Source organism: Prosthecobacter sp. (assembly GCF_044222565.1).
Classification (GTDB): Bacteria; Verrucomicrobiota; Verrucomicrobiia; order Verrucomicrobiales; family Verrucomicrobiaceae; genus Prosthecobacter.
The window spans coordinates 1-43,835 of record NZ_JBGANA010000039.1 but is presented as its reverse complement, the minus strand read 5'-3'; the positions used below and the strand labels follow the sequence as shown (position 1 = coordinate 43,835).

At 59.8% G+C, this 43,835-nt stretch carries 38 protein-coding genes and 1 tRNA gene; 14 read left to right on the top strand and 25 right to left on the bottom strand.

All coding sequences use genetic code 11. The annotated features are described in order from the left end of the window. Positions 1-555: 555 nt before the first annotated feature. Positions 556-1,641: a leucine-rich repeat domain-containing protein gene (locus ACILSR_RS31540; RefSeq protein ID WP_395753806.1), complete on the top strand. Its 1,086-nt coding sequence runs from the start codon at positions 556-558 to the stop codon at positions 1,639-1,641. A 511-nt stretch (positions 1,642-2,152) separates the two neighbouring features. Here ACILSR_RS31540 and ACILSR_RS31535 read toward each other — a convergent pair. The 7 genes from ACILSR_RS31535 to ACILSR_RS31505 form a co-directional block, all read right to left on the bottom strand. Next, positions 2,153-2,563: a hypothetical protein gene (locus ACILSR_RS31535; protein ID WP_395753805.1), complete on the bottom strand. Its 411-nt coding sequence runs from the start codon at positions 2,561-2,563 to the stop codon at positions 2,153-2,155. An 84-nt stretch (positions 2,564-2,647) separates the two neighbouring features. Then, positions 2,648-2,974 (bottom strand): hypothetical protein, encoded by a 327-nt coding sequence (locus tag ACILSR_RS31530; protein WP_395753804.1) that lies wholly within the window; start codon positions 2,972-2,974, stop codon positions 2,648-2,650. Then, positions 2,971-3,609 carry a hypothetical protein gene (locus tag ACILSR_RS31525; RefSeq protein WP_395753803.1) on the bottom strand — a complete coding sequence of 213 codons (639 nt, stop codon included), beginning with the start codon at positions 3,607-3,609 and terminating at the stop codon, positions 2,971-2,973. Before ACILSR_RS31525 ends, ACILSR_RS31530 begins: the two co-directional genes overlap by 4 nt. Before the next feature lie 274 nt (positions 3,610-3,883). After that, positions 3,884-4,576 (bottom strand): hypothetical protein, encoded by a 693-nt coding sequence (locus ACILSR_RS31520; RefSeq protein WP_395753802.1) that lies wholly within the window; start codon positions 4,574-4,576, stop codon positions 3,884-3,886. Positions 4,577-4,705: 129 nt separating this feature from the next. Beyond that, positions 4,706-6,169 carry a hypothetical protein gene (locus ACILSR_RS31515; RefSeq protein ID WP_395753801.1) on the bottom strand — a complete coding sequence of 488 codons (1,464 nt, stop codon included), beginning with the start codon at positions 6,167-6,169 and terminating at the stop codon, positions 4,706-4,708. Next, positions 6,166-7,077 (bottom strand): hypothetical protein, encoded by a 912-nt coding sequence (locus ACILSR_RS31510; protein WP_395753800.1) that lies wholly within the window; start codon positions 7,075-7,077, stop codon positions 6,166-6,168. Before ACILSR_RS31510 ends, ACILSR_RS31515 begins: the two co-directional genes overlap by 4 nt. Next, positions 7,074-7,604, bottom strand: coding sequence for a hypothetical protein (locus ACILSR_RS31505; RefSeq protein ID WP_395753799.1), 531 nt, complete (start codon positions 7,602-7,604; stop codon positions 7,074-7,076). Before ACILSR_RS31505 ends, ACILSR_RS31510 begins: the two co-directional genes overlap by 4 nt. An 886-nt stretch (positions 7,605-8,490) precedes the next feature. On the opposite strand from ACILSR_RS31505, the gene ACILSR_RS31500 reads away from it, so the two are divergent. The 3 genes from ACILSR_RS31500 (at position 8,491) to ACILSR_RS31490 (ending at position 11,075) form a co-directional block, all read left to right on the top strand. Continuing rightward, positions 8,491-9,666 carry a Fic family protein gene (locus ACILSR_RS31500; protein WP_395753798.1) on the top strand — a complete coding sequence of 392 codons (1,176 nt, stop codon included), beginning with the start codon at positions 8,491-8,493 and terminating at the stop codon, positions 9,664-9,666. 464 nt (positions 9,667-10,130) lie between these two features. Beyond that, positions 10,131-10,358 (top strand): hypothetical protein, encoded by a 228-nt coding sequence (locus ACILSR_RS31495; RefSeq protein WP_395753797.1) that lies wholly within the window; start codon positions 10,131-10,133, stop codon positions 10,356-10,358. Between the two features lie 198 nt (positions 10,359-10,556). Further along, on the top strand, positions 10,557-11,075 hold the full coding sequence (locus tag ACILSR_RS31490; RefSeq protein ID WP_395753796.1) for an ImmA/IrrE family metallo-endopeptidase: 519 nt from the start codon (positions 10,557-10,559) through the stop codon (positions 11,073-11,075). A 658-nt stretch (positions 11,076-11,733) separates the two neighbouring features. On the opposite strand, the gene ACILSR_RS31485 is transcribed toward ACILSR_RS31490, so the two are convergent. From ACILSR_RS31485 to ACILSR_RS31435, 11 genes are all read right to left on the bottom strand, one after another. After that, complete coding sequence (locus tag ACILSR_RS31485) at positions 11,734-12,507, bottom strand: hypothetical protein (RefSeq protein ID WP_395753795.1); 774 nt, start codon at positions 12,505-12,507, stop codon at positions 11,734-11,736. A gap of 171 nt (positions 12,508-12,678) precedes the next feature. Next, positions 12,679-13,068 carry a hypothetical protein gene (locus ACILSR_RS31480; protein ID WP_395753794.1) on the bottom strand — a complete coding sequence of 130 codons (390 nt, stop codon included), beginning with the start codon at positions 13,066-13,068 and terminating at the stop codon, positions 12,679-12,681. A gap of 401 nt (positions 13,069-13,469) precedes the next feature. Next, on the bottom strand, positions 13,470-16,034 hold the full coding sequence (locus ACILSR_RS31475) for a S8 family peptidase (RefSeq protein WP_395753793.1): 2,565 nt from the start codon (positions 16,032-16,034) through the stop codon (positions 13,470-13,472). Positions 16,035-16,044: 10 nt separating this feature from the next. Beyond that, the gene (locus tag ACILSR_RS31470) at positions 16,045-17,034 is read right to left on the bottom strand and encodes an AAA family ATPase (RefSeq protein WP_395753792.1); all 990 of its coding nucleotides are present in this window, start codon (positions 17,032-17,034) and stop codon (positions 16,045-16,047) included. Between the two features lie 264 nt (positions 17,035-17,298). Continuing rightward, positions 17,299-17,961 carry a hypothetical protein gene (locus tag ACILSR_RS31465; protein ID WP_395753791.1) on the bottom strand — a complete coding sequence of 221 codons (663 nt, stop codon included), beginning with the start codon at positions 17,959-17,961 and terminating at the stop codon, positions 17,299-17,301. Between the two features lie 220 nt (positions 17,962-18,181). Continuing rightward, a complete protein-coding gene (locus ACILSR_RS31460; RefSeq protein ID WP_395753790.1) occupies positions 18,182-19,069 on the bottom strand; it encodes a hypothetical protein in 888 nt (295 codons plus the stop codon). Positions 19,070-19,295: 226 nt separating this feature from the next. Continuing rightward, complete coding sequence (locus ACILSR_RS31455) at positions 19,296-19,742, bottom strand: hypothetical protein (RefSeq protein ID WP_395753789.1); 447 nt, start codon at positions 19,740-19,742, stop codon at positions 19,296-19,298. A 177-nt stretch (positions 19,743-19,919) separates the two neighbouring features. Further along, positions 19,920-20,327, bottom strand: a complete 408-nt coding sequence (locus ACILSR_RS31450) for a hypothetical protein (protein ID WP_395753788.1) — start codon at positions 20,325-20,327, stop codon at positions 19,920-19,922. Between the two features lie 333 nt (positions 20,328-20,660). Continuing rightward, the gene (locus ACILSR_RS31445; protein WP_395753787.1) at positions 20,661-20,945 is read right to left on the bottom strand and encodes a hypothetical protein; all 285 of its coding nucleotides are present in this window, start codon (positions 20,943-20,945) and stop codon (positions 20,661-20,663) included. Beyond that, the gene (locus ACILSR_RS31440) at positions 20,942-21,175 is read right to left on the bottom strand and encodes a hypothetical protein (protein WP_395753786.1); all 234 of its coding nucleotides are present in this window, start codon (positions 21,173-21,175) and stop codon (positions 20,942-20,944) included. The genes ACILSR_RS31445 and ACILSR_RS31440 overlap by 4 nt, the downstream gene beginning before the upstream one ends. A 271-nt stretch (positions 21,176-21,446) precedes the next feature. Beyond that, positions 21,447-21,854 carry a hypothetical protein gene (locus ACILSR_RS31435; protein WP_395753785.1) on the bottom strand — a complete coding sequence of 136 codons (408 nt, stop codon included), beginning with the start codon at positions 21,852-21,854 and terminating at the stop codon, positions 21,447-21,449. A gap of 133 nt (positions 21,855-21,987) precedes the next feature. On the opposite strand from ACILSR_RS31435, the gene ACILSR_RS31430 reads away from it, so the two are divergent. The 3 genes from ACILSR_RS31430 (at position 21,988) to ACILSR_RS31420 (ending at position 23,278) form a co-directional block, all read left to right on the top strand. Further along, entirely contained in the window at positions 21,988-22,197 is a 210-nt protein-coding gene (locus tag ACILSR_RS31430) for a hypothetical protein (protein WP_395753784.1), read from the top strand. Between the two features lie 596 nt (positions 22,198-22,793). Next, complete coding sequence (locus ACILSR_RS31425; RefSeq protein ID WP_395753783.1) at positions 22,794-23,075, top strand: hypothetical protein; 282 nt, start codon at positions 22,794-22,796, stop codon at positions 23,073-23,075. 115 nt (positions 23,076-23,190) lie between these two features. After that, a tRNA-Arg gene (locus ACILSR_RS31420) sits at positions 23,191-23,278 on the top strand. A 40-nt stretch (positions 23,279-23,318) separates the two neighbouring features. Here ACILSR_RS31420 and ACILSR_RS31415 read toward each other — a convergent pair. Genes ACILSR_RS31415 through ACILSR_RS31405 form a run of 3 tightly spaced genes read right to left on the bottom strand, consistent with a single transcriptional unit; the run spans position 23,319 to position 28,937 of the window. Continuing rightward, positions 23,319-25,277: an N-6 DNA methylase gene (locus ACILSR_RS31415; RefSeq protein ID WP_395753782.1), complete on the bottom strand. Its 1,959-nt coding sequence runs from the start codon at positions 25,275-25,277 to the stop codon at positions 23,319-23,321. A 55-nt stretch (positions 25,278-25,332) separates the two neighbouring features. Further along, positions 25,333-26,460, bottom strand: a complete 1,128-nt coding sequence (locus ACILSR_RS31410) for a restriction endonuclease subunit S (protein WP_395753781.1) — start codon at positions 26,458-26,460, stop codon at positions 25,333-25,335. Beyond that, a complete protein-coding gene (locus ACILSR_RS31405) occupies positions 26,457-28,937 on the bottom strand; it encodes a DEAD/DEAH box helicase family protein (protein ID WP_395753780.1) in 2,481 nt (826 codons plus the stop codon). The genes ACILSR_RS31410 and ACILSR_RS31405 overlap by 4 nt, the downstream gene beginning before the upstream one ends. Positions 28,938-29,159: 222 nt before the next feature. Between ACILSR_RS31405 and ACILSR_RS31400 the strand changes: the two genes are divergently transcribed. Together ACILSR_RS31400 and ACILSR_RS31395 are read left to right on the top strand one after the other, a co-directional pair. Next, positions 29,160-30,107 carry a restriction endonuclease gene (locus ACILSR_RS31400; RefSeq protein ID WP_395753779.1) on the top strand — a complete coding sequence of 316 codons (948 nt, stop codon included), beginning with the start codon at positions 29,160-29,162 and terminating at the stop codon, positions 30,105-30,107. A 234-nt stretch (positions 30,108-30,341) separates the two neighbouring features. After that, on the top strand, positions 30,342-30,533 hold the full coding sequence (locus ACILSR_RS31395; RefSeq protein WP_395753778.1) for a hypothetical protein: 192 nt from the start codon (positions 30,342-30,344) through the stop codon (positions 30,531-30,533). Positions 30,534-31,074: 541 nt separating this feature from the next. Here the strand turns inward: ACILSR_RS31395 and ACILSR_RS31390 are convergent. After that, entirely contained in the window at positions 31,075-32,652 is a 1,578-nt protein-coding gene (locus tag ACILSR_RS31390) for an MFS transporter (RefSeq protein ID WP_395753777.1), read from the bottom strand. Positions 32,653-33,291: 639 nt separating this feature from the next. On the opposite strand from ACILSR_RS31390, the gene ACILSR_RS31385 reads away from it, so the two are divergent. The 4 genes from ACILSR_RS31385 to ACILSR_RS31370 all read left to right on the top strand — a co-directional run bounded on the left by ACILSR_RS31385 (position 33,292) and on the right by ACILSR_RS31370 (position 38,840). Continuing rightward, entirely contained in the window at positions 33,292-33,645 is a 354-nt protein-coding gene (locus tag ACILSR_RS31385) for a hypothetical protein (protein WP_395753776.1), read from the top strand. A 140-nt stretch (positions 33,646-33,785) separates the two neighbouring features. Further along, positions 33,786-35,414, top strand: coding sequence for a hypothetical protein (locus ACILSR_RS31380; RefSeq protein WP_395753775.1), 1,629 nt, complete (start codon positions 33,786-33,788; stop codon positions 35,412-35,414). 3 nt (positions 35,415-35,417) lie between these two features. Continuing rightward, complete coding sequence (locus ACILSR_RS31375) at positions 35,418-37,205, top strand: TIM barrel protein (protein WP_395753774.1); 1,788 nt, start codon at positions 35,418-35,420, stop codon at positions 37,203-37,205. 249 nt (positions 37,206-37,454) lie between these two features. Further along, positions 37,455-38,840, top strand: coding sequence for an adenylate/guanylate cyclase domain-containing protein (locus ACILSR_RS31370; RefSeq protein ID WP_395753773.1), 1,386 nt, complete (start codon positions 37,455-37,457; stop codon positions 38,838-38,840). 78 nt (positions 38,841-38,918) lie between these two features. On the opposite strand, the gene ACILSR_RS31365 is transcribed toward ACILSR_RS31370, so the two are convergent. The 3 genes from ACILSR_RS31365 to fxsT form a co-directional block, all read right to left on the bottom strand. After that, positions 38,919-39,326, bottom strand: a complete 408-nt coding sequence (locus ACILSR_RS31365) for a hypothetical protein (RefSeq protein ID WP_395753772.1) — start codon at positions 39,324-39,326, stop codon at positions 38,919-38,921. After that, positions 39,323-39,628, bottom strand: coding sequence for a hypothetical protein (locus ACILSR_RS31360; protein ID WP_395753771.1), 306 nt, complete (start codon positions 39,626-39,628; stop codon positions 39,323-39,325). The genes ACILSR_RS31365 and ACILSR_RS31360 overlap by 4 nt, the downstream gene beginning before the upstream one ends. A 694-nt stretch (positions 39,629-40,322) precedes the next feature. Next, positions 40,323-43,151, bottom strand: coding sequence for an FxSxx-COOH system tetratricopeptide repeat protein (gene fxsT, locus ACILSR_RS31355; protein ID WP_395753770.1), 2,829 nt, complete (start codon positions 43,149-43,151; stop codon positions 40,323-40,325). A 498-nt stretch (positions 43,152-43,649) separates the two neighbouring features. Here fxsT and ACILSR_RS31350 point away from each other — a divergent pair. Next, positions 43,650-43,835, top strand: a 186-nt coding sequence (locus ACILSR_RS31350) for a hypothetical protein (RefSeq protein ID WP_395753769.1), incomplete at its 3' end; no start/stop codon positions are given.

The window sequence follows — 43,835 nt, the reverse complement described above, 5'->3', positions numbered from 1 at the left end:
AGAAAACGCCGAAGCAGCAGCACCCGCAGCAGCACCCCCCCCATCATCACTACCATCCCCGCCACCGCCACCGCCGGGAAGGGCAGATAAAGGGCACGGGGAAGGGGACGGAGAAACAGAATGCGCAGCAGAAGACTTCGATCTCGCCATAGTCATGGTATTTCATGCCAGCCTTGGCCCCCAAATCCAAATGTCAGGCACTTCCTGCACAAATCTTCCCCCGTAGCACAAGCGTCCCGCTTGTGTCCTTTTTCCCCCGTAGCCCAAGCCTCCCGCTTGTGTCGTCCCCGCCACCCCGCAAGCCAGCCCCTTGCCCAGCGCCCTCCTGGGAGCGCGGCATTCCAATGCCGCTCCGGCCTCCCCACCCAGCGCAAGGTAGTGCGGGCTGTCCCCAGCCCGCCGTCGTCGCAGCCCAGCTCTACCTTCCTCTCCACCGCCCCCCAGGAGAGGGATCATCCTGATCCCTCCACGCTCCGCCAAGACCACACCCTCCGTCCCCACCCACACCCGCAGCATTCGTCTCGACATTCCCCCCTCCCCCCGTCACCTTCCGCCATGCCGCTGCCCGAGATGACTCGCATTGAACAGAAGACCTATGATGAGGCCCTGAAGCGAATCCAAGCCTGCCTGCAGCAAGGAAAAGAATACACCCGCTTAGATTTGGGCGGCTTGGGCCTGACCACACTCCCGCCCGAGATCGGTCAGCTCACCGCTCTCACCAAGCTTGATCTCAGTGGCAACCTCCTCAGCACACTCCCGCCCGAGATCGGCCAGCTCACCGCTCTCACCGAGCTCAATCTCTTCCTCAACTGGCTCAGTGCGCTCCCGCCCGAAATCGGCCAGCTCACCGCTCTTACGGAGCTAAATCTCTGGCAAAACAGGCTTGTCGATCTGCCCCCAGAAATCGGCCAGCTCACCGCCCTCACCGTGCTTAATCTCCGCAGCAACCAGCTCAGCACACTCCCGCCCGAGATCGGTCAGCTCACCGCACTCACCTCGCTTGATCTCAGCCAGTACTCTCTCAGCATTCTTCCGCCCGAGATCGGCCAGCTCACCGCTCTTACCTCGCTCAATCTCAACCACAACCACCTCAGCACGCTGCCGCCCGAGATCGGCCGCCTCGCTGCTCTCACCAAGCTTGATCTCTCCTATAACGACCTCAGTGCGCTTCCGCCCGAGATCGGCCAGCTCACCGCTCTCACCGGGCTCAATCTCACCTACAACCACCTCACCGCGCTGCCGTCCGAGATCGGTCAGCTCATCGCTCTTATCACGCTTGATTCCTCCTTTAACCGTCTCAGCGCATTGCCGTCCGGCATCGGCCAGCTCACCGCGCTCACCGAGTTGCATCTCCAGCGCAACCGGCTCAGCGAGCTGCCGCCCGAGATCGGTCAGCTCACCGCTCTCTCCGAGCTTAATCTATCCTCCAACAAACTCCTCGAACTGCCGCCCGCGATCCGCCAGCTCACCGCATTAACAAAACTTTTCCTTCACGACAATCCTGCCCTGGACCTCCCCCCAGGGGTGCTTGGAGCCGAGTGGTTCAAAGTGAAGTCCGAAGAGCTGCCACCCGCCAAGCCCGCAGACCTCCTCGCCTGCTACTTCGCAAAAGGGGCGCAGGGTGGAATGGCTCTGACTTAAGGCCACTTTTCGGCGGATGTTCCTTGGTTTGACTGGGCTGGTAACATCCATCCACCCTGTCAAAAAAGTGACATCCGGGGCAGGGTGCAAAAGATTGTCCACCATCCAGCCATCTATTGAGGGTTGCACAATAGACTGACGTGGCACTTGATGAAGCTGGGTTATCGTCGGCTTTGCCTCCAGCTTTTAGACCAGTTCTCGAAAAGATTGTCATATTGAACCGGCGAGCGCAGCGGCCCCAGTGGCAAGGCGGGAGTGCCGTCTGCTATTGAAGAATAACAGGCAAGCGACTAACGCAGCCAATGGGGCCGCTCCGCCGCCCGGGCAATGTGACAAGATTTTTGAGAGTTGGTCTAGCACCGAAGGTGCGGCCTAGCGTAGCCCAGGGCCAGCGAGCCTTGGCGAGCGCCGCCCTGGGTTCAGCACCAGCAGCAGGGCAGCAAAGCCAGCGCCTTCTTCACACACCGCGTCCCACCAGCATCATCCTCCTCCTCCCCAAGAGTCGCCACCCTCAATAAAACGTCGGCGCTTTCTCCTCCATCGTGAACTCGATGCGATCCTTCTGCACCGCCACCAGCACATGCCGCGGCGTGTCTTTTGCCAGCACCACCTCCCCACGCATCGGCTCCCCCAGGTCCTCGTTCACACTCACCTTCAGCACATCCCCCGGCCTCGCCAGACAGCTCATTTCAAACGCCAGCCCGAGCGACTCGTCGGTCGACATCCATCCGCCCGCCAGCCCTCTCTCATTCAGCATGAGCGTCACAGAGGTCCGGTTCAAATTTCCCAGAACATAGATCTTAAACATCTCCTCATCCCGCACCACGCCCACCTGTCGCTCCGGGCTCGGTCCCGGGCGGCATACGACTACCACCAGCGCCACCATCAGCACCGCACTCACCAGCCAGCCCGCAGTTCTCATGTTCAATGCGCCACCCTTCATGAGAGCGATTCTCCCCGTTTTCCGTGATTTATACCAGATCAAAATGATCTCGTCCGGCACGCCCTACGCACCCGATCCTTCGTCCTGCGCGGCCTGCGATTCACCACCGCCAGTCTCATCCCGCCTCTCTCGCAGATACACAGCGATCTGGAGGTGACTCAGATTTTTCGGGCACTTCACCCACCCAGGAACGCCGACCTCACCCGGCCCCGCCCGGCTCAGGGCATACTCCAGCCGCGCGCCGCAGCACCAGCACACTGCGTGCATCCCCTGCGCAGCTCTTTGGCCGATCTCCCACGTGAACATCTCACCCACCTCAAACACATACTCATCCGGCCCGAGGCACGCCTCCACTTTCTCTCTCCGGCTTCGGTACAAAGGCTTCTTCATCGTCCAGCTCCCTCCTTCATCTTCTCCACAAACCCCCGCACAAACTCCTCCGTCACCGTCATGTTGCGGACCTCCCGGTACGGCACCCCGGAATCAATGCAATACCAAAAGTGCGCCAGCAGAGAGCTGCGAAAGCGCGGCTCCGTCATCGGCGCTTCCGAGTCCGAGTCCCAGTTCCCCGGCGTCAGATTCAGCCGCGCCAGACTCCGCGGAAACAGCTTCGTCGGCAGCGCCTTCCACTCCCCGCCCTCCCACACAAAGCAGCGAAAACCCCACGCATCCAGCCTCCCTTCACGATCAAACGTCGCCAGGTAAAAAGCATCGCCCATCCTGCGCAAAACCAGCGGCATCCCCGGCCCCTGCCAGCGCAGCGCGCGCCCCTCATGCACGCAGCTCAGCTCATGCTCATCCCGCTTGTCACCGATGCTCCATCCATGCCCGCCGCTGATGAAAAAGCCATGCGTCCGCCGCACCACCCTCACCGGCAGCCCCTGTCCCGAATCCTGCGCGGCCAAAAAGTCGTATTCCGCCTCCTCTGTCAAAGCCCGGTCCACCACCCACCCGCCCAGCTGCCACACCACCAGCACCAGCAGCGTCACCCCAGCCCACCTCCGTTGAAAGGAAGAAAATCTCATGGCAGCAGAAAGTGACATATCATAAAAGGAAATAATATCCGGACCACGCCCTCAGGATCCACGCAGCCTCCCATTTCGAAACGCCGTGGAGCGCTCCAGGTTGTCAGACACCCTCCTCATAAGGCAGAAGTGGCTGAAATCCGAGCTTCAGGCAATGCCCAGTTGCACCCATTTTTGCACTGCCGTTACCCAAGGAACTTGGCAGCGGCGGTTTTTCAAGACGGGGATGCCCTCGGCGTTGCCATGGGTTGCCACGATGGCTTGGCTCGTGGCCTCATTTCCGCGGTTTAACCTCACTGGTTTTTCGCGTCGTCTTCACGGCGATCTCAATGACAGCCTTCCCATTGGGCCCATTGAAGCAATCAAAGGGCGCAGCAAGAATGCATCGCCCCTCACCAGGGGCATCTACGCTCGACTCGCCATTTAGAAAAAAGGGAATGGAAAGCACATAAGCGCCCTCAGCCATGTGATGGACAGTTCCCTCGTATGGGCCTTGTTTCGTTTGGTTCAGCCATATCCATCGATATCCAAACGCATCGGGAGCTCCTTCTCGATAGCGTTGGATACGGCAAGGCACCGCGGAAAAGCCCGGGAAAAACGTCTTCAGATCAACCGGCGAATCCAAGTGCAGCTGCACCTCATTGTTGCATTCTGGCATGTTGAATTTTAATGGGGGCCCTTGATCATCGTTGATCACAACGGTGGCATCGCAACGAGGAGATTCAGTCCATCCCGAAACACTTGAACTCCAGCAAACCAGAGAATAGGTGCCTTTCGCTAAGTTGGTAAAAATAACTTCGTTCTTCTTGCCAAGCGTCCCCGGTGGCATTTTTTCTTGATGTGAATCATAAAGCACGCACTCGCTTTCAGGCTTCTGAGAAAAGCCTTCGGCAACCAGTACCGAGATGTCACGTGCAGAGGAACGGCCAATCAAAAGGACCCAGGCAATGATGATAGTTGTTCTCATGGTGAACATGGGACAGACGAGGCCAATTCGCAAAATGATGACATAGCAGAAGCCGCCACGCCTCATTTTTCTCCACAAACTCCCGCACACACTCCTGCGCCTGCACCTGCGCAAAAGCTGAAGCCCGCCTCACCGCCCACCCGCAGCAGCGCCGATCCCCTCGATCTTCCTCCGCTTGTGCTTGCTCAGCACACTCCCCGCACACGCACGGTCAAAATGATACACCGCCCGCTCCTCCAGCCGCGGCAGATTCCGGCGGTGCGCCAGCGAGTGGCGCGCGCGGCCCAGCGCGTAGTGGATCTCCCGCGAGATCTTCGGCTCAGACCGCCGCAGCACCTCCGCAGCCTCCACCAGCCGCCGCGCCGCCGCACTGCGGAAGTCCCCTGAGCGCCGGTACAAAAAGCCCGCAACATTTCGCGCAGACAGCAGCGGCGCCAGCCGCTCATAGCGCCGCCGGTCATCCCAGAAGGACAGCACCCGGCACTCCACCACATTGGACACCAGCGCCCGCCCGCCCCTCTGCGCTATCTCCATCCACACCCGGTGCACCCCGGGCCGGCGAAACACAAACCCATCCGCATCCCCAAACAGGCTGATGTCCCGGTGAAACGGCTTCTCGTGAGACACCGTCAGTTCAGAGCGCGTCCGGCAGTACCGCCGCGGAGAGCGCAGCAGCCGCCGCTGCCCGTCCGGCTCCTCGATGAAAATCCGCACCCCCGCATACCCCGGGTCCACGCTGTCCGGCACCCGCACCGCCCCCCGCACACCCCGCGCCGGCCTCGCCGTCACCTCCAGCTCCACCGGCTCAAAGGCAAAGAACTCAGCACTCGTCAGCTCAATGTGCAGCGCGATCTTCGGCCACCGCACCCGCCCCCCCTCGTCCGCATTGTCCAGGTCCGCATCCGTCGGCTGCAGCGGCCCCCGCTCCGCAAAACGGCTCCCCCCCGGCCGCACGTAGATCGACTCCGGCGCCGACTCCGGAAACAGCTTCAAAAAATCACAATGACTCGCGATGAAGCCCTCATCACTCCGCGGCGCCACCACATCCGCCGCGCTGCTCCGCATAAAGTTCCGCGTATCCTCCGCGTGCCACAGGTTAAACACATGGCCCATCTCATGCATCGTCGTGAAAAAGCTCTCCGCCTCCACCGCATCACCCAGCGGCTCTCCCGGCTGCGTCGCCTGCCCCTCCCGCGCACGGCGGATCGACTCCAGAAAAATCGCGCAGCCCTCCCGCGGGATCCCATCCACATCCGGCAGCCCGAAAAAGCCCGGCCCCGGATCAAACATGATCCCAAACGTCTTCGGGTGCCCATGAAACACATCCGTCAGGATCACCCCGATGGACGTCACCGCCCCCGCAGACGCATTGTTCGTCAGCAGCCCCAGCGCCCGCTGCAGCTCCGTCGCCGTCATGTCGCTCAGACCATTGTCCCGTGAGAGCAGCTGCGGCGGCGCAGACACATCCAGCACCAGCTCCCCGCCCGAAGCCGCGCCAAACAGCTCCGCGATCCTCCCCCGCGCATGCAGCCACTGCGGCACCGCCACCCCATCCGGCAGCACCACCCCAAACTGGCACTGCAGCGCACTCATTTCGCCACCACCGTCACATCATACCCCAGGGGACTCGAAGGATTCGCATTCCCATCCGCAGACCAGTACACATCCAGGTGATAACCACCCAGCGGATTCGTGCTCTCCGGGATCGTCACCGCCAGGCTCGTCCCCGTCAGCTTGAAAGTCCCCGCCTTCAGGTCCATCGGAGTCCCCGCCCCAAAGCGGATCGTCACCCGCTTCACCGCAAAGCCCGCCGGCACCGAGGCAAACACCGCATTCCACACCGCCCCCTGCTTCACCTCCATGTCCGCCTTCTGCTTCACCGGCGCAGTCCCGCCGCCACCGCCGCCGCCGCCGCCCCCACCAGCGCCATCCTTCCGCACCGTCTGCAGCCACTCCTGGCGCGCAAACACCCGGCGCAGAGCCACCCCATCGCGAGACTGCACCACCTTAAACAGCATCGCCCCAGGCTGCTCCAGGTAAGCCGCCGAAGACCTCTCCCCCCCCGCCGGCCCCTCATTCTTCAGCCCCTTCGGCATGCTCTCGATCTGCGTCTTCGCCAGCTCACCCACCGCCCCTATCGCATCCGTCGCCACCTTCGTATTGTCCACATCAAAAGACACCTTCTGCAGCATCCCCCCGTTCAGCTGGATCGTGCACTTGTGGCTCGCCATGTAAGACTGCACATCCAGCGCATACTCCGCCGCATAGTCCGGCAGCATCAGCTTGTCCACCTTCAGCCCATCCTTCGTCGGAGTCACCAGCAGAAACGGCTGCGGCAGGCGGTAGCGCACGCCCCGCGCCCGGCTCTCCCCCTCCTCAGTCACCAGCCTCGAGCTCACCCGCGTCATGCAAGAGGCCAGCGGCAGCACCACCAGCAGAAAAAGAAAATTCAGTCTCACCTTCGTAATCAGATTCAGGTTCGGGTTCAGATTCAGCTTCATAGCGGCAGAGTGATGGAGTTGTTCGAGTCCGCACCCACCAGCGTCACGCAGTCCCCCCTGACCACGATCTTGTACAGCCGCGGCTCCTCCAGAGACAGATGCTTAGCCCGGTCCCCCCCGCTGCCGCTCCGGCCAGCATCCCCGTCATTGAGCAGCCCCGCCTTCATCGCCGCAGACGCCGCCGTCTTGATCGCCGCGATCATCGCGCTCGGCACCCCCGTGCTGTCCACCTCCGCCTCGCTCTGCGTCATCATCCCGTCTATAAAAGTCAGCGTCTGCTTGTTCTTCGCCAGGAAAGTATGCGGCTTCGCCACCATCTTCCGCGTCGTATCCGGCAGCACGATCACCTCCGTGCGCACAGAGCCCGCGCCATCGCTGTACACCAGCAGGAAATTCGCCGCCTCGTAATAGCGGATGCCATCCGCCTTCGTATCCGCCCCCTCCGGGAGCGAGCGCACATTCAGCCCCGCGCACCCCGTCAAAACCACAGCCAGACCCGATCGTAGAATCCATTTCAGAGCATTCATAAAAAAAGAAAAAACCAGCACCCCATTAAAAATCAAAAAAGCCCCCAAAAGGCAATTTATTCTTATCAAGAAAACTAGAATAGAATCAAAAAACGTCCCCATCCCATAAAAAATCACATTAAGTCCACTGCGTGGAACACCCTCGCCCCAGACCTCTCTCCCTCATCCACACCCACGCCCCAACCTCCCCCACCTCACTCCCTGCGCTCCGCCCCAATTCCACGCCACCCCTTTCACCGCAGAAGAAACCGCCGAAGCAGCAGCCCCCGCACCACCCCCACCATCACTACCATCCCCACCACTGCCGCAGCCACAGCCGGGAAGGGGAGATAAAGCGCACGGGGAAGGGGACGGAGAAACAGAATGCGCAGCAGAAGACATCGATCCCGCCATAGTCATGGTATTTCATGCCAGCCTTGGCCCCCAAATTCAAAAGTCACCCCCCTTTCGCACAAATCTTCCGCCGTGGCACAAGCCTCCCGCAGGTTTCTCCTCCGCCCACTCCCGCCCCCCCTGAAGCTCCTCCGATTTCGATACGGCGGCTCCTTCACCGCCTCGGTCCCTGCTCCATCGGTTCCGCAAACACATCCCCATCACCCTCACACGCAAAAACCTCCGCAAACACCCGCTCACCCCCGGCCTCCCCCGAGTACGGAGCAAAGGCTTCACCTTCATCTCATCAGTTCCTCTTTCCACTGCACTCTTAGACCCGCCGCAGCACACCCGCCCCATAGCAGCAGGCCGCCGCGTTTTATGCCTGAAACTCGCAGGTCAAGACAATATACCGAACACAGAAGTGGACAAAAAATCAGACAAATATTGTCATTTTTGGCTCAAAATGCTCCTTTTTATCCATTATTGTGCGTGCATATAAAAGTGGACATTTATGCGGACATTTGAAACGACACATCCCTGGCTGAAGTTTGCCATCCGACTCGGCGACATGCAGCCGGACTTCTGGCTCCTGCTCGGGGAGGCAGGCTCCAAGTGCGACCACCTGGCGCGCGTCCCCCTTCGCCCAGAAACCGCGCAAAAGCTCCACCAGCTCTATCTCGCTAAGGGGGCGGCGGCCACCACCGCCATCGAAGGCAACACCCTGTCCGAGACTGAAGTGCTTCAGGCCGTCGAAGGCCGCCTCCAGGTCGCCCCCTCCAAAGAATACCTCAAGCAGGAGGTCGACAACATCATCGCCGCCTGCAACCTCATGAGCCAGCAGCTCGCCGCAGGCCACATGCCGCAGCTCAGCACCCCCTTGGTGAAGAGCTACAATGCCCAGGTGCTCAAAGACCTCCCACCCGAGACAGACGTCGTCCCCGGAGAATTCCGCCATCACTCCGTGCTTGTCGGAAACGTCTATCGCGGCGCCCCGCCTGAAGACTGCGCCTATCTCATGGACCGTCTGTGCGACTGGCTCAACGGCCCCGATTTCAATCCCGCATCCGGCAAGCCCGGCATGGAAATCGTCTACGCCATCATCAAGGCCGTGCTCGCCCACGTCTATCTCGCCTGGATCCACCCCTTCGGCAATGGCAACGGCCGCACCGCACGCCTCGTCGAGTTTCACCTCCTCATGTCCGCCGGCATACCCTCGCCCGCCGCGCATCTCCTCAGCAATCACTACAACGAAACCCGCAGCGAGTACTATCGCCAGCTCGACCATGCCAGCAAGTCCGGCGGCGATCTCCGCCCCTTCCTCCTCTACGCCGTGCAGGGCCTCGTGGACGGCCTCCGCAAGCAGCTCCACTTCGTCTGGGAGCAGCAGTGGGACGTCACCTGGCGCAACTACGTCCACGAGCGCTTCCAGCACAAAAACAGCCCCAGCGACACCCGCCAGCGCCACCTCGCCCTCGATCTCGGCGCCGTCCACGACTGGGTGCCAATCGCCACCATTACCGAGCTCACCCCACGCCTCGCCAAAGCCTACGCCGGCAAAACCTCCAAAACCCTCCAGCGCGATCTCAACGAGCTCACCCAGCAAAACCTCATCGAGCGCGACGGCCGCAAGGTCAGAGCAAGGCGTGAACTGATCTTCGCGTTCCTGCCGCTGAAGAAGCGGGGGTGAATCTCAGGATGAAAACGTTCCTGCGAGAGACAGGCCGTATAAGAGCTGTCCAAATTTGTCGGTGTTTCGAATCGTACAGATTGTTTGTGCACTCGGTCATTAGGTTTTACGGACGATGGTGCGTGAATAATCAGAAGCAGAAAATCTGACACGCGCCTGCGTACCCTACCGATGGCCTACAAATTCAGAGCACGATTCTGAGGCTGATCTCTAGACAACACGATCAATAATGCATGATTGCAGTGCAATTTACTCACACGATCCTTTTCTGAGAGCGGCAACTCAGATTTGAGTTGCTGCATTCGGCATTAATTTTCTTGTGAAAAATTGCGCGGGAATGTAAAATACTGCAATTTATTATAAATAGAATAGTCATGGCGTCCAAATGCAGCTGTCAAGCGTATATTTCATGTTGAATACTATTCTATTTTTTGCAACAAACCACCCGTAACCTTCCCAAAGCCATGATCAAATATATATACAACGAACTTGCTGATGAAGCTCTCGAAGAGCTCTACACGACTGCTGGAGCCACTTCGACAGGCCACAAGATAACCGTGATTGAAAGAGAATTAGGCGGTGTGCATAACTTTTACGCTTTTGGCGGAAAAGATTGTGGCGAGGCCAAACTGGGATGTCTCGAACATGAATATCTGAGCCTAAGAGAACTCATACCGCTTGAGCTAGTCTAAGGCGGGCTCCACCCACTACGGGAAACCTTTTAAGCAGATAAATCTGCTGAGGGGTTTTCTTTTTTTGTTGCCAAAAATAGTTATTCACATTTAAACAGAATCGTGAGCCCTTCTAGCCATCCCGACCCGACAAAACACGCAAACCTCATTTTTGAAGAATGCGTAAACTCTTTGATGGCCCACACAGTCAGGGGGACCATGAATTACTTTAAAAGGCATGGTATCGATCTGGATGTGAACATCTCACCAGACACTCACGGGACCATTCTTCCTAAGTTTGGGGGGGAGCGCAAACCTCCCAGCGTTTTATTGAGCTCATATTATCGCCCCGTTTCGAAAGTTGGCAGGCCGAGGGTTGTTGGCTCGATTTTCATTCATCCAGACGCGAACAAACACTTGGCTCGTATTTGTATTGCTCATGAAATTTTCCACCTGTTGTGTGAACTCCATCTCTGGATTTCTACGGGACGAGATAAATGGCAGCCAATCCCGATGAATGATTCGCTGGAAGATCTTTGTAATCAATTTGCTTGGGCGCTCTGCGAGCAACATGATAAATTTAATCGCAGTGAGGACAAGCGGGCAGAGGAGATTTACTTTCCGCCGAATCTTTTCAAGACTCCTCTGGACATTGTTCAAACTCGTAATGGTATTTGGCCGGATGGTCTTGCCATCGACCCTCGCCATCCGTTCAAGAAGAGGCCTCCTGAAGAATAAGGTGCGTCCCGGTTATGCTGATTTTTGGGAATAATAGGCCTCCCACGTAGTCGACCCGCTTCCCATGATGTAGTTCTGAGCTGAAGAGGTCTTCCTTGGGCGAAGCCTGAATCAGCCAGGCACCACAAGGTGCCTGACTGACCGGGCTCGCTTCGGGTAAGCCACCTTTCCGCTCTCCTAGATCGGCTTCTTGCTACTTGGCTGGGGATTTAGTGAGGGCGGCAAGCCACCTCCACACTACTTCTTGACCCAGATCGGGAAGACTCGGCCTTTCTTCGGATAGATGCGCTTGCCGGTTTTGGGACAAGTGATCCAAGGACGAAAGATCAAGACTCCATCTCTGGGCGGCAGTGGAAACAACGTGGGTTGAATCATAACGCTTTGATAATGAAAGCGCTGACGCCCACCTTTTTAGGGTGGCGATTGACACAAAGGCCAATTGAGATAACTTACGATCAGAGGGATCAGGGCTAGCTCGGCCTCCGGCTCCCGCGTCAGCGGAATCGGGGATGGGTTAAGTTCGAGTCTTCAACCCGGCTTCTGTTGCAAGCAGAAGACCGGGTTTTTCATTTGGCGCAGGGAACGACCGACTCTGGCTTCGCCCCCGCTGCTGCTAATGTTGTCATAAGGTCTTGGGCTGTTATCCAGGAGAAGATTATTATGGGCTACCAGTAGAAGGTTGCGCGGGAAGCACGATGCGCGGTTTCCACAATGAAAGGCTTTGAATGAGCAGTTCAAAATCTTGTTCGGTCATGCCCAGTGGGATTTGGGCATCACCAATCATCAAAGGAATGGGGAGATAACGAATTGAAGGATTCATCGGTGGCAGAGAGGGCTTGTTGGGTGCTGCCGGTAGCTGGCGGGGCAGGGCTAAAACCTCCGACTTCATCAAGTGGTCATCCAGCTCGTCCTCACAATTTACAGGAGCCTGATCCAAGCTATCCCCATTCTTCAACCCGGCAAATTCAATCGTATCCTTCCAATCCTTGATAATTGCTGGAATGGATGACGCGTTATATCCTTCCAGCACCAGCTTGTGAATCAAAGAGGCTTCAGATGGTAGGTCGGTTCCATATTTCTGCCACAAATCAGCAAAAATCTTCGGGGAAAGCGCTGTGGAACGCAGAGCTTCTGCTTTGTCATCGCCATCGAGAAGGATTGAGAGAGCCAAGTTTGAAACCTTATATTCTTCACCTACCCGATCCAAGAGGCGGTAGCGCATAAGGGCGGCTACTGCCGTCCGAGCGCCACTGCTTTTGATCGAAAAGTTCCAATGTGAAACCAAGACATTAAAGGGACAAGGGTTGCGTTTTTCATGGTCCCAAACAACACGGACTTTCTGAATCGCATCCCTCAGAGAGAAGGCTGGGTATTGCGGTCCGCGTGGTGAAGACCGCCGGTTATCATTTTGAGGAAGATTAGGGTCAGGCATGGCAATTCAGCGGTAGATGGTAAATTCGCCTCTGTCAATAGCCTTTGGCTTATTTGGCTTATTTTGGTGGCTTTTGAGAATATTTAGCCTCCACTTCTGCGTCCCCACCTCACCGATCCCAAAAATCCCCCACCCCCTGCGGCACCTCCACCATCCAGCTGCCGTCCCTCTTCAGCCTCGACGCAATCCGCCCATCAATCTGCTGCTCGATCTCCCGCCGGTACAAATTCGCATCCAGCTGCCGTCCCGCTTCAGCCTTGAGGCAATCCGTCCATCAATCTGCGTCTCGATCTCCCGCCGGTACAGATTCGCATCCAGCAGCGTCCATTGGCCGCTGCGCAGTTGCAGCAGTTCGGCGATGCGGCTGCACGTCACGGCGCCGGCGCCTTTGTCCAGGGTGGCGCCGCTGCCGATGTCTTCGATGTAGATGACGTCATACTTCGCGTAGTCGCGCGCCGCGCGGAAGTCGTGCAGATCCGACGGCAGCGCATGCTCCTCCCCTGGCAGCACCCCGCCATTCTTCTCCAGCATCCGATTCGCAAACGGCACCAGCTCATTCATCAAAGCCTCTCATTCTTGTTTCGGAGTCATGGGTGTCAGTGGAAAGCATCAAAGCTAAAAAAACATGCCGCAAGCCCTCAGCCCGCTGTTCCCAAGGACGCCCACGACGTCCTCCAAGACGTCACCCCCTTCTTGGACTGTCCACTGGCCGCCATCGCCGCCTTCCACGCCGAAGCAGGGCAGGGGGACCCCGGCGGCCCACAGTCCTCCAGCAACACTTCACCCACGAACAAGCCACCGCCCCCCACCAGCGCCGCCGTCTTCCTCCAAGCCCCCCAAAGACCAGCAGCGCCTTCGCGCAGATCTGGTGTCAGTCGCGCACTTTTTGCTGGGGACAGTGCGGGGGGACCGTGGCTTTAATTCAACACGCGCCATCAATTTAAATTATTCCCGGACCCAGTTCATTCTCCCCAGAAATCAATCTCAGCCTGAGTTTGAATCTCAGCCTCGATCGCCGTGTAGATGGGCAGTTCCACATCCAAAGCTTCAAAAGAAATGGCTAAGCAATATCGGGCAAGGCCCGCCCCCTCTTTGTGGTTCCAGCCAACATGTGCACGTACCGCAATAGCAAAGGTCTCCGGAAGCTGGTTGGATTCAATGACCGCCCAGTCTTTTTGTACGGAGCCAAAGTTCCTGCTCACATCGACTTCACCATACTGAGGTTGCTGGTGAATTTGCCATGGCAGTCCAGGGTATGAACGTGTCTTGTTGCCCTGCATACGGTTCTTGAAATGATCGAGCGGTTCATCCTGACAGATAGAACACCAGTCGAGCCAAGTTTCCAGATAGCCGGTCCGGCGTGAACGAGTGCGTCGGGGGCATGCAGTGTAAGCGAGCGTGACATCGATCCGAATTCTCGCCTCCAAGGCCGCATTGCGAATTTCGTCAGGAATGGTGATCTGATAGAGATGGTACTGCTTGCTCCGAATTTCTTTGGCCTCCGCCGTGATGAGGGTGACTCGCTGCGGATTATTGGTGGTGGCGCGTTCGAGGGATGGAATGCCATACCCAATCAACCGCAGCACTTCGTCTTTGTTTTCGACATTGCCTGCCCATTCTGGCCACTGCGCGCTCTGCACGATCAACGCTCGGTAAAGCTGGGCCGAGCCCTCGGGGAATAGATTTTGCAGATGCGCGGCAATGTGGGCCACCTTCGGTGTTGCGAAAGATGTGCCTATGGCATCGCTCGAAATGGCAGGCTCGCCATGTAAGGTGCTGGCGATTAACTCGGGTGCAGTAGCTGCATTAGTTGGCATGCTCTGAGTCAATGGAACGCCGCGCAGATAATCCCCACCATACTCAACTACCTCAGGTTTGACGACTTCCCACAAGGGCGAGTAACCCGCACGGCTGAAGGCGGAGGGAAAATCTTGGTGACGAGCGAATGAACGCCGAAATTCCTCATCAACAACGGCGTGCGCTACTGAACCCACGGTAAGCGCATGAAGGCTCTGGGCCGGACTGGAAACTCGGGCGTGATCTTCAAGCAATTGGGCCGGATGCTCTGCACCATCTTGCAGGCTGTTGAAAATAGCCGAAGGTCCAACGTTTCCTGCAGCCTGGATGAACAGCAAATCATGCCGATGTGACAGGTCATCGATTTTTGCCGCCCAGGAGCACATACGATGCCCTCCACAGGGGCTGTGAGCAGCGATGGAATGATTGAAGATTTTAGTGCCATTTCCGCCACCTGCAAAATGCGCTACCACCTCGGTCAGATAGCGTTCGGGCGGCAGACTGATCGGAAGATCATTGTTGGCGTCCAGCACACGTGCGTTTTGAATCCAGGCCACTGGCTGCACATCACCCTCTTTGGGCACTTCACGGGGATAAAGCACTGCCCCTGCCACACGTGTGCCGTGGCCTCTGGGGACTACATAGTCTGCCACATCATCTGGTTCCGCTTCAGGGAGAAAGCACCGGCTGGTGGTTTTATCTATGGCGGGTTCAATCCAGCGGTGCTCCTCCTGAATGCCACTGTCAATGACGCAAACCTTTGGAGCGCTGGCATCAGGCGGCATAATGTTCAAATCGCCATCTGCCCCCTCGGTCTCCGGCGAGCCTGGAAGGAAGCGGATGTCTGGCGGCAGGGAGACTTCAAATAAGTGATTGAAATTCTGGACGAGGTCACGGAACCCTTTTCCTGACATCCTGACGCGAACTTCAACGCTATCTGGGAACACGATGCCTCTTCGAGTTTCTTTTGGGGAGTCGTGTTTCAATCCATCCAGAACTACGCCGCCATAATGGCCGATGAAAGTATCGAGCTGGGAAGATCTCTCATCAGCGGCTTCCATCCAAACTTCGTCTGCTTTCTCGAGATCCTTGCTTCGTAGCTCGGCTTCCTGTGCGGCTCTATCTTCATCACTCTGATCCTTCTTTCTTCGTGGAAGGGTGGTCCACTCCACAGTTCTGCTGCTTGCGGCGGTCTGAATGCCAAGATCGAAAGTGTAAAGGGTATTGTCTTCAAAGGGCCAGATTTCCTTCACACGCCCAACTAGCTGCTCTGCAAGCTTCCGTTCATCATCCGGCTGATAAAATACATCCAGGACGCTAGAGGCGCCTCCTCCACCATCTGTGCCGGTTTCGAACAATGAGAGTACCTCCTCCAATCGTTTCAAATCAAGTGTCTCAGTGGCTGCAAACATCAGCCCGCTTTCAGTTTCAGCGACCAATTCGACTCCCAGGTAATGCGCCAGTGCGTCAACGTCCGTTCCTTCCGGCACTCTCAAGAGAAAGCCTTTCCCCTGTAATTCGGGAAGTCCTGTTGCGCGCCGAACTTCTGCGTTGGACGTTGCTTCACGAATCATCGATTCGAGTTGCCCGCGAATCTTTCTTGAGTGGCCTTTTCTATCGGATTTTGCCGACTCAACTTCTGGATGGGATTTGAATCCAGGTTTGAATTTTACATCAAACGAACCCTCGAATGCCAAATGCAGGTGCGGGAAATCGTTGGCAGCGGGCATGTTGAAGATTTTATGCTGCTTGGTTATGACGCTCGCTGGCTTCAGACAAAGCAAAACGAACATCTTCAGCAGTCAGAACTTTTCTGCCTTCGAGGACAGCGTGTTTGGCGGCATTGCGCCCAATTTGCGTGACCTCAGAGCATGACATGCCATCCATTTCACGCGAGAGTTGATCCCAACGAATGCCTTTTTCCGCCGTTACGGAAGAAACGGTGCTCTTCAGGATGCCTTCAATCTGCTGGTTCGTTGGCAGAGGAATACGGAGCACTTCATCGAATCGGCGGATCAGCGCTGGATCTAGCGCCGAGTCCAGATTGGTTGCTGCAATGACCAGTCCGTCTCCCCGGTAGCCTTCAAGCATTTCCAGCAAAGCATTGGTGATCCGGGTGGCTTCACCCACATCGTTGCGCTCTGTGCGCGAACGGGCCAGCGTGTCGCATTCATCGAGAAAGAGCGCGCAGGGAGTCGCCTGGGCTGCATCGAAGACCTTTCGGAGGTTGGTGTGCGTTTCGCCGAAGTAAGACGAAAGCAGCGTGTCAAAGCGGACCTTCATTAATGGCAGTCCGATGTTCCAAGCCAGACGCTCGGCTCCAAGACTTTTGCCACAGCCAGGGGGGCCATACAGCAAAATGCGCCGGCGAGGGTGAAGCCCATGAGCGGCAAGGCGGGAACTTGCGGCAAATTCCTTTTCGATCCGGCGAAATCGTTGTTCCACCAGTTCTGGAAGAACCATGTGGTGCCGCAGTTGATCACGCGGAACTTCTTGCAGCAGTGGCGCTGAATCACGTCGGTTTGTCGGCAGGCGGGAGAGTGTGCCTTGGACGGGCTCGAAGCTCCGAGTCTTGCGCGACTCACTGAGAATCCGGTCTAGCTCCTCGGCAACGCGCGAATGCCCCGCCTTCTTTTCATCTTCAACGACCTTGCGGCAGAGCACGTCCACATCCGCCCCTGATCCAGACTGGATCGCACGGAAAAGGCGTTTGAGCAGAGTTGAGTTCATTCAGCAGATGAAAATAGAAAATTTATCAGGAGATCTTAACAAACTCAAGCCATGGTGTAAACCTACGTTTCTGCAGCCACCAGCTCCTCGGGTTTTCCGCATTGTATGATAGTGGCTGAGCGTTGGGAGAAATCTGAAGCATGGCCAGAACGTGCCAAGTGCTTGGGGGCATGCAACAGCAGGAATTGAGCAGATGCTTTGGACGAAGTTGTTTTGACTGTTGTGTGGTTCATGATTCTCACTGGTGTTTTAATGTTGCCACCCTCACCGATCCCAAAAATCCCCCACCCCCTGCGGCACCTCCACCATCCAGCTGCCGTCCCGCTTCAGCCTTGAGGCGATGCGCCCATCGATCTGCGCCTCGATCTCACGCCGGTACAAATTCGCATCCAGCAGGGTCCATTTGCCGCTGCGCAGTTGCAGCAGTTCGGCGATGCGGCTGCTGGTCACGGCACCGGCGCCTTTGTCCAGGGTGGCGCCGCTGCCGATGTCTTCGATGTAGATCACATCATACTTCGCGTAATCGCGCGCCGCGCGGAAGTCGTGCAGATCCACGGCGGGGATGAGGTGCGCCATCTGCGGGCCGCGATGACCGGTCAGCGTGGGGATCTTCCACACACCGCGCGCCGCGGCGCTCTCCAGGCACTTCATCGCCTGCTTCAGCACGTGCGTCTTGCCCACACCGGACGGGCCCAGCAGGCTCAGCCACCTGCGCGGCGGCTCGCGCCGGATCACCGCGCTGCAAAACGCCATCACCGCAGGCAGCACCTCGCGCAGCCCTGGGTGATACACCTCAAACCGCCACGGCCACCCCGCCACATGCGGATGGATCTCCGGCGTGTTCGTATCAGCACCAGCAGCAGCGTCAGCAGCAGCAGCAGCAGCACGCGCCGTCACAGCGCGCAGGATTTGGGCAGTCGTTTGCATGAAGCGGAAGGAGTTACAGGTTTAAAGTTCCAAGTTTAAAGTTCGCCAGAGCTCTGCGACGCAGCGTGCGTGGAAACCCATCCGCCTTCGATCCTGTCGCGTCGAAAACACCCGCGCACACCAAGCCCCCGCACCGCGCTCCACCTCATGCTGGCCAAATCAAAAATCATAAATCGTAAATCATAAATCATAAATGTTTCCCTCCTCGCCTCGCCTCGCCTCACGCATACCTCCCCGGCGCATTCGCCGTATCACTCCGTCTCGCAGGCTCGCGCGTGCCCGCACGAGGCTGCGGCCGGCGTTGCAGGGCGTTTTGGGTGAAGGTCTTCGCATCGGCGCGCCAGTTCTCGCCCACGGGCATCAGGGCGCCGTTGCTGCTGCGAAGCCACTGGCTCGCCTCGCGGGCCAGCCACCAGGACTCCGCCTGATCCGGCGTGAGGCCGATCTCCGGCGCGATGGCGCGGGCCTGCTCCAGCGTGGGCCGCACCCGCTGCGCAGCCGCACCCGCAGGCGGATGGATGGCTTCTGGTATGAGGTGGTAGGTGGGTGGTGGGTGGTGAGTGGTGGGCATGCCTGCCGCATGAGTCCCGCATGCGCCGCCGCATTGCGACCACTCACCCTCCGCATCGTCCCCGCAGCTGCTCCCGCAATGCGGTCGCATGCCCTGCCCAGCCCTCTCCCCACCACTGCCGCCATTCGGCGCAGCCACACGCACGCCATCCGCCACCGCCACTCCGGCGCCCGGCGCAGAATGCCAGCGTTTGTTCGCCGCCGCACGTCGTTGCTCGCTCTTTCGGGCGATGCGCTCGCGCTGCTCCTCGCGGATGATCTCCAGCCGCGCATTGCGCCGGCGGCCATCCGCATGCAGCGGCACCTTGGCCAGCACAGCCTCCGTCACCCCTTTGCCCGCCAGGCGTTTCAGCGCAGGCGCATCCGCCGGCAGGCCCGCGTCTCCCAGCAGCCACTGGTGGCAGAGCAGGCGCAGGTAGGAGAGCTGCTCCGCATCGCTCATCCCCGCCACGCCCACCAGCCAGCGCTCCGGGTAAAAGTCAAAGGCAGGCGCGTCTCGCGTCGTCGGTGTGGTCGTGGGATTTGGGTGGTCGCTCATGAGAGATTCTCCAGGTGGTTTGGGGTGGTCGTGGAATTACACAAACAGGTATTAAATAATGGAAAGTGGTAGGCAGTATCAGCAGCACCGCCGCACTCCGGCATCTTCCTCCTACTCCTCCTCTTCCTCCCTCGGATCGGCATCCGGAGAAGGGAGGAGGAGTAAGAGTAAGAGTAAGAGTAGGAGGAAGATTGAAGAAGGCCGGGTGGTCGGGCAGCACCCATGCTCATGATGGATAAGGAGATCGTGGCGGCGGATTCGGAAACCGCGGCGGCGGCAGCGGAAAGCGCGGAGGCTGCACCACGCCGCGCCTGCGCAGGCTGCCCTTGCGACTGTTGCTGCGGTTTCGGGCGCTCAGCTTCTGCAGCTCCGCCTTCAGCGCCTCGCCCTCCAGCGTCAGGCACTTGGTGTGGCCCTTCAGCATGCCGCGGCGCAGCAGGGAGAAGTTCAGCTTTTGCGTCTGCTCATCATGCCCCGGCACATCCTGCCATGTAATACCATGCCACACCGGCGCAGAAGCCCGGTACTCCGGCCGCTGCGGCGGCTCCGCAGGCGCAGGCAAAGGCAAAGGTGCCGGCGCAGGAGGCTCCGCACGCCTCGGGGGATCACCCGGCACAGCCCTAGGCGGCGCAGGCTCATGCGGCGGTGGGTGATTTTCAGAAGGCGGTCGCATCGGGGAAGGGGGGAGGGGATGGGAGGCGGTCAGATAGGGAGACAATCAGACGGGGAGACAATCAGACGGGGAGAGTCGGAAAGTATGCTGTCGTCTCATGGAGGAGCTTCTCATGGTCTCATGGTCTGATTGTCTCATGGTCTGATCGTCTCATGCTCTGACTGTCTGCCCGCCCCCTCACGCCGCCCGCGCACTCCGCAGATCCGCCGCATCCATTCTCGCGATCGTCCTCCGCGTGCCCGGGCTCAGCTCCGGCTCGTAGCGCTCCTGTACGTAACCCTCCGCCTCCTCCCACAGTCCGGCGGCCAGGTGCTCTGACACGGACTGGCCGCGCACGAAGATGTCGTTCAAAAAATCGCCCGAGTGATCCAGCTCCAGCGGGAAATGCCCCGGCCACGCCACCAGCTCGCCCACCACATCGCCCTTGAACTGCGGATTGCGCACCGCGTCCAGCGCGGCATGCACCTTGTCGGTTTGCTCCTGCAGCGCGCAGGCCAGCTTGTGCAGCTCCGTCGCCAGCGGATTGCTGCCATGCCCCTCCGGCTTGATCACACGGAGGAGGACGTCGATGTCGTAGGTATTCATGGTGTTCAGTGTTGTTTGTTCGGTTCTTGGGTGGATTGCGTGGCAAAAAAGGGAAGGGGGGCAGGTTTGTTCTCGGTTCGCTGTTCTCGGTTCGCTGTTCTCGGTTCGCTGTTCTCGGTTCGCTGTTCTCGGTTCGCTGTTCTCGGTTCGCTGTTCTCGGTTCGCTGTTCTCGGTTTTGGCCTTCGTCTGGGTGTGAGGACGCTCGCTGGCCGGGGAGGTGTCGAGAGCGCTGACCGACAGGCAGGAGTGCCCGTCGCACCGCCGTTTCAGCGCGTCTATCTTAGGCACAAAATGGTAGAAAAAAGCAGGACATGGTATTGCAGAAAACGGCGCTAGTGGCCGGGGCTGTGGAGGGCCAGCCAGCTGACGACGGACGCCAGGAGGAGAATGATGAGGCACAGCTCCGCCATCGCGCGCAGGAAGTCCTCGTCCGCGCAGCCGCGCTGCCAGTTGCGGCGGAAGGCCAGCCTGCGGGAACCGTTGCGCTGCAGGCGGCGGATCTCCCGGTGGTTCCGCCAGGCGCGCAGTCCCAGCGCCAGGATCGCGGCTCCCAGCAGGGCGATCAAACTGCAGGCGCAGGTGTTCATGATCATCGTCATCGTCGTCGTCGTCATCATGCGCTGTGACGCGCCAGAAGGTTGCGAATGCTGCGGCACGCAGAGACCCGCCTCTCCGGCGCTATCTCCTTTTCCTGCACCAAAAAGTCCGCCATGCTCGATGCCGTGTGCCCGCGCTCCGCCATCTCCAGAAAGAGCGGCAGCAGCAGCCGGAAGGCCGAACGCCCCGGCCTCTGCGGCGGCAGCGAACGGGCAGATTTCGTCAAAAGTTCAGCCAGTGTGTGTTTCATAGCATTTTATGGTTGTTTGTGGTTTTAAATGAGGATGAATAAGCCGCGGCGTCTGAGGAAAAAGCCCACATCGACCGCCCCCGGCGTGCCGCAGACCGCCACTCGTGTCCCGCAGGGCCCGCGCCGCTGCCTGTTGCAGCCGCTGCACCGCCGTCGGCCCCCGCCTCATCTGTGCAGCGCCCTGGCACAACCGCAGCCCGTGCCGCGACGCGCCTTGCGCCCGGCACGCGATGCGCGCGCTTGCGCAGGGTGTCTCCCGCAGCCGCCGCCTTCACAGCACACCCTCCTTCATCACCGTTGGGGTCCGTTTTTTGGCCGCAGGGCGCAGCGTCCGGGCACGCCTGCGTGGCAGCCCGGGCTTTTGCAGCGCCGCCAGGGAAATAGGAGGCGCATCCGCCCCGCCCGCCGCTGAGTGCGCACCTGGCGGCACCCCGTTTATCGCGTCCTGATTTGCCACCAGCGCAGCCGCGCCGTTCAGCGCCTGCCCATCTGCCAGCAGCAGTCCAGATCCGGACTCCTGCGCCTCTTGCGCCCCGTGTGGCGGCACCTGCAGCTCGCCGCTCAGCGCCCTGTCAAACAGATGCCGGCACTGGCCCGCCAGCGTCCGGTTGTTTGACTCCGCGAGGGCCACCAGCCTCTCGTACTTCTCATCATGGATGTATGCTCCTGCTAGTTTCATGCTGTTGCGTGCTGCGGGTGTTAATCACCCAATGTGCCAGGGTGATAACCACCCGTCAAAATAATTTTCTTGCTTTAATTATGGTATGGGTGATTCTTGGTGTTAATCACCCCCTTTCACCCTCAGATTCCTCATGCCCAACCAACGACAAAGCGGAACCAAGCTCGCCGGCGCCTACATCAGCGAGGAGAAGGACGAAGCGCTCGCCCGGATCGCCGCGCAGAAAGGCTACCCCAACAAGGCCGAATACATCCGCGCCCTGTTCGATGCAGCCCTGGCCGAAGCCCTCACACAAAGCCCCAGGAAGGCCCGCAAAGCGGCAAAACCCGCCAAGAAAAAGTAACCCCCGCCACGCCCGCCGCCGCGCTCATTGCAGCAGCCGTCCCCAGCCCCGCCTTCCTCCCACCGCGCACCCCCACACGCACAGAGGGAGCAAGAAGATTCCCCTTCTGCCGGAAACCGTGCCGCAAGCCCCCCAGGAGAGGGACCATCCAGGTCCCACGTCTGGTAATGGATGACCTCATTCCACCGCGATAAATTTTCAGCCCGTCCCTGAAAAGCACCGGGGAACTCTGCCCCTCAGCCTCAGGCATCCGTGTCAATCCGTGCAATCCGTGGTCAAAAACTCTGTAAAAGCCCGCTTTGGCATCGCAGCACTCGGAACCCGCCCAAGTAGACCTCAAACACCGCGTCGAGTCCTCCAGCGCCCCCGCACGATCCCTCCGAGGCATCGCCCCAGCCGCAAGCCCCAAACGCCCCACCTGCACCACCCCGCGCACGCCAGATTCCCGGCCCGCCGCGCAGCCAGCCTCAGAAGAAAGCCCCGCCACGATCCTGTGGCCCGATTCAATAAAAGAGATGTTCATGCGAACAATTTGTTGCCAAATTCCACTGCATGCAACTCTGTGCCTGTATTACACGGATGTGTGAATAAATCTTATGCCCGCCACCCGCACCAAAACCTTCCGCCTCAGCCACGCCCTGGCCGATGCTCTTGAACTCAGGGCCAAGGAATTAGGCTACGGCAGCGCCACCGCCCTGGTGGAAGCCCTGGCCCGTTACGACTGCCTCTGCCGCAGCCGCCACGGCGTCACCCGCCAGTGGGCCCAGCTCCCCCCCGCCGAACAAGACGACCTCGACGCCCGCCTCCTCGCCCGCGTCCTCAAAAAACACGGCATGACCGCCGCCCAGGCCGCCAAAGTGGACTGGAAGATGTTGTAGAGGGCGGGGCGGGGGGTGAGGTTGTTGCCAGCAGGTAATGCTACGTCTCCACCACTTTCTTTGCGAAAAAGTCAATGTCGCTGAAACATTCGGCCTCGTGTGCCGTATTAGTTACAGTTCGATAGCCTAGTGGTCGAAGGCAGACGTCTACGAAACGTCCGAACCTGTGAAAAGGTTCCGAGGGTTCGAATCCCTCTCGATTTCGGGGCTCTGTGGGAATTCCACCACAGAGCCCCATTTTTTTTAATCTTCGGCCAGCATGCCGCGCAGGGCTGCCAGGGCATCTGCGACGATCTTTCCTTGCTCCTCGATGCTCTGGATCACTTCAGCAGCCGTTCGTGTATCCACCTTCACCACGGCGTTAGGGTTCACCGCTTTGAGGTCATAAACGGCAGCCTCGATGGCTTCCGCCTTCCCCTGGGCTTCGCGGGCAGCTTTCTCATGTTCGGCAATTTCCGCTCCCAGTTCCTGGGCCTTCTCAGACTTGGGGCTTGCAGCCTTCAGTGCCTTCAGTTTCTCCTTCACCTCCACCGCTGCTGCCCTGCGGCGGGCAGCTTCATCTTTATGCGGCTGCGCTTCCTCGCGGGCCACGCGGCGGCGGTCGGCAAAGTCGATGGTCCAGGAGTAGCGGCTCTCCGCTTCCGAAGTGCCGCGCAGCGGCAGCAGGCGGGCATAGCTGGGAAATTCTCCCGTGCTGTTTTCATCTTCCTTCCAGGGTTCCGTCAGCACCGCCGGCAGATCAGCTTCCTCCAGCACCTCGCCATTCTTGCCAAAGCCGAAGTGCGCCAGCGTCATCGGCGACTTCTTGCCCACCTTCACGTGCGTCAGGTCATAGTACCAGATCTTCTCCGTCTTCTTCCCCTTGGTGAAAAACAGCAGGTTCGTCTTCACCGCCGCGCCCGCGCCCACAAAGACGCCACCGGGCAGGCTTACAACCGCCCACAGCGCGCACTCATCCAGCATCTTGCGCTTCGTGTTCACGAATGCGTCCTCGTCCTTGCGGAAGAGAAAGCCGTCATCCAGCACGATGGCGCAGGTGCCGCCCTCCGCCAGCTCTCCCAGGATGTCCTGCACAAAGAGGACCTGCGTGCTGCCGGTGGGAAAGGCGTAGTTCTTCTGCGCGGAGATTCCCTCCTTCCCGCCAAAGGGTGGGTTCGTCAGGATGAAATCAAACGTCTTCGGTGCCGTGGCGTACAGTGCACTGTAGTTCGCCTGCTTGGTCAGCGTGTTGCCATGCCAGAGGTTCGGCTGGTCGATGCCGTGCAGCACCAAGTTTGCCAGCGCGATGGGAAAGGCGATGTTGTCCTTCTCCCGGCCAAAGAAGGTTTGATGCTTCAGCCGGTCGATGTCCGTGCTCGCAGGCGCACGGCCCATCTCCCGTGCGATGTGCTCGTACGCGATCGCCAGAAAGCCGCCCGTACCGCAGCAGGGGTCATACACCGTCTTCCCCAGCTCAGGCTGCGCCGTGTGCACCATGGCGCGGATGACCTCCCGCGGCGTGAAAAACTGCCCGCCATCCGAGTTCTTCTCGCCCATCTTCAGCAGCAGGTCCTCATACACCTGGGACAGCGTGAAAAAGTGCGTGTCATCCACATGGTCGACGCTGATCTGGTCCATCTTGTCCAGCACGTCGCGGAAGTTCGTTTCATTGTCCACTCGCACCCTTTCCACCGCCGTCATGATGCGGCCAATTACCCGCTGTTTTGGCTTGGCATCCGGGTTCGGTAGCTTCGTGGCCGGGTCAATGTCCAGCGCATGCAGGTGCGGCAGCAGCTCGGTGTTGATGAACTCAAAGAGTTTTCCATCCCCCTTCTCAAACAGCTCCTGCCGCTTCCAGCCGCAGGGCCTGCCATCATCCGTGCGAGGGTGCGTTTTCAGCGCCTCCGCATCCTTGGCATACGGGGTCGCCCAGTCCTGCCAGCGGTAGGGGCTCTTCAGCGCCGGGGCAAATCTCCCTCCCACCGCCTCCGCCTGCTCCTGCTCCTTCTTCTCCTGCTGATCCAGGATGCGGAGAAACAGCACCCACGTCAACTCCGGCACATACTGCATCGCACTGGCGCAGTTGGACCGCCGCAGGATGTCGCAGATCGACTTCACAAAGGAAGTTAGCGAGCGTGTGCCACCGATGGATTTCGGCACTTTCACCTTTGGCGTTTTCTTCTGCGGGGCCGGGCGGGCGCTGGCTTTTTTAGGACGGGGCATAGATGGCAAAATGGGATGGGGAAGGGAGGCACCGGAAGGCAAGTTCCGGCACTGCTTAGGCGTCAAAAACTTGGGCCAGCAGCTTCTGCGGCAGAAGTTCCAGCTCCTTGAGCTGATTTTGGATGGCTCGCCGCATGGGTTTGATCCGTGCCAGCGCCTTGGAGGCTTTCACCTGGACGTCATACTCGGGGAGTTCGAATTCTCCTTCAGCCAGCCGGTTGAAAAGCATACGCTCACGTACTGCCCCGCGCGCTAGGGACTGGATACAGCGCTCCCCCATGGGCGAACGCAACCAGTAGTAAAACCAGCGGGAATCAACCAAGCCGGGTTTGCCTTTCAAGACGACATAGTCAGGACTGGTTATTCCAGGCTCATCGTCATCATCAACGAACGCGATCGAGCCGATCAGGATACGCATGGGATTGTAAAACACCGTGCCGGCATCGACGGGCTTGTATCGTGCGGCGAGCTTGCCCGGCTGTTCGCGAGCAGGGGCGAGCCCATTGCGAGTGGCTCCAAGGACGGGAAATGTCTTCCATAATTTGCCAACGCCAGCCGTTACTTCGATCAAGACGTTGCCAATGGTTGTTGAAGTCGAGCCCTCGAATTGGTTTACCAACTTGGTTGCTAGAGCATCCAATTCAGCCAACTGGTTGCGCGTCGATTCCATGGCCTCTCGTAAACGACTAAGTCTTTGTTTGAGCTTATCAGCAACCGAGTGCTGCGTATAAATCGGAAGGTCTGGTATCTCGATGGATTTTAGTTGACCCAAACTCACATTTGGGATTGCTCCTCCAGCGGTGAAGTCGCTGATCTGCTTTTGGTATTTTGGAGATAGCAAGAGTAAGCAAACCCACATTGGATCGATTCTATCCAAGGGAAGACGGATGATTGCCACCGCTTGATTGCAATTGGCTTCGGCTGGTGATTCATAGACAGCGGCCCTCCCGAGTCTTGCGCCAGCAATTGTTACCAGCAGGTCGTTTTGAAGAATAACGGACCTTCTAAGTGACTCGTGGGTTTCTGGCTTGATATGAAGTTGGGCTGATTCTGCATTTACCGAATAGCCAGAGACCTCTTCACTCCTCAGAAATGGAATGCCGCGTGCAACAAGCCCGGAGGCATCAGGGGTCGTGCCTTTCGAGATGAAGGTTGCAATGTCCCCAAGGCATAAGGTCTTCATGCTGCAAAAAGCCTTTGTTTCGCCTCCATCATGACCTGTGCTGGCTTGCCGATCTTCATCAGCGCCTCCAAACCGCCTGCATCCTTGATCTCAGGCACTTCCCACAGCGCGGCGGTTTCCAGCGCCTGCGTGCCATCCAGCGCAAACTGGTTGCCGATGCGCTTGAGCACAGCGGCGGCCTGCTTATCCATGGCTTCAAACCAGGATTGATTGTCCTCCAGGTACACGATGTTCCGCTCCGGTCGTTTCAGGGCACGGGCGTGGTAGCCATGGTGGGCAAAGAGGTCGTAAAGGTCGTAGTCGTTCATCTTTTCGATGTCGCGCAGCACCTCGGGGTCCAGGTGCTCTCCAAGCAGGTGGTCGATGAGCTTCCTGCGCTTCTGTGATTCAATCCAGAGCTGACGGAAGTCGTCAAGCTGATGCGCCTCACTCACCACGCGCTGGATCATCTCCCGCCGGTACTCGTCGATGGGGATGCGGACGTCCTGCCCGTCACGCCTGCCCAGGATGAAGCGCCCGTCCGCAATGATCTGCGTGCGGCCTGTCATTTCTCCCACAGGCACAGGACCGCCACCACCGCCCCCGTCAGAGCCACCACCACCGCCATCATCCCCGCCACCACCGCCGGAGCGTGGCCGCGGGGGATCGGTGATGAAGTCCGTGCCGAAGAGGTCCGTCACGCCAGTGTAGTCATACAGCCAGAACTTGTACTTCTGCGTCTCCTCATGGATGCGCGTGCCGCGCCCCACCATCTGGTAGAATTTGATGGCGGACTGCAGGTAGCGGAAGAACACCACGGCATTCAGCCGCTCAATGTCCACCCCTGCCTCCAGCAGATCCACCGTGCAGGCGATGAAGGCGCGCTCTCCGGACCCGCGCATGATCTCGATCTTGTCTGCGCCGTTGTTCGGCCCGCCCATGCACTTGAAGGCGTAGTCGTCTTTGATCTCGCGCCCGTTCTTCTGGCACCAGTGCACATACAGGTTGTTCATGTGCATGGCCACCCGGTCTGCATGGATCTCGCGCGTGCAGAAGATGATGACCTTCTGCTCCGGTCCGCCGTTTTCACACAGGAGGCTGAAGAGGTCCTGGCACATGGCGGGGGTGCGCATGTCGATGAAAAGCTCATCGTCAAAGTCCTTGCCGGTGTAGCTGTCCTTGGTCAGGTCATCCGCCGTCAGCGGCACGCCGGTCTTGATGTTCACCGGATTTGCGGCGAGCACCTCCGCCTTGGTGAACACGCGGGAATCGATGGTGGCCTTGCGTTTCAGGATCTCGCATGCAGCGAGGTAGCCGTCGTGCTGCGCCTCGATGAGCGTGTATTCATACACGGGCTCGCCGAAATAGCGGTGATTGTTGGCCGTGATAGCGACATCGTCCTCCGTGATCTGGCCGGGGGAGGCTGCGGTGGCTTTTTCCGGCGGTGCCAGACCTTCCGTGGCAGGGAGTGCTTTGCGCTCCACATTCTTGCTCTCCCGGAGCTGGCGCGGCGTGGCCGTGAGGCCGATGTGGATGGCCTTCGCATTCCGCTTCAGCACCTCCGACCAGCGGCCCCAGGCAGAGCGGTGGCACTCGTCGATGATGATGACGCTGAAGGCATCCGTGCCGTAGTGCTCGGTGAGGAAGCTGGCAAAGTCGTTCTCTCCATCGTCCAGCCCCAATGTCTGATAGGTGGCCACATGCACGCGGGCGTTTTGGGCGGCGTTTTCGCCGTGCACCGTCTTCACAATGCGGGCGCTGTCGCCAAAGACGGCCTTCAGCTTAAGGTAGGCCTGCTCGCGCAGTTCATCGCGGTCACAGACAAACAGCGCTGGCTTGGGCAGCCGCCCGGCCTCATGCAGCCTCCACAGCAGATTGGCAGCGATGATCGTTTTCCCAGCCCCCGTGGCCAGGGAGAGCAGCACTCGAGGTGCCTCTCCCTTCGCTTCGCATTGCAGAATCTTTTCAAACGCAGCGCGGATGGCTGCATCCTGATAGTAGCGGCTCTCTGGATATGCGGGACTGTCCGGCTGGAAGAGCAGCGCGGAGGAGGGGGCGTCCAGCTTGATGCCGGTGTGCTCGTGGTAGCAGTCCGTCAGGCGCTTGAGGTCAGGAAAATCCGCCAGAGGGAAAGGGCCGGTTTGCAGGCCGGTGAACTTGTTGAATTTGGCGTAGAGGTGGCCGTTGGTGGAGAAGATGTATTTGGCATCAAAGCGCTCGCATTCGGCATAGCCTTTTGCCTGCTGCATGCCCTGAAGCGGGTCTTTGTCTTCGCTCTTGGCCTCCAAGATGCCCACAGGAAGGGGAGCCTTGCCATCCGGGACTTCCACACATAGCAGGTAGTCCGTGCGCCCTTGGCCGGGCCGACGCCGTCCTTTGAAGCCCACCGGCTCCACGGGAGCCTTTGTCTCAAGCTTGATGTAAGGCCGCCTGTAGCCCTTCTCCCGGAGTACGGGGTCGATCAGCTCATAGCGAGTTTCAGCTTCGTTGAGAGGCATCGTGGGTTGGGTGTAGCGGCGGTTGATTCTTAGAGAATGCGGAGGCTGCTGCTACTGAAAGTTTTTCCGGCCCTTTACTCAGTGCTCATCTGCCGAGGCTGGTGTGGAACACCGCGCTGAATGCAGAGGTGCAGAATTGACAGCTAGGAATACGCCGGTCAATGGTTCAGCATCCTTTGCAAGGCACTGAAACGCTCTAAATCCTGCCACCAGCCACTCAAAATGCCCATCCCTACCTACCAGGAAATCATGCTGCCACTGCTGCGCGTGCTCGGTGCCGCCAATGAAGAGCTGCACCAGCGCGACTGCTCCCAGCGTGTGGCCGAAGCCCTGAACCTGACCGAGGCAGAGCGCCAGGAGCGCCTGCCCAGCGGCTCGCAGACCTACATCCACAACCGCTGCGGCTGGGCAGGATGGTACATGCAGCAGGCCGGCTTGGTGGAGAAGCCCCGTCGCGCCCATCTGCGCATCACCGATGAAGGCCGCCGCGTTCTGGGTTCCAACCCTGCCACCATCGACAACGACTTCCTCGCCACCTATCCCAGCTTCCGTGAAAAAGTGATCGAGGCCCGGCCCCGCACGGCTGAGGACGACAACCTCCCCACAGCAGATCTTCACAATGCACCTGCCGTCACCGCCGCTGCCAGCACGCTTACTCCCACGGACCAGATCGAGCAGGCCCATGCCCGGCTCGATCAAACGCTCGTGACCGAGCTTCTCGACCTTATGGCGCGCATGGACGCCTACAAGTTTGAGCATCTCGTGCTCGATCTCCTCGTCGCCATGGGCTACGGCGGTTCCCGCGCCGAAGCCGCTAAAGTCACCCAGAAATCCAATGACGAAGGAATCGATGGCATCATCCACCAGGACCGCCTCGGGCTGGACGTCATCTACGTTCAGGCCAAGCGCTGGCAGTCCACCATTGGGCGGGAGCAGATCCAGAACTTCGTCGGCGCCCTCGCAGGCAAGCACGCCAGCAAAGGCGTCTTCATCACCACCAGTGACTTCAACTCCAACGCCGTCACCTACGCCCGCACCGTCCAGCACAAAATCATCCTCATCGACGGCCAGCGTCTCGCCGAGCTCATGATCGAGCACGGCATCGGCGTTTCCACCGTGCGCACCATCGCCATCAAGCGGGTGGACTCGGATTACTTTGAGGACGCGTGAGAATTGTCCCGTTGCGCCGCAAGGGCGTTGTTCGGACTCCAGTTGCGGCGCAACTGGACAACTAGGGCGGCAACTGCCCATCGTAAACGGCGGCGTATCCTCGGAATCGCAGGGGGCAGCCGCCCTCATCCAAACCCTACCACCAAATAAGCAAAGGTTTAGCGTGACTGGCCTCTGGGCTGCGTTAAAAGATCAGCCTAAGCCCACTTCGCGACCCATTTGCCCCCTCTGCCTATGAAACCCTCCTTTGAGCCACTCGTCCTTAAATCCCATCCTGATGTGGGAGATCAGCATCCGCTGGCACCGCAGTATCGCGCGGTGGAGGTGCGGCTCATGGATGCGTCAGACATCGAAGGCCAGGTCGTCTATGCCGGGCCGCAGAGCTGGCAGGTGGTGGAAGCCTTTGTGGTGCGGCCCGCGGCGTAGTGTGAAAGGGCAGGGCAGCGGAATCGAGGGAAGGGGAAAGTTTGCCGTTGTTGGCAGTGGTTTGCCGTCGTTGGCAGTGGTTTGCCGTGGTTGGCAGTGGTTTGCCGTGGTTGGCAGTGGTTTGCCATGGTTGGCGGTGGTTCCCGGAGGACGCGTAGAGGAGGGGCGGTGGATATCCGTTCCTGGTGGTTTGTGGTAGATCATTGCGGCATTTGGAATTGCCTTGATCAGCGTCTGCTCAGCGTCCTGTCGCCGGTTAAGAGCTTGGGCAGCCAAAGATAAGTGGAATGAACCAAGCGTGAATGAAGCAGCCGCAAAAAGGCGCAGAAGACGCAAAAATCAGAGGTTCTTTTTTGCGTTTGTCTTGTGTTTTTTGCGGCCCGTCGCCGGTCCTGCCATCCGTGGTTCCACCCCTCCGGAATTTCAGACCACGGATCACACGGATTAGCACGGATATCTGAATCAGACCCGCCCTCGCGCGAGCCATCCAGCATCCAGCCCCGCCTTCATCCTTCATAATTCATAATTCATCCTTCATAATTCACTCCTTCCCCTCCTCCTTCATCCGGATGAACGGCCTCAGCACCAGCAGCAGCAGCGGCGCCATCAGCACCAGGCCGCCCACGATGCTCCACATCGTCGCCGTATCTCGCGCGCCGTGCTCCGGGCAGTAGCGCTCCAGCAGCTCCGCAAACACCGCGCCCGTCGTGATCTTGCCCAAGATCAGCGGCACCGCCGAGAGCGCCGCGTAGCTCGCCTCCTGCCCCTTCGGCGCGATGGACACCGCATACTCATACACACGCGGCGAATAAAACGCCTCCCCGATCGAGAACACCACCTGCCACAGCACCACCATCAGAAACAGCGGATGCGCCGTGCCCTCCCACGCAAAATACCCCCGGATCACCGCCTGCCCCACCGGCCCGTCCGCCAGCCCCTGAAACACCGCCGGCGGCAGCGCCAGAAACACAAACGACAGCGCCGTGATAAAACCCCCGAAGATCACCATCGGATACGCCGGCATCTTCCGCGTCAGGATTCCCGCCACCGGCGCTAGGATCAAAATCAGCACACTGTTCACCGCGTTCGCACGGCCCGCCCGCGCACCGCCCTCCGCCCCCAGCTCACGCTCCAGGAAAGTCGGCAGCACCCCGTCCATGATGCTGAACACAATTTTCAGCAGCCCGATCACCGCCAAAAACATCAGCAGCCGGTGAAATCCCGGATGCTTCAGCAGCATCCCAAACAAACGCGCCGACTCCTTCACCGCCCCGCCCACCGTCATCTTCCGCGCCACCGCATTCGGCTCCTCGCCCGGCGCCTCACGTTCACGCAGCAGCAGCAGCACCGGCAGCATCACCACCTCGATCCCCGCGCTCACCGCAAACAGCACCCGCTGCACACTGTGGTCGCCCACCCACGTATGAATCGTCATCCCATTGGCAGACAGATTTTTCACCCCATCAAAGATGAAGTAAGCCGCCAGAAAGCCCAGGTTCAGCAGCGCATAGAAAACGGAGAACGCCACACTGCGCTGCTCCGCCGTGCTAAATTTCCGCGTCGCCGCCACCAGCACCGGCGTGCACAGCGCCTCCCCCACCGCCACCGGCACCAGCCCCGCCACCAGCGCCACCCACGGATTCGAAGCCGAGATCATGATCACCCGCGCCAGCACCGCCAGCGACACCCCGATCGTCAGCGTCCGCCTCAGCCCGATCGCATCCGTGATCGACCCCGCCAGCAGCGTGCAGCCAGACATCATCAGCCCAAACGCCGCATACGCATACTGCGCCGTCGCCGTGTCCATGCCGCAGTCCTTGCTCAGGTAGCTCACCATCACCACCATCAGGATCTTGTAGCACGTCACGCTCAGCAGCTTCAGGCCAAACGTCACCCACAGCCCCGCCGGCGCCCCCCGCAGGTTCGCCATCGCATACAGCCCGATCCCAAACGTCGCCCCCCCGATCACCCCGCCCGCCACCGCCCCCAGCGCCAGCTTCTTCATCGCCAGCCACCCCACCAGCACACAAAACCCCGCCAGCACCCCGCCCCGCAGGGCAGTCTGCAAAAACGAAGACGGAGCAGCAGCATCGGCATCAGCAGAAGGAGAATCAGGCATAAGAACAGCGGAACAGCTTTTATGCCACCCGGTCAAGCATCTTGGGCGGTGAAATGGCGGGGGACACCGCGAGACGGCCACAGCGCTTTCTCCTCCCGACTGCGCCAGTCTCTGGACGGAATTTCCCCATGAGGGATCACCCGATGGAAGGTTCGGGGCGCGCGATTGAGCGCAGGTTGCGAAATAAATGGCATGAAGAGGCCCTCCGCAAAACTGGCAAGTCACCGAGTTCTGCGTTCTCCGCCCCGCATTCTGACAGGTCGTGTGTGTCACTCGCGTGGCCTCTCCTCACACCTCCACGCTCGGCCCTCATGCAATAAAGCTTCTCTTAAAGGTGCTGAAGCTTCACGAAGAGGCGCTGAGGGCGGGCATATGTTATTTTTAGCGTCGTCTAAAAAAGAATGGCGGGTCACTCAAAATAAATCATTCTTATGAATATCTACCTAGACGATGCGTCCCAATCCTCGATGAAAAGAGGCGCTCCACGCCACAAGCAGGCAACTCAGAAACGCCTTGACAGCCCTTGCGGTGGCATTAATCTCGCGACCCAACAGGGCTTGATAATTTCTATAAAAAAATAACTAAGCCTTTGGATTTTGTCGTATCCTAGGCCCTTTTTGTTGTATCCTACTTCACACTATGAATCCAGAAGTTGTTATTTCCGGCGCATGGGAAGGCTTTGAAAAAGGGGTGAGCGACTGGGCCAAGGGCACCAGCCTGAGTGTCAAAAGAACCATGGGAATGGTGCTGTGCTCCAGCGACATCCCTGAAGATCTCCAGAAACTGCTGCAATGGCTCAGGGAAGTCGTCAGCAAAGGCAGGCCGGAAAACGTTGCTTCCTTTGAGTCCGCCTTGTTCCCGCCGCTGCAGGAAGGGGGCAATCCCACGCTGGTGCGGGGACGCGCCGAGGAGCGCAAGAACGAGGAAATCGCACAGTTGCCCAATATCGCGGCCACCCCGCGCAGTATTTTCCGCAGCGAATCCCGCGCCTGAACTAAAGTCTTGCGTTAGGCCTCCCACATTGCTTCGATAGCAGTGAAATGGAGCTTTATTCTCACTCAGACCCCTACAAGTGTTATTTACACCACCCCACCCCGGAAGTAGGGGAGCCTAGGTACCCTGAGGGTACTACCTTGGAAGAGTATTATGGTGCCGTTTCCCACGCAAAGGTCGTTGGGGAGATCACCCATCTGTTTGAAAGCGCCTTCCGCACCCAGGTCACCTTCGGTCAGCGCCACTTCGCCCCCAGCGCCTCCTGGCGGGATGAGTATGTCTCCACACAGTCCGGCATGGTCGAGCCCAGCCGCTTCGCTGTGCGCGTGCACGTGTTCGAAAAACATGTGCGTGACAGGACAGCCTCCAGTGAAAGCACCGGCACCGACGGCACCGCCACCAAGAGCACCCTCGAAGACCGTGCGGGCAGGTACCTCGGCTTTGTGGCCCTCCGTCCCGAAGATTCCCTCACCGCACAGGACCCAGACGATGGCTACGTCGTCGAGGCCGAGGTCGCCAGCCCCTCACAGATGCAAGGGCCGCGCTATCACCTCATCATGACCACCGCCTCCTCCGCGCGCATGGGAGTCCTCCCATTTAAAAGCGCCGTTTACATGGCGCCGCGGCGCCGCGAGCAGCGCTCCTCCACCTGCATGCACCTCGCCATCAGCCAGGCGCTCCACCTCGTGATGAGCCGCTTCGGCTGCAGGCCTATCAGTCAGCGCGAGTTTGACGCCCACGTCTGGCAGCTTCGCTGTGGCAAGCACAAAAAAGACCATCCCCTCGATCCCCATTGGCCCCTGCTCAAATACGTCGGCGAAGTGAATGGGCCTGCGGGGCAGGAAGGCGGCGCGCAGCTCCTCGAAGCCCTCAATGTCATGGAGGAATGCTCTGTGGGCGGCTTCATCGCCCATTTTACCGCTGAGGGCCGCGGAGACAAAAAAACCGCCATTGCCGATGCCTGGCGCTGCCTCACCGACGTGCTCGCCAATGGACTCCCCGTCGTTCTCATGGTCAATCACCGCCTGCTGACCGAATCCGGAGCAGACCTCCCCCACGCCCAGCTCGTCTTCGGCATGCGCCTCATGCACTGCCACACCCGGCTCAGCCCCTACCCACACTGGGAAAACCGCGAAGACCACGCCGAGCTCCCCGGAGAATTCATCGGCCATGATGTGGCCAAAGGCCCCTTCTTTCAAACCCCGGCCGATGTCCTCCTCAACGCCGCATGGGAGTCCACCAATGTCCCCACCATCGACGAAAAAGACCAGAAGCCCGGCATCAATTTCCTCGTCATCGGCCACAGCGCGCTGAAGGTGGACCTGCAAGTGGTGCGCGACTTTGCGCGGCATTACATGTTCAGCCTCGCCACCCAGCCAACCCCCGGCAGGGCCCTGCTCCTGGAGTATTACACCGAGGCTGACCTCTGCCCAGAGTGGAAGGGCAAATGGGAAAAGCACGAGACCGACTGGCGCTACGTCTCACGCTTCCTCGGGCGTGAAGAACTGCACAACCGCCCGGACATGCCCCCGCTCATCAGGGCCATCTTCCCCTCCTGTGACTGCTTCTGGGTCATCGAAGTCTGGCACCCGCAGGAAAACCACGGCATGCGCTCCAATGAAGCCCCTGCCGTCCCCCCGCCCGTGCTCATCTGGAGCAATGCCAGCTTCTGGCAGCCGCCCGGCACCACCAGCGGTGTACAGCAGAGCGGAGTCCTGCACTGGAATTTCAAAAGCGGCACCTGGGTGCCCATGCAACTCAACAGCTGACTCATGACCACCGTTTCCACCCTCCCTCAGGTCAGCCTCATCAGCTCCTGGTTCGTCCCCCCCTGGAAACAGTGGCCGGAAGACAATGACCTGCCTGCGCTCAAGCACGCCCTTGAACAGCAGATCCTCCTGCATGACCTCTACTTTCTTCACCCCGCAGACATCGCCTGGTATGCCAGAGTCGCCGGCATGCCCAGACTCCTCCGGGAATCGCCCCTTGAATTCGCCGCCGAACTCACCCGCGGACAGCTCGACAAAATCGCCGATGCCCTGACTCAGTACCTCGCAGACGGGTACAAGGGCAGGCTCATCGGCCCCCGCCCCCGCTTCACCGCTCTGGCCACCTACTGGCCCTCCATCACCACCCCGGACGCCGCTCCCAATGGCAGGGACCGCCGCACACGCTCCATCAAAGCCGTGCGCAACAGCCTCTACCTCGCCATGAAGCTCGGCTGCCATAGCGTCGAGATCGTCGGCGGCACCGCCCTCCCGGAGCCTGAAGAAAGCCCGCAAAGCCCCGAGGCCGCCATCCAGAGCCGTCGCACCACCCTCGTGCAGAGCCTCGTGGAGGTCTTTGCTGGCAATGATGCCACCGACCTGCTCGGCCCGCTCGACCAGGCCCAGAACCGGCCGAAAATCTGCATGGAGATCGAGCCTGGACTCTGCTTCCTGCTCAAAGACGTTAAAGCATTCACCGAACTCCACGCCGAGATCACCCAGCAAAATAAACAAGTCGCCGACCAGGTGTTCCTGAACATCGATGTCGCACACATGATGCTCACCGAGGGAGACTCTCGCAGCAGCGGTGCGGATGTGCAGCTCGCCCTCGTCCAGACCCAGGCCGTCAAAGACCGCATTGGGCACATGCACATCTCAGACCATACCCGCTCCCACGCCTCAGACCTCACCCCCGGCACCTACCATTTCTACACCGACTTCGCCCCCTGGCTGAAGCTCGCCATCGAGCTCACCCAACTGCGCACCGAGCACCGCCCCCAGTTCTCAAACGTCATCGCCGTAGAGATGGAAGCCTGCGCAGACATCCACGAAGCCGCCCGCGCCATCGGCAGACTGCGCCGCTGGATTCAGCATGCCTCCATGCCAGACTCTGCGTCAGGTGCCGCGCCCAGCCCTCCATCGGAGCCCACCCCAGGACCCACGCAGCCGTCGCAGCAGCATGAAGCGCAGCTTTCAAAAGGAGCCATCATTGTCTTCGACATCGCCAACTCCACCGAATGCCTCACCTCATCGCACAAAGAACTCCAAAAAGGAGCCAAACGGCTGGAGCGCCTCGTCAGCAAAATGTGCCATGTCATTCACGCCGGCAAAGGCTCCGCCTGGTCTTTCACCGGAGACGGCCTCATCGCCCACTTTGACATCGAGCACTTCTTGCACGATGCCAGCGCCACTGCCGACTCCGCCTTCAGCACCTGCCAGGCGCTCACCCAGGCGGCTAAACAATTCATTCAGGAAGAAAACCAGGGAGATCTCAATCTGAATGCCCTCTCCATGCGTGTCGGCATGCACTGGGGCGAAATCTTTGTGCCCACCGGCGGCCCCTTGCGCTTTGAAGCCTTCGGCAGAGACGTCGTCGTCGGCTGCCGCACCTGTGACTTCGTCAAAAACCTTGAGAAAGCCGTCCCCCATGCCAAGCGCACCGGCCTCTCACTCGGAGCCATGACGCAGGAGTTTTACGAAGTGCTCACCCCCGGCACAGAAGGTATTGATCTCTACGGCCCACACCCCTTGAAAGGCGTGGGCACATATACCCTCCACACCCGCAAATTTTAACGGTGCGTGCGATGATCCGTGATCCTGCAACCGCCGGGGTGAGCAAGCCCGAGTGATCCCTCTTGCGCTGCCCCATTGACGATCTTCGCTCTGTGGACTGCGAAGGCCAGGGCACCGTCCCCATTTCCGTCCCGCATGGCGCTCTGGCCTGCTTCCCCCCCGCCCCACCCCTCCCGAACCCATGCTTTCATGCATGGACGCTTCCTCATTGCACGTTCCCACCCGCGCACTCTCTTCTCCTAAAAGAAAATGTCTCCTGAAACCAAAAAACTCTTCACCGAAGAGTATGATCGTCGCTGGTGGGTTTTTCTCCTCCTCTCCTTCCTCCTCATCGCGCTCTTCGCCCTTGCCGCGTGCAGTTTCATCCGCGGCATGGTGATTGAACGCATCTCGCAGAAGGCCCTGCTGCTCGCCAGCGTCGCCGCCACCTCGGTGTCTGCGGAGGATCACGTCAAAGCCTACAAAAGCCGCAGCGCAGCCAGCGCCGAATACCTCGCCATCATGGAGGTCCTGCAGAAGATCAAAGAACGCGCCATCGAGGCCGAGATGGCGCCGGACTACATCTACACTCTCGCCGCTCATGAGGACGACGCCACCCTCGCCGTCTTCGTCGTCGATACCGAGCACTCCGCCAAAAACCGCTCCCAGATCGGCGAAGTGATGAAGTCCCTCCATCGCGGCCAGGAGCAGCTCATCGACATCCACAAGCCCGAAGTCGAGCCACCCTTCGTCGAAGACCAGTACGGCAGCTGGCTCAGCGCCCACGCCCCCATCAAAGCCGCGGATGGCAGCATCGCCGGCGCCGTCGGGCTGGACATCGATGCCCGCAAAGTGGAGGACGCCATTTTCACCTCGCAAAAAACCACCGCCCTCGGCTGCCTCGGCCTCTGGGGCCTCATCGCCCTTCTCTACCGCTTCGAGCTCAACAAACTTGCCGGCCCCTACAAGAAGCTCGAAAACAATCTCCGCCTCGGCATCGCCCTCGCCGGATACATCGGCACCAAAGGCTACCTGCAGGCCCTGAAGGACGGCAAAGTCATCGCCCGCAAGCGCCGCATCTCCGTCATGTTTGTAGACATCCGCGGCTTCACCGCCCTCTCAGACAATCTCGAGCCCGCGCAGGCCATGAACCTCGTCAATCAGTTCCTCCAGATCATGGTCCCCATCGTCCACAGCAACCACGGCTTCATCGACAAATACATCGGCGACGGCTTCATGGCCTCCTGGGGCACGCTCGAAGACGACGAGCACCACGCCGAGCACGCCGTCGGCACCGCGCTCGCCATCCTCGAAGCCCTCCCCCTCGTGCGTCAGACCGAAGCCTGGAAAAGCTTCAAGGCCGTGGAAATCGGCATCGGCATCGACACCGGCTTCGTCGCCCTCGGAAACATCGGCACAGACACCCACTTCGAGTTCACCGCCATCGGCGACATCGTCAACACCGCCTCCCGCCTCGAATCCCTCACCAAGCAGGAAAACTGTTCCGTCCTCGTCAGCGAAAACGTCAATGCCGACGCCCGCACCACCTTCGACTTCGAATGCATCGGCGAACGCGAAGTCCGCGGCCGCGCCTACAAAATCAAAATCTACCGCCCCACCGGCCGCAAGCCCTCGGCGAGAGCTTTGGAGGCTTGAAGGCGTGGTCTCCCACCCACGTCCATCCTCGCTTCCTTCGCGCCACTTCCCACCCGGGCAGCACTGCTCCAGCCGCCCTCAATAAAACTCCAGCTCGTCGGCATACTGAATGAGCACCAGCTTGTCACCCCGCAGTGCAATCCACAGGTAGGGGCCCTTTTCGCAGTCGATCTTCTGCTCCAGAATGACGGGACTTTCGCCACGGGCAGAGTAGTCGTCCGAGTCGTCCGCTCTGATCCGCAGGGTGAAATGGCGGGCGTGAATACGCAGCGGAATGGTGGCGGCGTATTGGATGGCATCATTGCTGGAGACACGGCCTGTGAAAATGAGAGCATCATCTGCCTCGATGGTCACCGTGTGGCCATGAAACCGGTCCGCGAGGTACACTGTGGCCCGCTCCGCAGCCGCCATTGGCTCCTGCCTGCAGACGCTGAAGCCCAGCCACGCGATCAGCGCGGCAGCGATGCTGAGGCCCAGCGCCCTCATGCAGCCCCCTCCGTTTGCAGTGGCAGCGTGTGCGGGAAATGCCGCAGCACCCAGGCGAAAAACTCCACCGCAGACGCAGCCCCGATCTCCACCTCCCCCTGCAACGTCGGCTCATAAACCCTCAGCCCCGCACCGCTGCGCAGACGTGCGGCCAGCACCTCCAGCTTTCCCCTGGCCCAGCCCACGCTCGATGCCGCATCGTAGCCATGCGCATTGTGAAGATCAAAGAACAGCTCCCGGTCCACCACGCCCGTTTTCAAAAGCTGCTCATCCTGCTGCCTGTTTAATTCGCGCGCGTCCATGGTGCCCGGACAGTTAATCGACCCCGCACCCAAAGGTCAAGCCCATAGCCTGCACGGCCCATCTCAGCGGCGATGCAGATGCTCTGCTCTGCTTATTGAGACTTGCGCAATAGACTGACACCTCTGCCTTGAAGGCCAAGGGCCTTCCGTATCATAGCGAAGGGTTGCCGAGCCTCGGCGAGGCTACCCTGGTACGTGGTGCATCCTTCAGGAAAGCAAACCCAGCGCTTCTTTACACACCGCGCCCTCCAGCAGCGTCTGCCTCGCCATTCCGCCACGCAGTCGCTGCCTCCCCGCATCATCCCCCTCAAGCGAATTCCGATCGTGTCAGCTTATTGCGCAAGCCTCAATAGGAAGCCCAATCGCTGCCACCTTCACCCTCACGCCTCAAACCCATGCTTCACCAGCTCCTCAAAATCCCTCGGCAGCAGCGTGTCGGCGATCAGTTCGAGGAAGTCTCCCACGCAAGATCAAAACTTCAGCATGAGCTTGTACTTTGCGAAGCCTGCGCTCACCAAGATGCCGAAGGCCCGCCACATCAGCGGCTCCGCCCCTGCTAGCCGGTTCGTGGCCTCGGGCCGTGCAAAGGCGGTTGTAGAGCCAGATGTCTGGTCCACACTTTGCGGTGCATGCGCCAAATGCCAGTCTCTCTCCCCAAACCCCACCCCGCTCCCTCATCACCACCCCTGCGGCCTCATTCCGCCTCAGCAGCCAGTACACTCCTCACCCTCTCCCCCATCTCCTCCTCCGCCACCCCCATCTTCCGCAACAGGTCGATATAGTTGCCACCGACCCTTTGCGAGTTCGGATGCTCCACCCCCAGGCTGCGCACGAAGATGCCAAAAGCCCGCCGCATCAGCGGCTCCGCCTCCGCCAGCCGGTTCGTGGCCTTGAGCAACTGCGCGAGGTTGTTGAGGCGGATGGCAACATTGGGATGTTCCGGGCCAAAGCTGGCCTCATCGATCTGCAAGGCCCGCCGCATCAGCGGCTCCGCCTCCGCCAGCCGGTTCGTGTCCTGGAGCAACTGCGCGAGGTTGTTGAGGTCAATGGCAACTTTGGGATGTTCCGGGCCAAGGCTGGCCTCATCGATCTGCAAGGCGCGGCGCATCAACGGCTCCGCCTCCTTCAGCCGGTTCGTGGCATAGAGTAAAGAGGCGAGGTTGTTGAGCGCCGCCGAATAATTAGCCAACGGTTCCCCCCCCTTGTGTTCCAGAATTTTGACGACGCGAATAAGCAGTATTTCCGCCTCAACCAGCCGATTCGTGGCCTGGAGCAACTGTGCGAGGTTGTTGAGCTGAATGGCAACGTGGGGGTGGTTCAGGCCTTTGCTGGTCTCCTCAATCTTCAGGCCCCGCCGCATCAGCGGCTCCGCCTCCACCAGCCTGTTCGTGGCCTGGAGCAACTGCGCGAGGTTGTTGAGGTCAATGGCAACATTGGGATGCTCCGAGCCAAAGCTGGCCTCATCGATCTGCAAGGCCCGGCGCATCAGCGGCTCCGCCTCCGCCAGCCGGTTAGTGGCCTTGAGCAACGACGCGAGGTTGTTGAGGTCGCGGGCGACATCGGGATGCTCCTTGCCAATGCTGGCCTCATCGATCTGCAAGGCCCGGCGCATCAGCGGCTCCGCCTCCGCCAGCCGGTTCGTGGCCTGGAGCAACGCCGCGAGGTTGTTGAGGCGGGCGGCGACCGTGGGATGCTCCTTGCCAAAGCTGGATTCTTCGATTTTCAGAGCACGGCGGGAGTGTTTTTCGGCTTCGGCATGAAGCCCCTTGGCGTCAAACAGACAGTCCAATTGTCCCAGCAGCCACGTCAGCCTCTGCGGCGGAGGCTCATCCCGTGCATGCTGGCACAGCGCCAGCGCATGCGGCTGCAGCGGAGTCCATTGGTTCCAACTGCGCACGTCCAATGGATTACCGGGATCGCACGCATGAATCAGCCCAATCCCCGCCTCAATCGCCTTCCCCCGCTCCTCCTCACTCGCGCTCAGCCGCGTGACCTCCTGCACCAGCCGATGCAGCTTGAAGCGCGGCGGCTCATCGTAGCGCGTCAGCAGGCTGATTTTCTCGGCTTCGGCGAGGGCTTTGAAGGCATTGCGGTGAATCTTTTTCTCCACGTCATCCGCCTCCGGCCCATCCTCCAACAAAAACTCCGGAATGGATTCCGGCGCGAAGTGGGAGAAGACCAGCAGCCAGAATTTCGCCTCCTCATCCAGCCGCTCAAAACTCGCCTTCCACGTGATCAGCACCGGCTTGGGCGCGAGCTTGTCAGAGCGCTCGTAGGGGATGCGCAAGCCATCAAACCACTCCAGCAGCGTCGCCGCCTCCGCCTGGTAGGTAGCGTGATATTGTGCCAGAGTCAGGCGCTGTTCATTGATGTAGCCGGCGGCCTGTTGCAGCGCCAGCGGCAGCCCCTCCAGCAGGCCCGCGAGCGTGCCCGCCTGCGCCGCATCATCACCCGCTTTGCGGCGGCGCTTCTCAGTGAGCCGCAGCAGCAGCTCCGCCGCATCCGCCTCACGCAGTTCCGCGAGATCCAGCGGGTCCACCTGACCCGAAAAACTCTTCAAGCGCGAGGTGATCAGCACATGCCCGCGGGTCATCTGGTCAAAATACCCCGTCAGCGCCTGGGCCGACGCCTCATCATCCACATTGTCCACAATGAGCAGCCAGTCGCGATGCGTGCCCAGCCAGTGCAGCGCCGTGCTCACGCGCAGCGCCTCATCCGGCGGCAGATCGCCCTTCGCATTCAGCCCCAGCACCTCGCAGAGATTCGCCAGGCCCGCATTCAGCCGCTGCGGCGAATCCCCGCCCACAAACAGCAGCGCCGAGTAGTCCGCGCGATGCCGGTGCGCATACTCCACCGCCGCATGCGTCTTCCCCAGCCCCCCCAGCCCCTCGATTCCCGTCGCCGCCCGCTGCTGCGTGATCGCCGTCGCATGCGTCTGCTTCATCAGCGACTCCCGCAACTCCTTCAAAAACTCCTCCCGCCCCAGAAACAACTGCCCAATATACCCCCCTGGCAGATTGGAAGGAATCGGCGCAGACCGCAAAACCGGGGCAGGGGAGCCGCCCGCCTCCGCCTTCGTGTAATGATTCTTCGCCAAGCCCTCATTCAGCGCCAGCCGTTCCAGGATCAGCTTCGCAAACTCCTCCGGCGTTCTGTCATCCAGCTCGATGAAGCCCGCACCACTGAAGAGCCCATCCACCTCAGCACGCTCAAAGCGGCTCAGCAGCACCTCCTCGCGACGGCGTTGCTTGAGCAGATCATGAATCGCCAGCCACTCCAGCCCCGTCCAATCCTTCACATCGTATTGCGGGCAAACGACCACGACCACCAGATCCGCCTCCTTGTTGTACAACTTCGGCAAATAGATGCTCAGGTCATTCCTCGCAAACTCCGCCTCATGATACTTGTCGTAAAGGATCGCTGCTTCACCAAACCTCCCCGCCAGCACCTCCGCCACCTCCTTCACAAACTCCCGCTTCTCTCCAGCAAAAGAAAACGCGATGCGAAAACGTTTGAGACTCATGGGCAGAGGAAATGGGGAGTCATCATCTAAGCAAGGTGCCGATTTTTCGCCATACAATTCCCGCCCAACGATGCCGATTTCCGATCAGGCACCTTTCGCGCCTGCCCACCCCACCCCACACGGCTCCATCGACCTCGAACCTCGCACCGAGAACCGAGAACCGAGAACTACCACCTCCTGCTACCCAACGTCTTTCCTCTCGGCCTCTCGTTCACATTCACCCTCGCCCCCGCCAACGTTCCAGCCGCTAGGTAGCGCCGGTGCACCGCAGCTGGATCAGGCAAAGCGCCGGTGATACCTGCCAGAGTCAAAACCGGCCCTTCACCGACGCTTTAAGTTATCGCATTAGGCATGGTCCATGAGTGGCTGAGGCGGCCGCAAAAAGACACAAGAAGACGCAAAAGCGGGGAGTGCTTTTTGCGTTTGTTTGTGTTTCTTGCGGCCAATCGACTCATGGCCATCGACTCCCCCTCGCGCTCATCACAAACCGCTACTACCATGAGAAAAAAGCGCGCCCTGCAGCTGCTCACAGGCCTCATCCTGCTCCTGCTCCTGCTCTCCATCTCCGCTCTCTGGCTGCGCACTCGCTGGCACCACTACCAGTTCATGGTAGAAAGCGGCATCGTGGACCGCTGGTCCCACGCAGACCAGGCCTGGTTTTGGCGCAGCCCGGAGAAAATCTAT

Excerpts from the sequence above, each read along its gene's own strand:
- ACILSR_RS31540 (WP_395753806.1), top strand. The coding sequence starts at position 556 with ATGCCGCTGCCCGAGATGACTCGCATTGAACAGAAGACCTATGATGAG.
- ACILSR_RS31535 (WP_395753805.1), bottom strand. The coding sequence starts at position 2,563 with ATGAGAACTGCGGGCTGGCTGGTGAGTGCGGTGCTGATGGTGGCGCTG.
- ACILSR_RS31530 (WP_395753804.1), bottom strand. The coding sequence starts at position 2,974 with ATGAAGAAGCCTTTGTACCGAAGCCGGAGAGAGAAAGTGGAGGCGTGC.
- ACILSR_RS31525 (WP_395753803.1), bottom strand. The coding sequence starts at position 3,609 with ATGAGATTTTCTTCCTTTCAACGGAGGTGGGCTGGGGTGACGCTGCTG.
- ACILSR_RS31520 (WP_395753802.1), bottom strand. The coding sequence starts at position 4,576 with ATGAGAACAACTATCATCATTGCCTGGGTCCTTTTGATTGGCCGTTCC.
- ACILSR_RS31515 (WP_395753801.1), bottom strand. The coding sequence starts at position 6,169 with ATGAGTGCGCTGCAGTGCCAGTTTGGGGTGGTGCTGCCGGATGGGGTG.
- ACILSR_RS31510 (WP_395753800.1), bottom strand. The coding sequence starts at position 7,077 with ATGAAGCTGAATCTGAACCCGAACCTGAATCTGATTACGAAGGTGAGA.
- ACILSR_RS31505 (WP_395753799.1), bottom strand. The coding sequence starts at position 7,604 with ATGAATGCTCTGAAATGGATTCTACGATCGGGTCTGGCTGTGGTTTTG.
- ACILSR_RS31500 (WP_395753798.1), top strand. The coding sequence starts at position 8,491 with ATGCGGACATTTGAAACGACACATCCCTGGCTGAAGTTTGCCATCCGA.
- ACILSR_RS31495 (WP_395753797.1), top strand. The coding sequence starts at position 10,131 with ATGATCAAATATATATACAACGAACTTGCTGATGAAGCTCTCGAAGAG.
- ACILSR_RS31490 (WP_395753796.1), top strand. The coding sequence starts at position 10,557 with ATGAATTACTTTAAAAGGCATGGTATCGATCTGGATGTGAACATCTCA.
- ACILSR_RS31485 (WP_395753795.1), bottom strand. The coding sequence starts at position 12,507 with ATGCCTGACCCTAATCTTCCTCAAAATGATAACCGGCGGTCTTCACCA.
- ACILSR_RS31480 (WP_395753794.1), bottom strand. The coding sequence starts at position 13,068 with ATGAATGAGCTGGTGCCGTTTGCGAATCGGATGCTGGAGAAGAATGGC.
- ACILSR_RS31475 (WP_395753793.1), bottom strand. The coding sequence starts at position 16,034 with ATGCCCGCTGCCAACGATTTCCCGCACCTGCATTTGGCATTCGAGGGT.
- ACILSR_RS31470 (WP_395753792.1), bottom strand. The coding sequence starts at position 17,034 with ATGAACTCAACTCTGCTCAAACGCCTTTTCCGTGCGATCCAGTCTGGA.
- ACILSR_RS31465 (WP_395753791.1), bottom strand. The coding sequence starts at position 17,961 with ATGCAAACGACTGCCCAAATCCTGCGCGCTGTGACGGCGCGTGCTGCT.
- ACILSR_RS31460 (WP_395753790.1), bottom strand. The coding sequence starts at position 19,069 with ATGAGCGACCACCCAAATCCCACGACCACACCGACGACGCGAGACGCG.
- ACILSR_RS31455 (WP_395753789.1), bottom strand. The coding sequence starts at position 19,742 with ATGCGACCGCCTTCTGAAAATCACCCACCGCCGCATGAGCCTGCGCCG.
- ACILSR_RS31450 (WP_395753788.1), bottom strand. The coding sequence starts at position 20,327 with ATGAATACCTACGACATCGACGTCCTCCTCCGTGTGATCAAGCCGGAG.
- ACILSR_RS31445 (WP_395753787.1), bottom strand. The coding sequence starts at position 20,945 with ATGATGACGACGACGACGATGACGATGATCATGAACACCTGCGCCTGC.
- ACILSR_RS31440 (WP_395753786.1), bottom strand. The coding sequence starts at position 21,175 with ATGAAACACACACTGGCTGAACTTTTGACGAAATCTGCCCGTTCGCTG.
- ACILSR_RS31435 (WP_395753785.1), bottom strand. The coding sequence starts at position 21,854 with ATGAAACTAGCAGGAGCATACATCCATGATGAGAAGTACGAGAGGCTG.
- ACILSR_RS31430 (WP_395753784.1), top strand. The coding sequence starts at position 21,988 with ATGCCCAACCAACGACAAAGCGGAACCAAGCTCGCCGGCGCCTACATC.
- ACILSR_RS31425 (WP_395753783.1), top strand. The coding sequence starts at position 22,794 with ATGCCCGCCACCCGCACCAAAACCTTCCGCCTCAGCCACGCCCTGGCC.
- ACILSR_RS31415 (WP_395753782.1), bottom strand. The coding sequence starts at position 25,277 with ATGCCCCGTCCTAAAAAAGCCAGCGCCCGCCCGGCCCCGCAGAAGAAA.
- ACILSR_RS31410 (WP_395753781.1), bottom strand. The coding sequence starts at position 26,460 with ATGAAGACCTTATGCCTTGGGGACATTGCAACCTTCATCTCGAAAGGC.
- ACILSR_RS31405 (WP_395753780.1), bottom strand. The coding sequence starts at position 28,937 with ATGCCTCTCAACGAAGCTGAAACTCGCTATGAGCTGATCGACCCCGTA.
- ACILSR_RS31400 (WP_395753779.1), top strand. The coding sequence starts at position 29,160 with ATGCCCATCCCTACCTACCAGGAAATCATGCTGCCACTGCTGCGCGTG.
- ACILSR_RS31395 (WP_395753778.1), top strand. The coding sequence starts at position 30,342 with ATGAAACCCTCCTTTGAGCCACTCGTCCTTAAATCCCATCCTGATGTG.
- ACILSR_RS31390 (WP_395753777.1), bottom strand. The coding sequence starts at position 32,652 with ATGCCTGATTCTCCTTCTGCTGATGCCGATGCTGCTGCTCCGTCTTCG.
- ACILSR_RS31385 (WP_395753776.1), top strand. The coding sequence starts at position 33,292 with ATGAATCCAGAAGTTGTTATTTCCGGCGCATGGGAAGGCTTTGAAAAA.
- ACILSR_RS31375 (WP_395753774.1), top strand. The coding sequence starts at position 35,418 with ATGACCACCGTTTCCACCCTCCCTCAGGTCAGCCTCATCAGCTCCTGG.
- ACILSR_RS31370 (WP_395753773.1), top strand. The coding sequence starts at position 37,455 with ATGTCTCCTGAAACCAAAAAACTCTTCACCGAAGAGTATGATCGTCGC.
- ACILSR_RS31365 (WP_395753772.1), bottom strand. The coding sequence starts at position 39,326 with ATGAGGGCGCTGGGCCTCAGCATCGCTGCCGCGCTGATCGCGTGGCTG.
- ACILSR_RS31360 (WP_395753771.1), bottom strand. The coding sequence starts at position 39,628 with ATGGACGCGCGCGAATTAAACAGGCAGCAGGATGAGCAGCTTTTGAAA.
- fxsT (WP_395753770.1), bottom strand. The coding sequence starts at position 43,151 with ATGAGTCTCAAACGTTTTCGCATCGCGTTTTCTTTTGCTGGAGAGAAG.